General features: G+C 29.6%; 70 protein-coding genes and 1 pseudogene (1 of these 71 running past the window's edge). 66 read left to right on the top strand and 5 right to left on the bottom strand.

Annotated features, from left to right (window positions below; genetic code table 11):
* The 3 genes from recA to CLVI_RS08415 all read left to right on the top strand — a co-directional run.
* Positions 1 to 1,087 carry the 3' portion of a recombinase RecA gene (gene recA, locus CLVI_RS08425; protein WP_106059683.1) on the top strand. It extends 20 nt beyond the left edge of the window, so the window shows 1,087 of its 1,107 coding nt (coding positions 21–1,107); its start codon lies off the left edge, out of view; it ends in the stop codon at positions 1,085 to 1,087.
* A gap of 293 nt (positions 1,088 to 1,380) precedes the next feature.
* On the top strand, positions 1,381 to 2,907 hold the full coding sequence (gene rny, locus CLVI_RS08420; protein ID WP_106059699.1) for a ribonuclease Y: 1,527 nt from the start codon (positions 1,381 to 1,383) through the stop codon (positions 2,905 to 2,907).
* 236 nt (positions 2,908 to 3,143) lie between these two features.
* Positions 3,144 to 3,404 (top strand): HPr family phosphocarrier protein, encoded by a 261-nt coding sequence (locus CLVI_RS08415; RefSeq protein ID WP_106059682.1) that lies wholly within the window; start codon positions 3,144 to 3,146, stop codon positions 3,402 to 3,404.
* Positions 3,405 to 3,475: 71 nt separating this feature from the next.
* Here the strand turns inward: CLVI_RS08415 and CLVI_RS08410 are convergent, their stop codons facing one another.
* Positions 3,476 to 3,694, bottom strand: a complete 219-nt coding sequence (locus tag CLVI_RS08410; protein WP_106059681.1) for a DUF378 domain-containing protein — start codon at positions 3,692 to 3,694, stop codon at positions 3,476 to 3,478.
* Between the two features lie 171 nt (positions 3,695 to 3,865).
* On the opposite strand from CLVI_RS08410, the gene purB reads away from it, so the two are divergent.
* The 6 genes from purB to CLVI_RS17455 all read left to right on the top strand — a co-directional run bounded on the left by purB (position 3,866) and on the right by CLVI_RS17455 (position 10,274).
* Positions 3,866 to 5,296, top strand: a complete 1,431-nt coding sequence (gene purB / locus CLVI_RS08405; RefSeq protein WP_106059680.1) for an adenylosuccinate lyase — start codon at positions 3,866 to 3,868, stop codon at positions 5,294 to 5,296.
* Between the two features lie 127 nt (positions 5,297 to 5,423).
* On the top strand, positions 5,424 to 6,917 hold the full coding sequence (glpK, locus tag CLVI_RS08400) for a glycerol kinase GlpK (protein WP_106059679.1): 1,494 nt from the start codon (positions 5,424 to 5,426) through the stop codon (positions 6,915 to 6,917).
* A gap of 27 nt (positions 6,918 to 6,944) precedes the next feature.
* Positions 6,945 to 8,372, top strand: coding sequence for an NAD(P)/FAD-dependent oxidoreductase (locus tag CLVI_RS08395; RefSeq protein WP_106059678.1), 1,428 nt, complete (start codon positions 6,945 to 6,947; stop codon positions 8,370 to 8,372).
* Positions 8,373 to 8,384: 12 nt separating this feature from the next.
* The gene (locus tag CLVI_RS08390; protein ID WP_106059677.1) at positions 8,385 to 9,638 is read left to right on the top strand and encodes an NAD(P)/FAD-dependent oxidoreductase; all 1,254 of its coding nucleotides are present in this window, start codon (positions 8,385 to 8,387) and stop codon (positions 9,636 to 9,638) included.
* A gap of 1 nt (position 9,639) precedes the next feature.
* Entirely contained in the window at positions 9,640 to 9,987 is a 348-nt protein-coding gene (locus tag CLVI_RS08385; RefSeq protein ID WP_106059676.1) for a DUF1667 domain-containing protein, read from the top strand.
* Positions 9,988 to 10,130: 143 nt separating this feature from the next.
* Positions 10,131 to 10,274, top strand: coding sequence for a hypothetical protein (locus tag CLVI_RS17455; protein ID WP_170065631.1), 144 nt, complete (start codon positions 10,131 to 10,133; stop codon positions 10,272 to 10,274).
* A gap of 51 nt (positions 10,275 to 10,325) precedes the next feature.
* Here the strand turns inward: CLVI_RS17455 and CLVI_RS08380 are convergent, their stop codons facing one another.
* On the bottom strand, positions 10,326 to 10,496 hold the full coding sequence (locus CLVI_RS08380) for a hypothetical protein (protein WP_106059675.1): 171 nt from the start codon (positions 10,494 to 10,496) through the stop codon (positions 10,326 to 10,328).
* A gap of 172 nt (positions 10,497 to 10,668) precedes the next feature.
* Here CLVI_RS08380 and recQ point away from each other — a divergent pair, with 172 nt between their 5' ends.
* Positions 10,669 to 13,098, top strand: coding sequence for a DNA helicase RecQ (recQ, locus tag CLVI_RS08375; protein ID WP_106059674.1), 2,430 nt, complete (start codon positions 10,669 to 10,671; stop codon positions 13,096 to 13,098).
* A gap of 56 nt (positions 13,099 to 13,154) precedes the next feature.
* Here the strand turns inward: recQ and CLVI_RS17450 are convergent, their stop codons facing one another.
* Positions 13,155 to 13,310, bottom strand: coding sequence for a hypothetical protein (locus CLVI_RS17450; RefSeq protein WP_170065630.1), 156 nt, complete (start codon positions 13,308 to 13,310; stop codon positions 13,155 to 13,157).
* A 147-nt stretch (positions 13,311 to 13,457) separates the two neighbouring features.
* Here CLVI_RS17450 and CLVI_RS08370 point away from each other — a divergent pair, with 147 nt between their 5' ends.
* Positions 13,458 to 13,847: a hypothetical protein gene (locus CLVI_RS08370; protein WP_106059673.1), complete on the top strand. Its 390-nt coding sequence runs from the start codon at positions 13,458 to 13,460 to the stop codon at positions 13,845 to 13,847.
* Between the two features lie 42 nt (positions 13,848 to 13,889).
* Here the strand turns inward: CLVI_RS08370 and CLVI_RS08365 are convergent, their stop codons facing one another.
* Positions 13,890 to 14,867 (bottom strand): amidase domain-containing protein, encoded by a 978-nt coding sequence (locus CLVI_RS08365; RefSeq protein ID WP_106059672.1) that lies wholly within the window; start codon positions 14,865 to 14,867, stop codon positions 13,890 to 13,892.
* A gap of 126 nt (positions 14,868 to 14,993) precedes the next feature.
* On the opposite strand from CLVI_RS08365, the gene CLVI_RS08360 reads away from it, so the two are divergent.
* From CLVI_RS08360 to hisC, 6 genes are all read left to right on the top strand, one after another.
* Positions 14,994 to 15,212: a hypothetical protein gene (locus tag CLVI_RS08360; protein WP_106059671.1), complete on the top strand. Its 219-nt coding sequence runs from the start codon at positions 14,994 to 14,996 to the stop codon at positions 15,210 to 15,212.
* A gap of 121 nt (positions 15,213 to 15,333) precedes the next feature.
* Complete coding sequence (locus CLVI_RS08355) at positions 15,334 to 15,879, top strand: NADH peroxidase (protein WP_106059670.1); 546 nt, start codon at positions 15,334 to 15,336, stop codon at positions 15,877 to 15,879.
* A gap of 14 nt (positions 15,880 to 15,893) precedes the next feature.
* A complete protein-coding gene (locus CLVI_RS08350; protein WP_106059669.1) occupies positions 15,894 to 16,211 on the top strand; it encodes a DUF1540 domain-containing protein in 318 nt (105 codons plus the stop codon).
* Positions 16,212 to 16,327: 116 nt separating this feature from the next.
* On the top strand, positions 16,328 to 16,471 hold the full coding sequence (locus tag CLVI_RS17445) for a hypothetical protein (protein ID WP_170065629.1): 144 nt from the start codon (positions 16,328 to 16,330) through the stop codon (positions 16,469 to 16,471).
* A gap of 155 nt (positions 16,472 to 16,626) precedes the next feature.
* Entirely contained in the window at positions 16,627 to 16,986 is a 360-nt protein-coding gene (locus tag CLVI_RS08345; protein WP_106059668.1) for a hypothetical protein, read from the top strand.
* A gap of 127 nt (positions 16,987 to 17,113) precedes the next feature.
* Positions 17,114 to 18,169, top strand: coding sequence for a histidinol-phosphate transaminase (hisC, locus tag CLVI_RS08340; RefSeq protein WP_106059667.1), 1,056 nt, complete (start codon positions 17,114 to 17,116; stop codon positions 18,167 to 18,169).
* Between the two features lie 51 nt (positions 18,170 to 18,220).
* Here hisC and CLVI_RS17440 read toward each other — a convergent pair whose 3' ends face one another.
* Positions 18,221 to 18,391 carry a hypothetical protein gene (locus CLVI_RS17440; RefSeq protein ID WP_170065628.1) on the bottom strand — a complete coding sequence of 57 codons (171 nt, stop codon included), beginning with the start codon at positions 18,389 to 18,391 and terminating at the stop codon, positions 18,221 to 18,223.
* A gap of 125 nt (positions 18,392 to 18,516) precedes the next feature.
* Here CLVI_RS17440 and CLVI_RS08335 point away from each other — a divergent pair, with 125 nt between their 5' ends.
* The 49 genes and pseudogenes from CLVI_RS08335 to CLVI_RS08120 all read left to right on the top strand — a co-directional run bounded on the left by CLVI_RS08335 (position 18,517) and on the right by CLVI_RS08120 (position 57,341).
* Positions 18,517 to 19,185: a DNA-3-methyladenine glycosylase gene (locus CLVI_RS08335; protein ID WP_106059666.1), complete on the top strand. Its 669-nt coding sequence runs from the start codon at positions 18,517 to 18,519 to the stop codon at positions 19,183 to 19,185.
* A 73-nt stretch (positions 19,186 to 19,258) separates the two neighbouring features.
* Positions 19,259 to 20,200 carry a DUF6414 family protein gene (locus tag CLVI_RS08330; protein ID WP_106059665.1) on the top strand — a complete coding sequence of 314 codons (942 nt, stop codon included), beginning with the start codon at positions 19,259 to 19,261 and terminating at the stop codon, positions 20,198 to 20,200.
* A gap of 336 nt (positions 20,201 to 20,536) precedes the next feature.
* Positions 20,537 to 20,806, top strand: a complete 270-nt coding sequence (locus tag CLVI_RS08325) for an ACT domain-containing protein (protein ID WP_106059664.1) — start codon at positions 20,537 to 20,539, stop codon at positions 20,804 to 20,806.
* 13 nt (positions 20,807 to 20,819) lie between these two features.
* Complete coding sequence (locus CLVI_RS08320; protein ID WP_106059663.1) at positions 20,820 to 22,187, top strand: PFL family protein; 1,368 nt, start codon at positions 20,820 to 20,822, stop codon at positions 22,185 to 22,187.
* Positions 22,188 to 22,286: 99 nt separating this feature from the next.
* Positions 22,287 to 23,042, top strand: coding sequence for an exodeoxyribonuclease III (locus tag CLVI_RS08315; RefSeq protein WP_106059662.1), 756 nt, complete (start codon positions 22,287 to 22,289; stop codon positions 23,040 to 23,042).
* A gap of 69 nt (positions 23,043 to 23,111) precedes the next feature.
* Complete coding sequence (locus tag CLVI_RS08310; protein ID WP_106059661.1) at positions 23,112 to 23,396, top strand: hypothetical protein; 285 nt, start codon at positions 23,112 to 23,114, stop codon at positions 23,394 to 23,396.
* 39 nt (positions 23,397 to 23,435) lie between these two features.
* Entirely contained in the window at positions 23,436 to 24,179 is a 744-nt protein-coding gene (locus CLVI_RS08305; RefSeq protein ID WP_106059660.1) for a tetratricopeptide repeat protein, read from the top strand.
* A 136-nt stretch (positions 24,180 to 24,315) separates the two neighbouring features.
* Complete coding sequence (locus CLVI_RS08300; protein ID WP_106059659.1) at positions 24,316 to 26,082, top strand: sensor domain-containing protein; 1,767 nt, start codon at positions 24,316 to 24,318, stop codon at positions 26,080 to 26,082.
* 208 nt (positions 26,083 to 26,290) lie between these two features.
* Positions 26,291 to 27,070: an HD domain-containing protein gene (locus CLVI_RS08295; RefSeq protein WP_106059658.1), complete on the top strand. Its 780-nt coding sequence runs from the start codon at positions 26,291 to 26,293 to the stop codon at positions 27,068 to 27,070.
* Between the two features lie 175 nt (positions 27,071 to 27,245).
* Positions 27,246 to 28,280: an alpha/beta hydrolase gene (locus CLVI_RS08290; RefSeq protein ID WP_106059657.1), complete on the top strand. Its 1,035-nt coding sequence runs from the start codon at positions 27,246 to 27,248 to the stop codon at positions 28,278 to 28,280.
* Positions 28,273 to 28,422 carry a hypothetical protein gene (locus tag CLVI_RS17675; RefSeq protein WP_207655348.1) on the top strand — a complete coding sequence of 50 codons (150 nt, stop codon included), beginning with the start codon at positions 28,273 to 28,275 and terminating at the stop codon, positions 28,420 to 28,422. Before CLVI_RS08290 ends, CLVI_RS17675 begins: the two co-directional genes overlap by 8 nt.
* Positions 28,423 to 28,749: 327 nt before the next feature.
* A complete protein-coding gene (locus CLVI_RS08285; protein ID WP_106059656.1) occupies positions 28,750 to 29,517 on the top strand; it encodes an ABC transporter ATP-binding protein in 768 nt (255 codons plus the stop codon).
* Positions 29,518 to 29,519: 2 nt separating this feature from the next.
* The gene (locus CLVI_RS08280) at positions 29,520 to 30,647 is read left to right on the top strand and encodes an ABC transporter permease (RefSeq protein ID WP_106059655.1); all 1,128 of its coding nucleotides are present in this window, start codon (positions 29,520 to 29,522) and stop codon (positions 30,645 to 30,647) included.
* Complete coding sequence (locus CLVI_RS08275; RefSeq protein WP_106059654.1) at positions 30,644 to 31,834, top strand: ABC transporter permease; 1,191 nt, start codon at positions 30,644 to 30,646, stop codon at positions 31,832 to 31,834. The genes CLVI_RS08280 and CLVI_RS08275 overlap by 4 nt, the downstream gene beginning before the upstream one ends.
* Before the next feature lie 96 nt (positions 31,835 to 31,930).
* The gene (locus CLVI_RS08270) at positions 31,931 to 33,061 is read left to right on the top strand and encodes a sensor histidine kinase (RefSeq protein WP_106059653.1); all 1,131 of its coding nucleotides are present in this window, start codon (positions 31,931 to 31,933) and stop codon (positions 33,059 to 33,061) included.
* Positions 33,062 to 33,093: 32 nt separating this feature from the next.
* Complete coding sequence (locus tag CLVI_RS08265) at positions 33,094 to 33,744, top strand: response regulator (protein ID WP_242980627.1); 651 nt, start codon at positions 33,094 to 33,096, stop codon at positions 33,742 to 33,744.
* 302 nt (positions 33,745 to 34,046) lie between these two features.
* Entirely contained in the window at positions 34,047 to 35,918 is a 1,872-nt protein-coding gene (locus CLVI_RS08260; protein WP_106059651.1) for a beta-glucoside-specific PTS transporter subunit IIABC, read from the top strand.
* Positions 35,919 to 35,920: 2 nt separating this feature from the next.
* Positions 35,921 to 37,366, top strand: coding sequence for a glycoside hydrolase family 1 protein (locus CLVI_RS08255; RefSeq protein WP_106059650.1), 1,446 nt, complete (start codon positions 35,921 to 35,923; stop codon positions 37,364 to 37,366).
* A 20-nt stretch (positions 37,367 to 37,386) separates the two neighbouring features.
* A complete protein-coding gene (locus CLVI_RS08250) occupies positions 37,387 to 38,226 on the top strand; it encodes a PRD domain-containing protein (RefSeq protein ID WP_106059649.1) in 840 nt (279 codons plus the stop codon).
* Between the two features lie 122 nt (positions 38,227 to 38,348).
* Positions 38,349 to 38,501: a hypothetical protein gene (locus tag CLVI_RS17435; protein ID WP_170065627.1), complete on the top strand. Its 153-nt coding sequence runs from the start codon at positions 38,349 to 38,351 to the stop codon at positions 38,499 to 38,501.
* 128 nt (positions 38,502 to 38,629) lie between these two features.
* Positions 38,630 to 38,830 carry a hypothetical protein gene (locus CLVI_RS17670; protein WP_146127316.1) on the top strand — a complete coding sequence of 67 codons (201 nt, stop codon included), beginning with the start codon at positions 38,630 to 38,632 and terminating at the stop codon, positions 38,828 to 38,830.
* Positions 38,831 to 39,038: 208 nt separating this feature from the next.
* A complete protein-coding gene (locus CLVI_RS08240) occupies positions 39,039 to 39,698 on the top strand; it encodes a CPBP family intramembrane glutamic endopeptidase (protein WP_146127315.1) in 660 nt (219 codons plus the stop codon).
* A gap of 111 nt (positions 39,699 to 39,809) precedes the next feature.
* Positions 39,810 to 40,121, top strand: coding sequence for a GNAT family N-acetyltransferase (locus CLVI_RS08235; protein WP_106059646.1), 312 nt, complete (start codon positions 39,810 to 39,812; stop codon positions 40,119 to 40,121).
* A gap of 108 nt (positions 40,122 to 40,229) precedes the next feature.
* Entirely contained in the window at positions 40,230 to 41,198 is a 969-nt protein-coding gene (locus tag CLVI_RS08230; RefSeq protein ID WP_106059645.1) for an NAD-dependent epimerase/dehydratase family protein, read from the top strand.
* 71 nt (positions 41,199 to 41,269) lie between these two features.
* Positions 41,270 to 41,680, top strand: coding sequence for a hypothetical protein (locus CLVI_RS08225; RefSeq protein WP_106059644.1), 411 nt, complete (start codon positions 41,270 to 41,272; stop codon positions 41,678 to 41,680).
* Positions 41,681 to 41,805: 125 nt separating this feature from the next.
* On the top strand, positions 41,806 to 41,976 hold the full coding sequence (locus CLVI_RS17430) for a hypothetical protein (protein ID WP_170065625.1): 171 nt from the start codon (positions 41,806 to 41,808) through the stop codon (positions 41,974 to 41,976).
* Positions 41,977 to 42,101: 125 nt separating this feature from the next.
* Positions 42,102 to 42,893 carry a hypothetical protein gene (locus tag CLVI_RS08220; RefSeq protein WP_106059643.1) on the top strand — a complete coding sequence of 264 codons (792 nt, stop codon included), beginning with the start codon at positions 42,102 to 42,104 and terminating at the stop codon, positions 42,891 to 42,893.
* A gap of 132 nt (positions 42,894 to 43,025) precedes the next feature.
* Positions 43,026 to 43,631 carry an L-2-amino-thiazoline-4-carboxylic acid hydrolase gene (locus tag CLVI_RS08215; RefSeq protein WP_106059642.1) on the top strand — a complete coding sequence of 202 codons (606 nt, stop codon included), beginning with the start codon at positions 43,026 to 43,028 and terminating at the stop codon, positions 43,629 to 43,631.
* Between the two features lie 165 nt (positions 43,632 to 43,796).
* Positions 43,797 to 44,573, top strand: coding sequence for a CPBP family intramembrane glutamic endopeptidase (locus CLVI_RS08210; protein ID WP_106059641.1), 777 nt, complete (start codon positions 43,797 to 43,799; stop codon positions 44,571 to 44,573).
* A 1-nt stretch (position 44,574) separates the two neighbouring features.
* A pseudogene (locus CLVI_RS17845) lies at positions 44,575 to 44,700 on the top strand (winged helix-turn-helix transcriptional regulator); the annotation flags it as partial.
* A 60-nt stretch (positions 44,701 to 44,760) separates the two neighbouring features.
* Positions 44,761 to 44,886, top strand: a complete 126-nt coding sequence (locus tag CLVI_RS18060) for a hypothetical protein (RefSeq protein ID WP_341458743.1) — start codon at positions 44,761 to 44,763, stop codon at positions 44,884 to 44,886.
* Positions 44,887 to 44,888: 2 nt separating this feature from the next.
* On the top strand, positions 44,889 to 45,293 hold the full coding sequence (locus CLVI_RS08200; protein WP_341458745.1) for an isochorismatase family protein: 405 nt from the start codon (positions 44,889 to 44,891) through the stop codon (positions 45,291 to 45,293).
* Positions 45,294 to 45,736: 443 nt separating this feature from the next.
* Entirely contained in the window at positions 45,737 to 46,177 is a 441-nt protein-coding gene (locus CLVI_RS08195) for a LytTR family DNA-binding domain-containing protein (RefSeq protein ID WP_106059640.1), read from the top strand.
* Between the two features lie 4 nt (positions 46,178 to 46,181).
* A complete protein-coding gene (locus CLVI_RS08190) occupies positions 46,182 to 46,655 on the top strand; it encodes a hypothetical protein (RefSeq protein ID WP_106059639.1) in 474 nt (157 codons plus the stop codon).
* 289 nt (positions 46,656 to 46,944) lie between these two features.
* Positions 46,945 to 48,078 carry an alpha/beta fold hydrolase gene (locus tag CLVI_RS08185; protein WP_106059638.1) on the top strand — a complete coding sequence of 378 codons (1,134 nt, stop codon included), beginning with the start codon at positions 46,945 to 46,947 and terminating at the stop codon, positions 48,076 to 48,078.
* A 90-nt stretch (positions 48,079 to 48,168) separates the two neighbouring features.
* Entirely contained in the window at positions 48,169 to 48,702 is a 534-nt protein-coding gene (locus CLVI_RS08180) for a histidine phosphatase family protein (RefSeq protein WP_170065624.1), read from the top strand.
* Positions 48,703 to 48,792: 90 nt separating this feature from the next.
* Positions 48,793 to 49,551 (top strand): GNAT family N-acetyltransferase, encoded by a 759-nt coding sequence (locus tag CLVI_RS08175; RefSeq protein ID WP_106059636.1) that lies wholly within the window; start codon positions 48,793 to 48,795, stop codon positions 49,549 to 49,551.
* Positions 49,552 to 49,911: 360 nt separating this feature from the next.
* A complete protein-coding gene (locus tag CLVI_RS08170) occupies positions 49,912 to 50,112 on the top strand; it encodes a hypothetical protein (RefSeq protein WP_106059635.1) in 201 nt (66 codons plus the stop codon).
* 53 nt (positions 50,113 to 50,165) lie between these two features.
* Positions 50,166 to 50,642, top strand: coding sequence for an isochorismatase family protein (locus tag CLVI_RS08165; RefSeq protein WP_106059634.1), 477 nt, complete (start codon positions 50,166 to 50,168; stop codon positions 50,640 to 50,642).
* A 119-nt stretch (positions 50,643 to 50,761) separates the two neighbouring features.
* A complete protein-coding gene (locus CLVI_RS08160) occupies positions 50,762 to 51,169 on the top strand; it encodes a nuclear transport factor 2 family protein (protein ID WP_106059633.1) in 408 nt (135 codons plus the stop codon).
* Between the two features lie 90 nt (positions 51,170 to 51,259).
* Positions 51,260 to 51,724, top strand: coding sequence for a VOC family protein (locus CLVI_RS08155; protein ID WP_106059632.1), 465 nt, complete (start codon positions 51,260 to 51,262; stop codon positions 51,722 to 51,724).
* Between the two features lie 127 nt (positions 51,725 to 51,851).
* Positions 51,852 to 52,307: an AraC family transcriptional regulator gene (locus CLVI_RS08150; RefSeq protein WP_106059631.1), complete on the top strand. Its 456-nt coding sequence runs from the start codon at positions 51,852 to 51,854 to the stop codon at positions 52,305 to 52,307.
* A gap of 264 nt (positions 52,308 to 52,571) precedes the next feature.
* Positions 52,572 to 52,712: a hypothetical protein gene (locus CLVI_RS17425; protein ID WP_170065623.1), complete on the top strand. Its 141-nt coding sequence runs from the start codon at positions 52,572 to 52,574 to the stop codon at positions 52,710 to 52,712.
* A gap of 104 nt (positions 52,713 to 52,816) precedes the next feature.
* Positions 52,817 to 53,509 (top strand): hypothetical protein, encoded by a 693-nt coding sequence (locus CLVI_RS08145; RefSeq protein ID WP_106059630.1) that lies wholly within the window; start codon positions 52,817 to 52,819, stop codon positions 53,507 to 53,509.
* 321 nt (positions 53,510 to 53,830) lie between these two features.
* Positions 53,831 to 55,255: a sensor histidine kinase gene (locus tag CLVI_RS08140; protein ID WP_106059629.1), complete on the top strand. Its 1,425-nt coding sequence runs from the start codon at positions 53,831 to 53,833 to the stop codon at positions 55,253 to 55,255.
* 44 nt (positions 55,256 to 55,299) lie between these two features.
* The gene (locus CLVI_RS08135) at positions 55,300 to 55,635 is read left to right on the top strand and encodes a hypothetical protein (RefSeq protein ID WP_207655347.1); all 336 of its coding nucleotides are present in this window, start codon (positions 55,300 to 55,302) and stop codon (positions 55,633 to 55,635) included.
* Positions 55,636 to 56,183: 548 nt separating this feature from the next.
* Positions 56,184 to 56,387 (top strand): helix-turn-helix transcriptional regulator, encoded by a 204-nt coding sequence (locus CLVI_RS08130; protein WP_106059627.1) that lies wholly within the window; start codon positions 56,184 to 56,186, stop codon positions 56,385 to 56,387.
* Positions 56,384 to 56,806 carry a hypothetical protein gene (locus tag CLVI_RS08125; RefSeq protein WP_106059626.1) on the top strand — a complete coding sequence of 141 codons (423 nt, stop codon included), beginning with the start codon at positions 56,384 to 56,386 and terminating at the stop codon, positions 56,804 to 56,806. Before CLVI_RS08130 ends, CLVI_RS08125 begins: the two co-directional genes overlap by 4 nt.
* A gap of 106 nt (positions 56,807 to 56,912) precedes the next feature.
* Positions 56,913 to 57,341, top strand: coding sequence for a DUF4830 domain-containing protein (locus CLVI_RS08120; protein WP_170065622.1), 429 nt, complete (start codon positions 56,913 to 56,915; stop codon positions 57,339 to 57,341).
* Positions 57,342 to 57,671: the final 330 nt, after the last annotated feature.

Raw genomic sequence — 57,671 nt, 5'->3', positions numbered from 1 at the left:
TAAATTAAAGGCAATAGAAAATGCCATAGGTCAAATAGAAAAGCAATTTGGTAAAGGGTCAGTTATGAGATTAGGAGAGGATAGCCATTTAAACATTGATGCTATTTCTACAGGATGTTTAGATTTAGATATAGCTTTGGGAATTGGTGGTGTACCTAAAGGAAGAATAATAGAAATATATGGGCCTGAAAGTTCAGGAAAAACTACTATTGCATTACATATAGCAGCAGAATCACAAAAAAATGGTGGAGCTGTAGGATTTATTGATGCAGAACATGCTTTAGATCCAAGTTATGCAAGGAAAATTGGTGTTGATACAGAAAGTTTAATAGTATCTCAACCAGATACAGGAGAACAAGGTCTTGAAATTGCAGAAGCTTTAGTACGTTCAGGAGCTATAGATGTATTGATAATCGATTCAGTTGCAGCCTTAGTTCCAAGGGCTGAAATTGAAGGGGAAATGGGAGATTCTCATATGGGTCTTCAAGCTAGACTTATGTCCCAAGCTTTGAGAAAATTAGCAGGAGCAATTAGTAAAACTAATTGTGTTGCTATTTTTATCAATCAATTAAGGGAAAAAATTGGTGTTATGTTTGGTAGTCCTGAGACTACTACTGGAGGAAGAGCTTTAAAATTCTATGCCTCTGTTAGATTAGATATTAGACGTATCGATTCAATAAAATCCGCGGATGCAATTATAGGAAATAGAACTAGGATTAAGGTTACAAAAAATAAGGTTGCACCTCCATTTAAAATAGCAGAATTTGATATCATGTACAATGAGGGTATTTCTAGAAATGGTAATATAGTAGATGTAGGTGTAAAGGAAGGTATTGTTCAAAAGGGTGGATCATGGTTTTCATATGGAGAAATCAGGTTAGGACAAGGAAGAGAAAATGCTAAGCTTTATTTAAAGGATAATCCTGAAGTAGCTTTAGATATAGAAAATCAAATTAGAGCAAAATATAAACTTCCTTTAGCTGTGGTTAAGGTAGTAAAAGAAGATGCTAAGGCTATAAAAGAAGATGTTAAAGCTGCAAAAGAAGAAGCTAAAGTCGTTAAAGAAGAGGCTAAGGCAAAAAAATAGAATTTAATTAAACATATTATTGAAAAATTTAAAGAAAAATGTCAAGTTTACATTAATAATGGAGAGAAAAATGAAGTAAACAGATGAAAATAGTATATATTTACATCATATTTGTTCATAGTTGTGTAACTTGACATAATTCTATTTTTCAGATAAAATAATAACAAATACTGGTTTATCATATTCTTATTATTCAGTGAAAGGATATGACTCCTACTACGCAGTAATATTTATTGTAATAAATAAATGAAAAAAAAGTAGGAGGTGTTTACGTGCAAACAACGTATTTAATAATGGCTATAATATATATTTTTGTTTTTGGTGTTACAGGAGTAATCCTATACAAAGGCATACAAACAACATCAAAAAAGAAACTTGAATCACTAGAAAAAGATGCGAAAACTGAATTAGAAGCTGCTAAAAAAGAAGCAGAGGCTACTAATAAGGAATCTATACTAGAAGCGAAAGAAGAGGTTCATAGATTAAGAACTGATTTGGATAGGGATTCACGTGAAAGAAGAAATGAAATTCAAAGGCTTGAAAGAAGATTAATACAAAGAGAAGAGGCATTAGACAAAAAAAGTGATTCTCTTCAAAAGAAAGATGATGCATTAAATGAGAGATTAGCTGAAGTCGATAATAAGGAAACTAAGATTCAAGAACTTACAAACCAAAGACGAGAAGAATTAGAAAGAGTAGCTGGTCTTACAGGGGAAGAAGCTAAACAAATCTTATTAGAAGAAATTAAGAGAGAAGTTACTCATGAAGCAGCCTTAATGATTAAGGACATCGAAAGTAAAGCAAAAGAAGAAGCAGATAAAAAGGCGAGGGAAATTGTAACTACAGCTATTCAAAGATGTGCTGCAGATCATGTATCCGAGTCAACTGTTCATGTTGTTGCTTTACCTAATGACGAAATGAAGGGTAGGATTATAGGTAGAGAAGGTAGAAATATTAGAACCCTTGAAACTTTAACGGGAGTAGATTTAATTATAGATGATACTCCAGAAGCAGTTATTTTATCAAGCTTCGATCCAATTAGAAGAGAAGTAGCTAGAATGGCGTTGGAAAAGTTAATAGTTGATGGAAGAATACATCCAGCTAGAATTGAAGAGATGGTTGAAAAAGCCAAAAAAGATGTGGAAAATGATATTAAAGAAGAAGGAGAACAAGCAACTCTTGAAACTTCAGTACATGGATTACATCCAGAGGTAGTTAGATTACTTGGAAGATTGAAATATAGAACTAGTTATGGACAAAATGTTTTAAAGCATTCCATAGAAGTTTCATATTTAGCTGGTTTAATGGCGTCAGAATTGGGTTTAGATGTTACTCTAGCTAAAAGAGCTGGTTTGCTACATGATATCGGTAAAGCTGTTGATCAAGAACAAGAGGGGCCTCATGCTCTAATTGGAGGAGATATAGCTAAAAGGTATCATGAATCTGCGGTGATAGTAAATGCTATTGCAGCTCATCATGGAGATGTAGAGATGGAATCTTTTGAAGCTATTTTGGTTCAAGCGGCAGATGCTATATCAGCTGCTAGACCAGGAGCTAGAAGAGAAACACTAGAAGCGTACATCAAACGTTTAGAGAAGTTGGAAGAAATTGCAAATTCTTATGAAGGTGTAGAGAAGTCATATGCGATTCAAGCTGGTAGAGAAATTAGAATTATTGTTAAACCAGATCATATTGACGATCTCGGAGCAGTTGAACTAGCACGGAATATTGTTAAGAGCGTCGAGGAACAATTAGAATACCCAGGTCAAATAAAAATCAATGTTATCAGGGAAACCAGAGCTGTTGATTTTGCAAAATAATAGAAAGTTAAAGGATACATTTTGGTTTCAAAATGTGTCCTTTTTTTATTAAATATAAAAAATTATAATAATTTAAAAGACAATCTATTACAAGTATTAACAAAATCAAATCTAATTTCGATATATGGAAATTAATTGTAATGAATAAGGAAAAAAAGTATTGAAATTATTTTGAAAGTCCTATATAATTATAAAAGTTAAGTAGATACTCAAGTATATAAAAAGAGGTGAACATAATGGTTTCAAAAGAAGTTTTAGTAAAGAATGGTACTGGCTTACATGCTAGACCAGCAACGTTATTAGTTAAGAAGGCTTCATCTTTTAAGTCCGATGTAAGCATTGAATTTAACGGTAAAAAAGCAAATGTAAAAAGTCTAATTGGAGTTTTATCATTAGCAATTACTAAAGATTCATTAATTAATGTAATAGCTAACGGCGATGACGAAGCACTAGCTGCTGAAGAAATTGCAAAGCTAATTCAAAATCTTGAAGATTAATTAAAAAAAAGGTTCCATTTGGAACCTTTTTTTGCTTTCTAGAAAAAAAATTTATGATATGTAACTAAAAATCACTTTTCAGTTACTAGAAAGCCACATCTGAAAAGTAGAATAATAATATCAATGCATCCTAAAAAAACCAATGTATATATTATTCTTTGTAAAAATATAGAGCCCCCAGTAAGAAAAATGGCAACATTAAAATTAAAAAGTCCTACTAAGCCTAAAATTAAGCAACCTAGAATGCAGAACAGAAAAGAAATCTTATCTATAATAGTCACTTTATACATATAATTCACTTCCTTAATAAAAATATTTCGTTATTAATTTATATGTTTTCATTCCATAAATATTACTATGTGAACCACTTTTATTAAATAAACATGAAAGATTTTATTTCTTATGATATAATACGAATGATATAAACAAATTTAATGAATATATTCGTATGGAGGTCTATAATGAGAAATTTATACAGTTCACCATTAAACTCAAGATATGCATCAAAGGAAATGAGCTACATTTTTTCTGATGATATGAAATTTTCAACATGGAGAAAGCTTTGGATTTCTTTAGCAGAATCTGAAAAAGAATTAGGTTTAAATATTACAGATGAGCAAATATCCGAACTTAAGGCTCATATAAATGATATTAACTATGATGAAGCAACTAAGAGAGAAAAGGAAGTAAGACACGATGTAATGAGTCATGTATATGCTTATGGACTTCAATGTCCAAGTGCAAAAGGAATAATACACCTAGGTGCTACAAGCTGTTATGTAGGTGATAATACAGACGTAATAATTATGAGAGACGCAATACTATTAACTAAGAAGAAGATTGTAACTGTTTTACATAGATTAAGTAAGTTTGCAGTGAAGTATAAGGATATGCCAACCTTAGGGTTTACTCATCTTCAACCTGCACAGTTAACAACTGTTGGTAAGAGAGCTAGTCTTTGGATGCAAGATTTAGTAATGGATATAGAGAATATAGACCATGTTTTATCTACATTAAAGCTAAGAGGAGTTAAGGGAACGACAGGTACTCAAGCAAGTTTTATGACTCTTTTTGACGGAGATGAAGAAAAGGTTAAGAAACTAGACACCATGGTTGCAAAAAATATGGGCTTTGAAAAAAGCTATGGTGTAACTGGTCAAACTTATCCAAGAAAGTTAGATTCAATTGTACTTAACACATTATCTGAAGTGGCTCAAAGCGCTTATAAGTTCTCAAATGATCTAAGGTTGTTACAAAGTATGAAGGAAGTTGAAGAACCATTTGAAAAAAATCAAATAGGATCATCAGCTATGGCATATAAGAGAAACCCTATGAGAAGTGAAAGAATAAGTTCTTTAGCTAGATATGTAATAATAGATTCATTAAACCCTGCAATTACAGCTGCAACTCAATGGTTTGAAAGAACATTAGATGATTCAGCAAATAAGAGAATAGCAGTAGCTGAGGCTTTCTTAGCTTTAGATGGGGTATTAAATTTATATATTAACATAGCTGAAAATATGGTTGTATATGATAAGGTTATAGCAGCTCATGTTAATAATGAACTACCATTTATGGCAACTGAGAACATAATGATGGAATCAGTTAAAAGAGGTGGAGACAGACAAGAACTTCATGAGAAAATCCGAGAACATTCTATGGCAGCAGCACAAAGAGTTAAGGGTGAAGGTCTTGATAATGATTTAATTAAAAGAATTATAGAAGATGGTTCATTTAATCTTTCAAAGAAAGAAATAATAGATATAATAGATCCTACAAAATTTGTTGGAAGAGCTCCAAATCAAGTTATAGAATTTATTGAAGAATATGTAGCTCCAATAATAGAAGCAAATAAAGACGCAATTGAAGTTCATAGCGAAATAAATGTATAAAGAAATATAGAAAATTCTACAGAAAAAAGGTAAGATGGTCTCCATCTTACCTTTTTTTTATACATTAGAAAGAGGTAGAGTAATATGCTACTATATAATTATATAGGAAAAAATTGGAGTGATAGTTATGAAAGAGTATATTATTGCCTTGGATCAAGGAACTACAAGCTCAAGAGCTGTGATTTTTGATAGAGATCAAAATATAATAGGAATTAGTCAAAAGGAGATTAATCAAATTTATCCAAAGGAAGGCTGGGTTGAACATAACCCTATGGAAATATGGGCCAGTCAATATGGGGTCCTTCAAGAGGTTATGGCAAAGGCTAACATTTATTATAAGGACATTGCAGCAATAGGAATAACAAATCAAAGGGAAACTACTATAGTGTGGGATAAGAAAACTGGGCAACCGATTTATAATGCTATTGTTTGGCAATGCAGAAGAACAGCATATATTGTAGATAGACTTAAGGAAAAAGGATTTGAAGAATATATAAAAGAAACTACAGGGTTAATTCCTGATGCTTATTTTTCAGCAACCAAGATAAAGTGGATATTGGACAATGTAGAAGGTTCTAGAGAAAGAGCAAAAAGAGGAGAATTACTATTTGGAACCGTAGATACATGGATACTATGGAAACTAACTAAAGGAAAGGTCCATGCAACAGATTATACTAATGCATCAAGGACTATGCTTTATGATATTAAGAATCTTAAATGGGATGATAAGATATTAAATGAACTTAATATACCTAAAGAAATGTTACCAAAGGTTAAAAATTCATCTGAGATTTATGGGTACTTAAATGAAGATGGAAATACAATAGATGAGGTGCCAATTGCGGGTATGGCTGGGGATCAACAAGCTGCTCTTTTTGGGCAAGTTGCATTTAATAAAGGAGATGTAAAAAATACCTATGGAACTGGGTGCTTTTTATTAATGAATACAGGGGATGAGCTAATTAAAAGTAAGAATGGGTTACTCTCAACAATTGCTATAGGGATAGATAATAAGGTTCAATATGCCTTAGAAGGGTCAGTTTTTGTAGGTGGAGCAGTTGTTCAATGGTTAAGGGATGAATTAGAACTTATTAGTAACGCAGCTGATACTGAAGAGTGTGCAAAGAAGGTAAAGGATAATGGTGGTGTTTACTTAGTTCCAGCATTTGTAGGTCTTGGAGCTCCCTATTGGGACATGTATGCTAGAGGAGCAATATTTGGATTAACACGAGGATCAAATAAAAATCATATAATTAGAGCTGCCTTAGAATCTATAGCTTATCAATCAAAGGATTTATTAGAAACTATGCGGATTGATTCTGGTATTCCAATTGTAAACTTAAAGGTTGATGGTGGAGCAAGTAGTAATAATTTTTTAATGCAATTTCAATCGGATATTATGGATGTTAATGTATTGAAACCTATTATTTCAGAAACTACAGCCCTTGGTGCGGCATATTTAGCTGGTCTTGCTGTAGGCTTTTGGAAGGATAAAGAAGAACTTGCTAAAAGATGGTTTCTTGCAAAGGAATATGAGTCTAGAATGGAAGGCGAAGAAAGAGAAAAGTTATATAAGGGTTGGAAAAAGGCTGTTGAAAGAGCTAAGTTGTGGGAAGAGTAATAGATGGATTTATAAGGAGAGGTAAAGATGCAGGATGTAATAATAATTGGAGCAGGAGTTATAGGAACATCTATATTTAGAGAACTAACTAAATATAATGGAAAGGTTACCATGGTTGATATGGAGAATGATGTATCGGTTGGAACAACTAAAGCTAATTCTGCTATAGTTCATGCAGGCTATGATCCTAAGGTTGGGACTCTTATGGCAAAACTCAATTTAGAGGGAAATATTTTATTTGAAGATATTTGCGCAGAATTAAAGATATCCTTTAAGAGAAATGGTTCTTTAGTATTAGCATTTTCAGATGAAGACATGATAAATATAAAAAAATTATATGAGAATGGATTATTAATCGGGGTAACCGGCCTTGAAATAATTAATAAGCAAAAGGTTTTAGAAATGGAACCAAATGTATCTAAGAAGGTTTTAGGGGCTTTATATGCTAAAACAGGAGCCATTGTAAGTCCCTATGAATATACCATTGCATTAGCTGAAAATGGGGTAGAAAATGGGGGAGAAATATTACTGAATTCTAGAGTAATAAAAATTGAAAAGGATGAAAATTTCAAAATTACTCTGTCCTCAGGGGAAATTCTAAAAAGTAAATATATTGTTAATGCTGCTGGATTATATGCAGATAAGGTTCACGACTTAATATGTAAAAAAGAATTTACTATTATTCCAAGAAAGGGAGAGTATTATGTTCTAGATAAAAGCCAAGGAAGACTATTTAAGCATACTCTATTTCAATGTCCATCTAAATGCGGAAAGGGAATATTAGTTACTCCAACAATCCATGGTAATCTTATTGTAGGTCCAAATGCAGTTGATATAGAAGACAAGGAAGATCTAAGAACTACAGCAAAAGCTTTGAATAATATTAAAGAAGCTGCACTTAAAACAACTGATAATATAAATTTTAGAGAATCAATTAGAACCTTTGCTGGTCTTCGTGCAACCTCAGATAGGGGAGATTTTATAATTGAAGAAGCTAAGGATGTAAAAGGATTTATTGATGCAGCTGGAATGAAATCGCCAGGGTTATCTTCAGCTCCAGCTATTGCTTTAGAAGTAATTAAATTATTGAAAGATTCCGGGCTTAAGGTTCAAAAGAATAAGGATTTCAAAGGATCTAGAAAATCAGTGGTATTTATGGAACTTAATGATGAAGAAAAGAATGAGCTGATAAAAAAAGATAGTACCTATGGAAGGATTATTTGTAGATGTGAAAATATTACTGAAGGTGAAATTATAGATGCGATACATAGATCCTTTGGAAATATTACAGTTGATGGTGTTAAAAGACGATGTAGACCTGGTATGGGGAGATGTCAAGGTAGCTTTTGTGGACCTAAGGTCCAGGAGATAATAGCTAGAGAATTAAATAAGGATATGGTAGAGATATGCCAAGAAAAAGAAGGCTCTTATATTTTAGTAGGAAGGACAAAGTAGGGGGGAAGATGGATGAAATATGATTTAGTTGTAATTGGTGGAGGTCCGGCAGGTTTAGCAGCGGCTTATGAAGCTTATAATAATGGAATAAAAAACATACTTATTATAGAGCGAGATAAGGAGCTTGGAGGAATATTAAATCAATGTATACATAATGGTTTTGGACTTCATACTTTTAATGAGGAACTTACAGGCCCTGAATATGCAGGGAGATTTATTAGAATGGTAAAGGAAACTAAAATTGAGATACTTTTAGATAGCATGGTTCTTAATATAGGAGAAAATAAAATTATACAGGTTGTTAATTCACAAGAGGGATATTTCACTGTGGAAGCTGCGGCTGTTGTGCTAGCAATGGGATGTAGAGAAAGAACTAGGGGAGCTATAGCAATACCCGGAGATAGACCCTCTGGTATATTTAGTGCAGGTGTAGCTCAGAGATTTATAAATATAGAGGGTTATATGCCAGGACGTGAAGTTGTTATATTAGGTTCTGGTGATATTGGACTTATTATGGCTAGAAGAATGACTTTAGAGGGTGCTAAGGTTAAGGCTGTAGTAGAGCTTATGCCTTATTCTAATGGATTAAATAGAAATATAGTTCAATGCTTAGAGGATTATAATATTCCTTTATATCTTTCTCATACTATAGTAGAAATTAGGGGTAAGAAGAGATTAGAGGAAGTTGCTATTGCTCAGGTTGGTGAAGATAAAAAACCAATAAAGGGCACAGAAAAGGTGTTTAAGTGTGATACTTTACTATTATCTGTAGGGCTAATACCTGAAAATGAGCTTTCTTATAAGGCAGGTATTAAAGGAGACAGAAGAATAAATGGACTTATTGTAAATGAAAATATGGAAACTTCTATGGAAGGTGTATTTGCTTGTGGAAATGTAGTTCATGTCCATGACTTAGTGGATTTTGTTACAGAAGAATCTAAACATGCAGGCAGAGGGGCAGCAAAATATTTAAAAGGTAAAGATCTTCAGGGTAAAACAATTAATATAATTAATGGGAAAAATATTAATTATACTGTTCCTCAAAGAATTTCACCTAAAAGTGTGGAAAAAGATGTAACTATATTTATGAGAGTTAATAGTATATATAAAAATAAAGTTATAAAGGTTACAAGTGGAGAAAAAGTTATAGCAATATTTAAACGTGTACATTTAGCTCCCTCTGAAATGGAGAAAATTATTTTAAATAAGAAACTCTTGGAAAATATTAATGAAGATATTGTTATATATCTTGAGGATGGGGAGTAGAATGATAAAAAGATTAATTTGTATTAACTGTCCTAGGGGATGTTATTTAAACGTTGACATAGACAGACTCACGGTTGAAGGCAATAGCTGTATAAAAGGTAAAGAATATGGCTTAAATGAGGTCACAAACCCTGTGAGAATAATAACAACCACAGTTAAAGTTATTGAAGGAGATCATAAGCTTCTTCCAGTTAAAACTGAAAAGGCAATACCAAAAAATATGAAATTTAAATGTATGGAAATTTTAAATAGTTTGGCGATAAATGCACCAATTAAGGCTGGGGACATTATAGTTAAGAATATATTAGATACAGGAGTTAACGTAATTGCCTGTAAAAATATAGATTAAGAATATAAGTTCTATAAAATTCATAGCGAGTTTTATAGAATTTATATTTATTTATTAAGAGATTATTAAAATTACAAAATCGAGTTTAAAACTATGTAATTATGCAAAGAATAATTATTAAACCAATAAAGGGAGGATTATGAATGGAATTTAAAAATTGTATACCGTCGCTAGATAACTATGTAGCAAAATATATGGATGAGGAAGGGTGCTCATTTGAAGAGGCTTGTGAAAAATTACAGTTAGGAGAAGAAGAATTTATTAATGAAAGAAAAATAGAGGGGTAGGTAAGAAAAAGGTAATCTATAATTTATAGATTACCTTTTTTTATTAAACTTCTATTTGTTATGAGATAATTTTGACCTTTTAGTAAATTTACTACCGTTAGCATCACTACCAATTTTTTCTCCATTTTCAATTCCTATATCTGCACCAGCTTCAGAATACATTTTTCTTTTTTCTGCATTTGATTTTGGTCTATCCTTTTCACGGTTTTTATTATTGTCCAAAATATAAGCCTCCTTTATTAACTGTATACCTAAATAGTTTAACCAATAAGAAAAATAATATTTGTTGTGTAAAGTAACCTTTTAAATATTAAAATTAATTCTTGAATAAGAACAGAACTTCTTGTTAATTATGTTAATATGGAACTATAACGGGATAGGAGTGAATATTTAAATGAAAGAAATTAGAAAAATTTTAGAAAAGTACTATGGATATAAAGATTTTAGACCAGGTCAAGAAAAAATTATATCTAATATTTTAAATAAAAAAGATTTGCTTGCAGTAATGCCTACAGGGGCAGGTAAATCTATATGCTTTCAGATACCAGCTTTATTACTTGACGGTGTGACATTAGTTGTATCACCATTAGTATCCTTAATGAAGGATCAGGTTGATGCATTGAGTTCTGTAGGTATAAAGGCAGCTTTTCTTAATAGTACATTAGATACTAATGAATTTAATGAAGTTTTATATGGCTTAAAAAATAATGAATACAAAATGATTTATATTGCACCTGAAAGATTAGACTCAAGAGTATTTTTGGATACTATTAATTCTATTTCCATATCTCAAATTGCAATTGATGAAGCTCACTGTGTTTCACAATGGGGGCATGATTTTAGGGTTAGCTATAGAAAAATCGGAGATTTTATTGAAAGTTTTACAGCTAGGCCAGTAATAACTGCATTTACAGCCACAGCATCTCAAGAAGTTCAAAAAGACATAGTTAAATTACTAAGGCTTAGAGATCCAGAGGTCTTTGTTAGTGGTTTTGACAGAGAAAACTTGGAGATAAATGTTATTAAAGAAGGACGAAAAGATAGATTTTTAAAGGAGTATTTAAAGAAGAATTCTCAGGCGTCTGGAATTATATATTGCGCAACTAGAAAAGAAGTGAATTCTATATACGAGGATGTAAAGGCGCTTGGATATTCTGCTTGTAAATACCATGCTGGGCTTTCAGATAAAGAGAGGAAAGAATATCAAGATCTTTTTATTAAAGATAAAAAGAATATAATGGTAGCAACTAATGCCTTTGGTATGGGGATAGATAAACCTAATGTTAGATTTGTAATACATAATAATATGCCTCAAAGTATAGAGGGATATTATCAGGAGATAGGTAGAGCTGGTCGTGATGGAGAAAAGAGTGAGTGTATATTGCTTTTTACACCGGGAGATATACATATGCAAAAATATTTAATTGATGTAGGTTTAAAAAGTGAAGATAGAAAGGCTATTGCATACAAAAAACTTCAAGAGATGGTGGCTTTGGTACATTCATCTGGATGTTATAGAAAGTTCATACTTAATTATTTTGGAGAAGAATTAAAGGAAGACTGTAATAACTGTAGTAATTGCTTAAGTGATGGAGAAGAACAAGATAGAACAATAGATGCTCAAAAAGTATTATCCTGTATTGGAAGAATGAAAAGAGGATATGGAGCTACTATATTAGTGGATGTATTAAGAGGATCTAAAAATCAAAAGATAATAAGTTTGGATTTCAATAATATTTCTACCTATGGAATTATGAAAGATTACAAAAAAGATGATTTAGTAGGATTTATTAACACCTTGATTTCTCATGGGTTTATGGAACAAGTTGAGGGTACTTACCCCATACTAAGATTAAATCCACTCTCTGTAAAAGTGCTTAAAGGAGAGGAAAAGGTAATATTTAAAAATATAAAGGTAAAGGATACTTCCTTTGATTATAGTGATTTATTTAACAAGCTAAAGGCGTTAAGATTTAACATTGCAACTGAGCAGAAAGTTCCACCTTATGTTGTGTTTGGTGATAGGACATTAAAAGAAATGAGTAATGACTATCCATTAACTAAAGAACAAATGTTAGAAATATCAGGGGTGGGAGAAATGAAGTATGAAAAATATGGAGAGGCCTTTATAAAGGTAATAGCTGAATATGTTAGTACAAATAATATAGTAAAGGGCCCTAAGATTGAAGTTGAGAAGAAATTACCTAGTAACTTTAATGTAAGTACAGATGAGAATCTTTACTTAAAGCTTAGGGAACTTAGAGAAAAATTTGCAGCCAAGGAAAGTAAAATCCCATATTCTATTATTTCTCAAAATACATTAAAAGAAATAAGTGGACGATATCCAATAAATTTAGCAGACCTTAAGGATATTACAGGTCTAGGACCTAAGAAAGTTGAAACTTATGGTAAGAAAATAATAAATCTTGTTAAAGCGTATGTAGAAGAGAAAAACATAGAAGTTAACTGGAGTGAGAGAAACAAGCTAAAGTTAGTAATTGATGGGGAAGACAGAAAAAATGAAGAAATTGCTATTTCTATGCTTGAAGAGGGTCATCATATAAAAAAAATATCTTTAGATATTGAAGTATCAGTATCAAGTATTTTAGGTTATGTTACAGATTATATTAAAGAGACAGGGGATGTAAGTTTCAATCTTAACCTTAAAGAATTTTATGAAGAAGAAGAGGAAGAGGTAATACTTAAAGCCTGCAATAAGATAGGTATTGATAAAGTGTCAGATATTAAGAAAACACTTAACCCAAGTATAAATTATCAAGCTATTAGGGCAGTAATATTAAAAAATTTCTATAATATAGCATAAGATACAATCAAACTCAATGTAATTTAAAAATATTTAAATTACATTGAGTTTTTTTATTAGTATCTAGTATGTGTGGTAATTTCAATTTTATCTTGATCTGTAAATTCATAATCTGAAGTAGGGGAATTATATGATTTCATCGGTGCAGGAAATTTTATTCCTTTTGAGTTAATTACTCCATCTATAATTTCTTTTTTCTTATTTTTACTCATAACACACCTCCCTTTAACATTAGTATGGTCGATATATTTTTTAATAAACCTAAAAAAGATTTTTTTTAATGGAAAATCTTTAAAAATAATGATAGAATATCACCATGTAAAAAGTATTTTGTAATAACTATTTAGGGGGAGACTTTTGTGGCTAAAATAATTGCTTGTAGCTTAATAATTAAAGATGATTTTAATAATGTATTGATTTTGAATAAGAGGGTCAAGCGTGGAGAAATAGAAACTTGGTCTATATTAAATCAAAAGATTAAGGGAAAAGAAATTCATGATAAATGTATAACTAGATGTGCTAAAGAAAACTTGAAAGCATTAGTATTTGATGTTAAAGAATTTAAAGAATACATATTTAATAAAGAAACTGATGAGTCGATTATGGTTTGCACAGGGGAAATTAGAGAAAGATTTATTCTAGATAGTAAAAAATATAAAGATAGTAAGTGGGTGAGTATTAGAAATTTCCAGGATTACAATTTTATTGAGTGTGAAAAAGAAATGTTAAAGGATTTCTTTGCAAGTTGAAAGTTGGAGCTAGATAAGATTATCTTTCTAGCTCTTAATTTTTTAGTAAGTAATATTAAGAATTCTAATTTTTGTATAAATTGATGGGTAGATTTCACTTAAGGGGTAATCAAGTTTATCGTAACTGTGGCAGCAATATAGACAATCTTCATCCGATAGAATTTCTGTAATAACACCAGAGTGGGAATAAAATCCCTTTGACTCAGAAAAAAATTGAAGTATTGATCCTAGTTCACTATTTTCAACTGAGGATAAATTTTTTCCTAGACCCTTTCTTAATATATAATAATATAATTCATTTACCCTAATCCATGTTGTAGAGTAAGGTCTCCAAGTTAAGGATAGAGGAAGTCCACCAGCATGAACACATTGAGAGACAAAGTTTGTGCAATCTCCTCCAGAATTCGAAAAACTTTTATATTTGTTATTGTAGGATAAAGCATATTTCCTAGCATAGGTAACAGCATCAGCGGTTGAATATTTGTTTTTAGAAAGAACTTTATTATTTCTAAAAATTACATCTTTAAATTCTGAAAAATCCTTTGAAATAATATCTATTTTCTTTATCTTTTCTTCTAAATATTTTATTCTATTTTCTTTATCTATGTAGCTATCACAGTTACATAAAGTTCTTTCATACTGAGATGGAGAATATTCTTTATCACATAAATTTATAATACAATATTTTCTAGCTTCCTTTTTTATAATAATTATGAAAGACATAACTTCTTTAGAGTTTCGTATATTTTTGGAATTTATTAAAGTGAAGGAATGAACGACTGTTACTAAAGCTCGATAGTTAGTATTAATTTTCGCTATTTTCAATTTCTTAATTTTATATTTTTCGTCAGTTATGGTATTAGCAATTTTTTTTCTCCAAAGGGTATGGAATGTTTTATCTAGTAATATTGTTTTTAGTAAATCATCATTTGATATAAATTTTGATAACACAGATTTAGTTAAAGTTTTCATAGGTTTCCCAAAAGCTTTAAAAAATCTATAGAGAAAAAATCTTATCATAAAATGCCTCCAGTAGTTTTTTAATTTTGTATATTAATATATGTTTATGGAAAATAGACTATTAAGGTGATATAATAATTTTAAATCTAGTTAGGATGTATTTTATAGATTAGAAAGGAAGTTAAAATGAAAATAGTATTTATAGCTATTATATTTATAATGATGATATTTAATTTCACTTGTTTTTTAAAAAGCAGAAAATATTTAAATAATGCAAAAGGTGAAGATGATAAGTCAACAAAGAACTATGACAAAGGTATGAAATATATTATGATTTCGGTTGTATTATCCCTTCTTATATGTCTAGTAGGAATAACAGCAATAGTAATATATAAATTTTTATAGAAATTAAAGGATGTAACTTAAAGTTACATCCTTTTTATTTTGTAAAATTTTATAGATAGTGAATTAAATGTGCAAATATAGCAATAATAAAACTATACTACTTATTTTAGGAGGTTATTAAGTGAAAAAGTATATATGTCTAGTATGTGGTTATATTCATGAAGGTGATAAGCCACCAGAATTTTGTCCTATTTGTAAAGCCCCAAGTAGCAAGTTTAAGGAAAAGAGTGAGGAACTTCACTGGGCAGATGAACATCATATTGGTATTTCAAAGGATTTAGCTCCTGATATTATTGATGATTTAAGAGCTAATTTTATGGGTGAATGTACAGAAGTTGGAATGTACATTGCAATGGCTAGGCAAGCTGATAGAGAAGGTTATCCAGAAGTTGGCGAGGCTTATAAGAGAATTGCTTATGAAGAGGCAGACCATTCTTCTCGCTTTGCAGAAATATTAGGAGATGTGGTAGTAGCAGATACAAAAGCAAATCTTCAGGCTAGAGTTGAGGCTGAATATGGAGCATGTGAAGGGAAGAAAATCTTAGCTACTAAAGCAAAAAAAGAAAATTTAGATGCAATTCATGATACAGTACATGAAATGTGTAAAGACGAAGCACGTCATGGTAGAGCTTTTAAGGGTTTACTTGAGAGATATTTTAAAGGTTAAAGGAGGAATATATAATGAGTAAAATAGAATGTTCTGTTTCAAATTGTTCGCACAATAAAAAAAGTAGTTGTTATGCTAATAGAGTAAACGTAAGTGGAAAAGCAGCTGAGAATAATGAACAAACCTGTTGTGGTTCCTTTTTAAATAAATTGTTATATAGTGATCTTACAAATAATGTTTTTAGCGGTGGATCTTGTGATTCATTAATTTGTTACGTTGAAACATGCAAACATAATTCTAATTCTATGTGTGATCTAGAACAAATAGAAATATCTGGAGTTGAGGCTAATATGTATGATAGAACTGCTTGTCAAAGCTTTGAATTAAAATAGGTAAAATTAAAAGGTCACTAAATTTTTAGTGACCTTTTAATTATATTATTATCATAGTGTATTTTTTCATATTTTGTACAAACTATTTAAGAAGTAATTTTTAGGAGGTATAAGCTATGAAAAAATACAATATGGAAAACATGAAGCGTACAATGAGAAAGGTTATTACAAGGGGAAGTTTGCTAATGGAAATGGCGGAGGATAGTATGAATTTAATGACAAAGGCTAAAATATTTAAGAACATATCTAAGAAAAAATAAAATTATAAGAAAAAACTATGAAATAGTTTAGAAAATTTTTTATATTGAAATTTCAAATAAATATATTTACAAATATATGGAAAAGATATACAATTGATTTGCAGTTTGTATAGGGTAATACAAATTAGTACGTGAGGGAACTATGGGAGATAACAATGAAAGTACGTATGGAACGACAGAGTGTGTCTACAAGAGATGATAAAAGGGCACCAAATGAAATGAGAATTGAAATTTTAGAGAACTGCAGATTAAAAGATTTTATTCAAATACTCAGTAAAAGTTACTGTCCAGAGGTCAAGGAAAAGAAGGCAATGTGGGTTTTATGGGATAGGTATAAAGCTGTAGCAGTATTTGATAGTATGTCCAAACAATATAAAGGTTTCTATGATGAAAATATGCTTTTAAAGGACATAATAAATAGAGATGATGATGTAGACATGTATCTTTATTATAAAGGAGCAGCAGATATTAAATATGTTTTAGAAGAATTAATTGAAGAACTTCTTATAGGTTAGAAAAAAATGACTTCCATAGGGTATGGAAGTCATTTTTTATGGCTATAAATAATGGACATATCTATACTAAAGTTGGTATAATACAAATAATTACTAAGAGATATAAAAAAATTTGGGGTGACACTATATGAAAATTAAAGATTATATTGAAAAACTTGATTCCTATATACCTGGATTTCAACCAGATTCGAATGATGAAGAGGTTATTAAATTAAATGCAAATGAAAATGCATTTTTACCATCACCAAAGGTTTTTGAAGCACTTAAAAATCTAGAACCAAATAAATTAAGGCTTTATCCTGAGGCTAGAAGCGAAGAGTTACGTAAGGCTATAGCGAAAGTATATAATGTGAAGAGTAGTGAAGTTTTATGTGGAAATGGTTCTGATGAAATTATTGGCCTTATTATAAAGGTGTTTTTAGCAGAAGGAGAGAAGCTAGCAACTCCTTATCCTACATATACAGTATATAAATCCTCCGCTTCTATGGAAGGGGTTAAATGCGTATTTGTAAAAACTGATAATGAATTCAAAATCGATATTCCTGGATTATTAAAGGAAAATGCTGAAGCTATTTTTATTGTTAATCCAAATGCACCTACAGGAGTCTTTTTATCAATAGGAGAAATTAAAACACTTTTAAATACCTATGATGGATTGCTTGTAATTGATGAAGCATATATGGACTTCTGCACTGAAGATGCAACTATGATTAAATATATAAATGAATATGATAATTTAATAGTTTTAAGAACAATGTCAAAATCCTATTCACTATGTGGGGCCAGGGTTGGATATTGTTTTGCCTGTGAAAAACTAATTGCATATATGGATAAATGTCGGGATTCATATAATTTAAATTATATTAGTCAGACAATTGCCTGTGCTGCAATGCAAGATGAGGTTTATCATAAGGAGACAGTTAAAAAGGTAATAGAAAATAGGAGATATTTAAGTGAAAAGCTTATAGAGTTAGGCTTTGAAGTTATACCTTCACAAACAAACTTTTTATTATGTAAGCCTCCAAAAAATAAAATAGCATCAGAAATAATGAATGAATTAATAAAAGTTAAAATTTATATAAGATATTTTAGTAGTGAAATGCTAGATGATAAATTAAGAATTAGTATTGGCACAAAAGAAGAAATAGACAAATTAATAAAATCAATAAGAGATATATTATAAAAATTAACTGCCACAAAGAATTTAAATTCTTTGTGGCAGTTTTTTTTGGAATTAATGTACGCTATAATCGGTGGCTTTTTTACGATTACCCACACCTGCGAATCCCGGTACCTCATAATGTTCAGTTAATGGTCCTGTTCCTTTAGGATCTAACTCTTTTGTTTGATCTAAAGTATTACTAATGATAGGTTCGTGAGAATCAGATTCATTTTTTATAATCATAATAAGCACTTCCTTTCACACTATTAATATGTATAATATAAAGGACTTTTATACTATGTTATAGAAAATTTATAAAATAATTTAAAGTTTATTGTAGAATAATAAACTTAGCGGAGGTGGATTTTATGAATATATTAGAGCAAGAGTTTTATGGAAGAAATACTTTAAAAGTTGCAAAGGATCTTTTAGGTAAGTACTTAATCCATGAAGTTAATGGTCATATAATTGGAGGAAAGATAGTTGAAACAGAGGCATATTGTGGCATTACTGATAAAGGAGCTCATGTTTATGGTGGAAAGAAAACCTTGCGAACTATGCCTCTATATGGACAAGAAGGAACTATATACCTTTATAGTATTTATGGGATGTATCTATGCTTAAATGCTATAACAGAGAAGGAAGGAGAACCTCAAGGGGTTTTGATTCGTGCCATTGAGCCATTAATAGGATTAGATTTTATGGCCATTAAAAGAAATGGGAAAGATTATAAGCAGCTTTTAAATAAAGAAGTATTAAATCTAACTTCAGGACCTTCTAAGCTTTGTATGGCCCTTGATATTACAAAGAGTCTTAATAACACCTTGTTTTGGGGTGGAGAAATGTATATAGCTGAAAAGGATGAGAATCTTGAAGCACTTTTTGAAATAAACGAAATCGTTTGTGGCAAAATTACTAAAAGTAAACGTGTAGGTATCGATTATGCGCAGGAAGCTAGAGATTATTTATATAGATTTTATTATGAGGATAATCCTTATGTATCTAAAAAGGATAAAGTTAAATTATTAGATAAATAAATTTAATGTTGTCATAAAACTAGAAAATATCGAGTAGAAATACTATGAAACCATTAACGTAGGAAGTGGATTTATGGATGAAGATGCTCTTGCTCTTTTAATGTACCTAGATGAAGGATTAATCAAAAATTTATCTTCTTTAATGTTAAAGGGATATATAGATATAAGGACCTCAAGAATAATACAGGATAAGACCTTTACGGCCAGAGCTGGGTTTGATAATAGAGAAAGGATTTTCGGTGAAGATAGATTTGCCGAGGATGCTAGAGAAGGATTTAAAACATGTAATACATCAAAAGTTGATCAAAGTGATGTAGGCAATTCTAATACAACAGGCCTTGAGGATAGAGAGTTTATACGACGAGAAGAGGAGATAAAGACTATATTCACTAGCTTTTCCCTACATAGTCAGATTTTAAGTAATTTAAATACAGCAAATGCAGTTAAGAGTTTTGATAATGTAACCATTAATGAAGGTCAGATAAAAGAAGGTGAATATGTTAAACTTCGTGGTAATTTAACAACGGAATCTATTAATTCCTATTTAGATTCGCTCCTTACAGTTTTTAATTGTTTTGGTTGTGATAATTTAAATAAAATGCTTACTACTAAAAACAGTAGCATAATGAATTTTACATCTATGAATGGTATTCTAGGGCATTTGAATGAGCTATTAAATAAAAATGCTACAGAGGATATGATATTAATGTGTGGCAATACCCCTATAGTAGTTAATGTTAATGATAATTTTTTTATGAATAATAATGCTTATAAGTTTGATAAGGTAGATTGTCCTTGTACAGTTTTTGGAAAGGTAATTAAAGTAGCACCTAATGGTCAGTGTATTAGCCTTCTTAGAAAAACAGCACAGCATAATTACTATGAAAAAATATTAGATAATTGCAATAATTATTGCAATATACTGGATTCTAATGGGATTATAATTCCTGAAAAGCCCAGATTAAAATGTGAAGGAATATCATTAGTAGTTATTCCAATTAGCATTCGTATGTAAAGATTTTGCAATACCTGCATAAGAAATTCTTATGCAGGTATTACTATTATTAATATAATATAACAAAATAAAATTATAATTGACAAATAAGTCTAAAATATATAATATATATATTAAATGAATAATGCTAAGAAGAGGAATAGTAATAATATACAACTTTAAAGAGAGACTATGTATTGGTGTGAGTAGTTAAGGGGATATTATGAAGGGAGCCTTGGAGCAGGATGGGAAAAGTAGGGCTAATGTCAAGAAGGGTGGAACCGCGGAATTTAATTTCGTCCCTTTATTTGGTAGAGCTTTTTTATTTTGTAAAAATTTATTTTAGGAGATGACGTTATGAAATCAATATTAACAGTTATAGGTAAGGATCAGGTAGGAATTATAGCAGGAGTTAGTGCTGAATTACAAAAATTAAATATAAACATTTTAAATGTTACACAGACAATTATGGATGAATATTTTACAATGATTATGTTATTAGATCAAAGCAATGCCAATGCCAACATTGAAGATATTAAAAATGCATTATCAGCAAAAGGAAAAGAACTAAAAGTTGACGTAAAGATCCAAAGAGAAGAAATTTTTAATACAATGCATTCATTATAAGAGGAGGTACAAGATGTCTTTAAATTTAACAGCTCAAAAAGTATTAGAAACAATAAAGATGATAGAAGAAGAAAATCTTGACATAAGAACTATTACCATGGGTATATCTTTACTTGATTGTATAGATTCAGATGGAGATAAGGCAAGAGAAAAAATTTATAAAAAAATAACTGAATCAGCTAAGGATTTAGTTAAGGTTGCTAAGGATATAGAAATGGAATTTGGTATTCCTATAGTTAATAAAAGAGTATCTGTTACTCCAATTGCAATGATTGGTGGAGCAACTGATGAAACAAGTTATGTAGAGTTTGCAAAGACTTTAGATAGAGCTGCAGAAACTTTAGGAATCGATTTTATTGGAGGTTTCTCAGCATTAGTACATAAAGGTTGCACTAAGGGAGATAAAATATTAATAAGCTCAATCCCTGAAGCACTAGCAAGTACTAAAAAGGTTTGTGCTTCAGTTAATGTAGGAACATCTAAATGTGGTATTAACATGAATGCTATTCGCGATATGGGAGAAGTTGTTAAAAGAACTGCAGAGCTTACAGCTGATACACATGGTTCTGGTTGTGGTAAATTAGTTGTATTTGCAAATGCAGTTGAAGACAATCCATTTATGGCAGGAGCTTTCCACGGTGTTGGTGAAGCAGATAAGGTTATAAATGTTGGTATTAGTGGACCTGGAGTAGTTCAAAGAGCTATTGAAAAGGTTAGAGGAGAATCATTTGATGTTTTAGCAGACACTATTAAAAATACTGCTTTTAAGATAACTAGAATGGGTGAACTTGTAGGTAATGAAGCTTCTAAAAGATTAGGTGTACCATTTGGTATAGTTGATTTATCTCTAGCTCCAACACCAGCTGTTGGAGACTCAGTTGCACATATTTTAGAAGAAATGGGATTAGAATCAGTAGGTACTCATGGTACAATAGCAGCCCTAGCAATGTTAAATGATGCAGTTAAAAAGGGTGGAGTTATGGCTTGTAGTCACGTTGGTGGATTAAGTGGTGCTTTTATTCCGGTTTCTGAGGACGCAGGAATGATAGAGGCAGTACAAAATGGTTCATTAAACCTTGAAAAGCTAGAAGGCATGACTTGTGTATGCTCAGTTGGACTTGACATGATAGCAATTCCAGGAGATACTCCAGCATCAACTATTTCAGCGATGATAGCAGATGAAGCTGCAATAGGGGTTATAAACAACAAGACAACAGCAGTAAGAGTTATTCCAGCCATTGGATTAGAGGTTGGAGGAATGGTTGAATTTGGTGGACTACTTGGTAGAGCGCCAGTTATGAAGGTTAATAAAAAATCTTCAGAATTATTTATTGCTAGAGGTGGTAGAATTCCAGCTCCTATACATTCATTTAAAAATTAAGAATTAAATTTAAAAGTAGTGAAGAGATAAAAACTCTTCACTACTTTTTTTTATGTTATTATATGTTATAATAACATAAAAAATAGGGAGGTATTACCTATGAAAAAAATGATTTCATGGAATGTAAATGGATTAAGAGCAATAGTAACTAAAGGGTTTGTTGATATTTTTAATGATATAGATGCAGATATATTCTGCCTTCAAGAAATAAAACTTCAAGAGGGTCAAATAGACCTTCAGCTTCCAGGTTATTTTAAGTATTGGAATTATGCACAGAAGAAAGGTTATTCAGGTACAGCAATTTTTACTAAGGAGGAACCTTTATCTGTAGCATTAGGAATGGGTATTGAGGAACATGATCAGGAAGGTAGAGTTATAACTTTAGAATTCGAAGAATATTATGTAATAACTGTCTATACACCAAATTCTAAAGCAGAACTCGCTAGATTAGATTATAGAATGACTTGGGAAGATGATTTTAAAAATTATTTAAAGAACCTTGAGAAGAATAAGCCTGTTATAGTTTGTGGAGATTTAAACGTAGCCCACAAGGAAATAGATTTGAAAAATCCTAAAGCTAATAGAAAAAATGCTGGTTTTAGTGATGAAGAAAGAAATAAGTGCTCAGAGTTATTAGAAAATGGATTTATTGATACATTTAGATATTTTTATCCAGAACAAGAAGGAGCATATTCTTGGTGGTCGTATAGATTTAATGCAAGAAAGAATAATGCAGGATGGAGAATTGATTATTTCTTAGCCTCAGAAGTACTTGAGAATAGATTAGAAAGTGCTATAATTCACAGTGAAATTTTAGGATCAGATCATTGTCCTGTAGAGTTAATTATAAAATAACTTTATTGGGACTTGTAATGATGATATAATTAATTTAGGTTTAATTAAAGTTAGGAGTGAAGCTAAAATATGAGTGATATTTCGTATATAGGGCTTTTTATAGCTGTATTATTAATGGTGTTTTTTATGCTACAAGTAGGTTTATTTATAAGGGGAATAAATAAAAAGGAAAATAAAAAAGTTGTTCTTCATTTAATTGGAGTAATTACTACTGTACTATTGACTATATTTATATTTTGTCAGTCTGTAGGTATAGATTTAAGTTCTAACTTTTTAATTATAGGAACATTAATAATGACAACTTTATTTTATATTGGATATGGATTTGATTCTTTATTTGTAGTAAAAAAATAAAGGTTGTACACAATAAAATGACAGGAGGAATTATTTACTTTGGAGAAAAGCACATATAAAGTTAAATATCAGACACTTAAAGGCGGATGGGTAATTTATCTGTTAATGGCATCAATGGTACTAAGCTTCTTAAATATGTACGCAGGAATTGTTTCTGCAGCAATTGGTGTAATATTATTTTTAAAATTTAAAAGAGATCCTGAAAATAATTCAGCTATGTTTTACAATTATGCAATCAAGACTTTACAAGCTGGAGATTCTAATAAGGCTAAGGCTGCTTTAACTAAAGCAATCTCACTTAATAGATGTAATAAGGAAGCATATTTTTTCCTAGGATGCTTATATTTTGATGAACAGGATTATACAAATGCATTAGAGTATTTAAAATTAGGTGGTGTAGATGAAGCGAAGGATCCAAGTCTTACATTTGCCCTTGGAAGATGCTATTATCATACTGAAAATTATGATATAGCTGTTAGATATCTTGAAATGGTAGAGTATCAAGAGGGATCTAAACTTGAAAAAGACAGATTATTTACATTAGGAAGAGCTTACTCAGAGCTTGAAGAATATGAAAAATCCTTAGAGGCATTAAAAAAAGCGGATATAAAAATGGATGAATTAAAGGGTGAGTCTTTAGAATATTGTTATTTTGTTGGGATAGCATGCTATCATTTGGATAAAGATACAGAAGCAAAAGAATATATTAAAAGAGTATTTGATGTAGATAAAGTATATAAATATGTAGATTTATATGCAAAAAATCTGGGGTTAACTCTATAATGAAAAAATGAAGGGCTTGTTTGAAACAAGTCCTTTTTTTTATACCCACCTTCAATAAATCTCAACTTGTAATGGGTCTTATGTTGTTCTGAATAATAAACAATACCGCTACATAGAATTATGAGAGGTGAAGCACATGGATCATTCAAAATACACTTGTGAGCAGCTAATTGAGAGAATAACTGAGCTTGAAATGCTTAACAAGGAGCTCTTGTCAGAGAAAGAGCAGGAAAACAGGCTTGATTTTGCTTGGTCTGGAAAATTAGGTCACTGGTACTGGAATATTAAAACTAATTCTGTTGTTTTTAATAAGTTAAAGGTAACTGCACTGGGATATACAATGGATGAATTACCGAAAAAAGTACATTATGGATTTTTCACGGAAAAATTACATCCAGATGACTACCAGAATACAATGAATGCAATGCTTAATCATATGCAGGGTAAAGAGGAGGTTTACGAGGTTGAATACCGTATTCAGGCTAAGGATAAGAGCTGGAAATGGTTTTATGATCGTGGCAAGATAACACAAAGAGATATTAATGGAAAGCCTTTATTTGCAGCTGGAATAGTTTTTGACATAACTGACAAGAAAGAACAAGAACTTGATTTAAAGAGGGAAAACGATCGTAAACATATTGATGATTTAACTGGTGCCCCAAATAAAAACTTCTTTAGAATAAAAGCTGAAAAACTTATTAAATCCAATAGAAAGCAATATGTTTTTATCCTGCTTGATATTGATAGATTTAAGTTAATTAATGACCTTTTTGGTTATGCTCAGGGTGATTTGCTTTTAAAGCATATGGCTAATGTATTATCCCATCAGATAAATCAGGATGAAGCATTTGCACGTATTACAGGCGATAAATTTTATATACTCCTTGAATATGTGGTTAAAGAGGAAGTTGAAAGTCGGTTGGAGAAAATTACAGAAGATATTTTAAGCTTTAAGTTAAACCACGATTCACGGTTTAATATGGTTGTATGTGCTGGTATTTTTGTAATAAAGAATATTGATATTACAATTGATATTATCAGCGATAGAGCAAGCCTTGCAGCTAAGATGATAAAGGGAAGTTATACTAGTGCACACTTTTTTTATAATGATGATATACGTAATCAGATAATTCAGGAGAATGAAATAGAAACCGAAATGCAAGAAGCCCTCGATAATAGAGACTTTAAGGTATATTTGCAGCCTAAATATGAGTTTAAAACAGAAAAAATAGTAGGATCAGAAGCTCTAATTCGCTGGTATCACCAAAAAAAAGGAATTATAATGCCGGATAGGTTTATCCCTATATTTGAAAAAAATGGTTTTGTCACTAAAATTGATATGTATGTTTTAGAAGAAATATGTAAAAAGCAGAGGGAGTGGGAAGAACAAGGACAAAAGCCAATTGTTGTATCTGTAAATCAGTCAAGATTACATCTGCATAACCCAGAATATGTAGATACATTAAAAGCAATTGTTGAGAAATATGATATAAAGCCTGGAATCTTGGAACTTGAGCTAACTGAAAGTGCATTTTCTTGCAATATGAATATTATTCTTGATATTACAAGAAGGCTTCATAACATTGGATTTAGACTATCAATAGATGATTTTGGATCAGGATATTCTGCTTTGAATATGTTAAAGGATATTTTTATAGATGTAGTAAAGCTTGATCGTGAATTCTTCAAAGAAACTTCAAATTTAGTTCGTGGTAAAAAGATAATTGAAAATATTGTTATGTTGGCAAAAGATTTAGGAATAGAAACAGTAGCTGAGGGAGTTGAAACAAAGGAACAGGCTGAGTTTTTGCGCGAGATTGGTTGTGATTTAGCACAAGGGTATTACTATGCAAAGCCTATGACAATTACAGAGTTTGAGGCCTTATTAGAAAAAGAAAAATAAGAAATAATTAGCACTTGCGGATGCAAGTGCTTTTTCATTTGATTTTAAATAAGACCTCAAGTGATTAAGTTAAAAATTCTTATATTGGATTTCTACATGCATATTTATGTGGAAATATAGCTGATTAACCAGTATACTATGATTAAGTGAAAGTCCAAATTTTATATGTCAAAGATGATATTAGAGAGGCTTGAAAGAGGGAGTTTAAATGGAAAGTATATTAGTTAAAGAATATTATAACTGGTTCAAGTCTTATGTGAAAAAATTCTATGGAGAAGACTATGTAGTAAATCAAAATATTGAACTTAAAGAAAAACATACTTTAAAGGTTACGAAGCATGCTGTAAATATTGCAAAATCTTTAAATTTGTCAGAAGAAGAAGTTAATACTGCAGAAATAATAGGTTTATTTCATGATATAGGAAGATTTGAACAATTTAGAACATATAAAACATTTAGTGATGCCCTTTCAGAAAATCATGCTACTCTAGGCATTAAAGTATTGAAAGAAAATAAAATATTAGAAGATTTAGATGACGGTGCTCAAAAGCTTATAGTTAAAGCTATAAGTCTTCATAACACAAAAGAGCTTCCAAGTAATTTAAATGAAGAAGAAGCATTGTATTGTAAATTAATAAGAGATGCTGACAAACTTGATATTTTTAGAGTGGTTATTGAATATGAAAAAGAACGGCAAAACAATCCAAATCCGGCTATAGATAATTTACCTTTTACATCAGGATATAATAAAGAATTGCTTAAAGATATCCTTTTGAATAGAAAAATTAGTAATAATTCATTGAAGAATTATAATGATAGAAAATTATATGAATTAGGATGGATAACAGATTTAAATTTTTCTTTTTCTTTGAGTTATATAAAGAATAAAAATATTTTAAAATCCTTAGTTAATTGTTTGCCTAAAGATGAACAGATTAATAGAATTTCAGAGTATCTGGAGTTATACATAGAGAAAAATATTCAATGATAGTTGTTTAGTCACTTTTTCAGATGCAAAATAATGTTAAGAAATAGAAGCGATTATGTTTTCACATAGTTGCTTCTATTTCTTTATGTCAATTAATATATATGGAATTATAAAACCTGTTACAATGGTAATTAAAGGAGATTTATATATTGCTTTACTTATAGGGGGATTTTGAATGTTAGAAAAGATTAAAGATATATGGAAAAAATATTTTATGTTATCGTGTTTTATGTGCATATTGACAATGCTTACTTTATTTTTATTAGTAAAGTTTGATGATTTAGTGCTCGGACTTGTAGTAATGGCAATTTTGTTGTTAATATTAAATATTCTATTTTGTAAGTTACTAAATAGATTTGTTAAGAGTAAGCGAATAAAAACATGCTTTTTAACTGTTTTAATTTTAATTAATATAATAGTATCAGCTTCAACTACTATTTCTTTGTTATCAGACCAAATGTTTTTTTATCCTAATCAAGACAAAGAAGCGTATAATAAAAACCTTAAAAATGAGAACTATGAAGAAATCAAAATTACGAAAGACGATGATATATTAAATGGTTGGTTATTGAAAAATATTGAGGGAAAAGCACCGTTAATTATTTATTTTGGTGGAAATGGTGAGTGTTCTGCTAGAAGATTTGATAATAATTTTGTTTCGAAAAAATGGGGTTATTTTGAAGAATATAACTTTATGATGGTTGATTATCCGGGGTATGGGAATACAAGTGGTACTCCAAGTGATAAAACAATGTTTGAAAATGCTTTGAAAACATATGATTATGCAGTATCACGTGAAGATGTTGACCAAAAAAATATTGTTATAATGGGGTATAGTATTGGGACTGGGGTAGCTACATATCTCGCATCACAAAGAGATATAAAATCATTAATTTTGTTAGCACCATATGATGAAGGTATTACTTTATATAATAGTCAAGTGAATATTTTTTATGGTCCGTTAAAATATTTGGTTAAATATAAATTCGAATCAATAGAATATGCAAAATCAGTAAAAGTTAAACCATTAATTTTAGCGTCAAAGGATGATGAATTAATACCATATAGTTCTTCATTTAAACTTTCAAATCAATTTCCCTGCGGTTCTAATTTGATAACATATGAAGGTTTTAAACATAATGATTTTTGGGGGCAAATAGAGGTTTTAGAAAAAGTAGAAGAGCATTTACAGGAGGTAAAGGATGAATAAAAGTATAAAACAACCATGTATTATCTCACTTATTTCACTTGCAATTCCTGTGTGGATTGTTTTGATATTTCAGACTAACCATATATGGCTAATGGTATCACCAATATGGATAAGTTTAATGTATATTTTTGTTAATTTTTAATTAGATAAACTTAATAACAAATATGCTAAGCATATAAAAATCTTTGTGAGAATTCTATTAGTAATAGGGGTTGCATTTATCTTATATGGGGTTTAATTATATAGAGAATAAGGCTTTGTTAGACAAAGAAAAATGAGGACTAATTGGCACTTGTGGTATACAAGTGCTTTTTTATTTGATTTTAAATAAACCATAGCAGAATAATCCCAGTATATTAACTCATTACTTTAGTAATAGGTTAATGTACCTTTCTACACTTAAAAATAGAAAATGGATATGATATTATTTAATCATAGGTACTGGATAATTATAGAAGGGGGATTAAATATGTCAGCAATATTATGTTTAGATAAAGTAAGCAAAAAATATGACAATAAAACAGTAGTTGACCATATATCATTTGAGATTGAAAAAGGTGAAATTTTTGGATTTTTAGGACCTAATGGAGCAGGGAAAAGTACAACTATGGATATGATTTGTTCCTTAGTAAAACTAACTTCAGGTAAAATAAATGTATTTGGATATGACAATAAGAAGGACATGAATAAAATAAAATCGAAACTTGGGTATATTCCACAAGAGCTGGCTATTCATGGAAATCTTAAAGCATGGGAGAATGTTGAGCTTTTTGCAGCCCTTTATGGACTTAAGGGAAAGGAATTAAAAGCTGCAGTAGAAGAATCTTTAAATTTAGTAGGACTTTCTGAACACAGGAATGGATTTGCTAAGAATTTCTCTGGTGGAATGAAAAGAAGATTAAATATAGCCTGTGCATTAAGTCATAAGCCAGAACTTTTAATATTTGACGAACCAACAGTTGGAATAGATCCTCAATCTAGAAATTATATATTAGAAAAAATTAAATATATAAATAAACAAGGAGCAACAATTATATATACTAGTCACTATATGGAAGAGGTTGAAGCAATTTGTAGCAGGATAGCAATTATGGATAATGGTAGAATAATTGCTCTAGGAACAAAGGAAGAACTTGTTTCATTAGTATCAGATAGTGATAAAAATATGTCCTTAGAAGAGGTGTTTTTAACTCTAACTGGTAAAAGTCTTAGAGACTATGGGGAGGGGGACTGTTAAAAATGCTTCTAACTTTAGTGAAAAACAATCTAAAGCTTATGCTTAGAGATAAAGTAGGAATGCTCCTTGTAATAGGATTGCCTATTATACTCATAGCATTATTATCCAGTGCATTTTCTGATTTGCTTAATAAAAATTATACTATAGAACCTTTTACGGTAGGGTATAGTGTAGAATCTGGAAGTGAAATTGAAAAGAACTTACCTGGGTTTATTAAAAACTTTGAGGAAAATAATATTACATTTTCCAAAATGACAAAGGATGAGTCTATAGAACAGATTAATAATGAGAGTATAAATGCTTATGTAGATATAACTAATAGTGACTATACAATTTATAAAAAAGAGGGTTTTTCCATAAATACAACTATATTTGAAAATAGTATTGGGTCAATGATGTATGTCTTTGACGGGAATAAAGCATTAATGAGTTATTTTCAAGAGAAAGGGATAGCTATTGAAGAAAACTCTAAAAGTGCAATAAATAATGAGAGCTTTGTTAAGCTAGAAACTATAACTGTTGATCCAACCCCAACTGCAATTCAATATTATGGGATAGTTGAAATAGCTTATATTGTTTGGTGTAGTATGATGACAGTATCAATTGTGGTATGTAATGAAAGGAAATATGGAGTAACACGTAGAATTGGACTTTCAAATGCCAGTCCACTAACATTGCTTTTCGGGAAGGTAATACCAGCAGTCATTACGGTATCCATTCAAATAGGAATAGCAACCTTAGCTTCAATAATTTTGATGGATGTAAATTGGGGAAACACTCCCTTTCTTTCAGCAGGGATAATATTATTAGAAATTATAGCTTCTTCATCTATAGCAATAGTGCTTTCAATAATATTTAAAAGTCAGTCATTAACAAATGTAATAATATTCTTTTCTGCATTCTTCTTTGGATTTATAGGAGGGTCAACTCAAATGTATATGTACAGTTATGTTAGTGATAACATTGCGAAGTTGTCACCTTTATATTATATAAATAGATCTTTAGTAGAAATTTCAACAAAGGGGAGTAGTGATTATACAGTAAAGTGCATAGTATTACTCATTGCAATTTCAATAGTAACAATAATTATAGGAACAGTAATTACAGCTAAAAGGAGGGAAGCACTTTGATAGGATTTTTTATAATGCTTAAATGCAACATAAAGCTTATGCTAAGAAATAAAGCTTCAATCTTCCTAATTTTTCTAATACCACTATTTTCAACATTAATTTTGAGAATTCAAATTAGCAGTATGAACACTATGGATACCCTTAGAATGAGCGTAATAGTATTTGATAACTCTTCAAGTTCAGAATCTGATGAATTAATAAAGGTATTAAAAAATAACAGTGCCTATAATATAAAAGTCGAAGAGGGTATGATGAATAACTTAGAGAATGCAAAAGAGAAATCAATAAATTTAGCAAATAAGAGTATTAATAATGGCTTCATTTATATTCCTTCAGATTTTTCTAAAACAATATTTAATGGAATCGATGATAATACAATTACTATATTTACTACAGGAACTGATGATAGGATTAATATATTAAAAAGTAATATAGACATGGTATTATTAAGATTTAATTCCTATTCAAAGATAGCTAATGGAGATAAAGAAGTTTTTAAAGAGTTAATGGAAAGAGCAGAATTAGGTAAAACTGTAGGTGAATCAGTATCTATTTCCGAAGGTGAAAAGATTTTAGATAATACAGGTAAAAATAAAATTTATGATTTTGGATATTTTGTAGCGATTATGTCAATTGCCTTGATATTCAGTGGGAATTTTATATCAGATATACTCATTGAGGAGAAAAACAATAGGGTACTAAAAAGAATCACAATTACAAAGAGCAGTATGTTAAATTATGGAGTTGTAAAAGCCATAGCTTCTTTAGGTATATTAATAATTCAAACTACTATGGTGGTTATTGGTATAAAATTATTTGTTAGTGTAGATTTAGGTATGGACTTAGGAGAGATTGCTATATTAACATTTGGGTTAGGGTTGATATTTAACACCTTAAGATTAGCCTTAGGAACTATTTTTGAAAGCGTAAGTACAGCAAATTATCTAGCTTTCTTTATAGTTACAATTAGTTCATTGATGTCAGGTTTGTATTTTCCAATAGATACTGTCCCTAAGTGGATGCAGAATATTTCCTTGCTTATGCCCCAGACATGGATAGTTAAAACCGCAGAGCAAATTTTACTAGGAACTAGTGGATGGATAATCTTATTTGGAGTAATTGTTATGGCCTTTGTATCAATTTTCATGTCAATAGGATATTTAGGATTAAAATTTAATAGTAAATAAAAATAAGAAGGGATATGGTAGTATATCCCTTCTTATTCTTATGTTTATATTTTATAATGTAATTAAGATACAATATATTATAATCGAGGTAATAATATGAAGGAAAAGATAGCAGAGTATTACTTTCCAGTTAGTAAGCTAATTTATATATTTTCATTAATAACATATTTCATTAATATAAGTGGAAGTGTTAATTATAATAGAAATATTTTAGAAGTAGGATTACTATTTATATTTGCAGCAATTACCATTTTATATGAGCTATTAGAGAAGAAGAGCATAATTTTACTTAGCTTATCTTTAATTATTTGTGGAATATTAATTTTCAGCTTAGGAGAGGTTCATTTTTTACTTATTCCCATGGTGATTTTGGATTTAATGGAGTATTTTCACCTCTCTAGATACTTATATTTTTTAACTTTTTTAGGGATAGTACATATAGCTGGATATGAATTAGTATATATTATTTCCTGTGTGAGTTGTAATATTATCTATTTTCAGCATTATTATATAATAAAAGGTTACAAAATAAATTTAAGTAGTTTTATTGATAATGAGAGCAGTTTAAAGACAAATATTGAAAATCAGAAAGTTAAGTCTAAAGCTGATATGAAAAAATCAACCTTAGCCTTTGAAAATCTATTTCTTGAAGAGAAAGGTAGGTTATCCCAAGCTCTCCATGATAAAATTGGACATAGTATTAATGGATCTGTTTATCAGCTTGAAGCTAGTAAACTTTTAATTGAAAGTAAGCCCGCGGATTCTAAGAAAATTGTTCAAGCTGTAATAGATACCTTAAGAAAAAGTTTAGATGAAATTAGAGCAATTCTTAGAAATGAAAAGCCAAATAAAGGACAGTTAGCACTTTTGCAGCTGAAAAATCTTTGCGAGAATTTTAATGACAACTATAATATAAATGCAAAACTAGTCTGTAATGGAGAAATTAAAATGGTTCCAGAGAGCAGTTGGCAAGTTATATTAGACAATACTATAGAATCTTTTTCAAATGCCTTGAAATACTCAGGATGCAAAACTATAAAAATTGATATAGTAATTCTTAATAAATTAGTTCGATGTAGCATAAGTGATGATGGAAGAGTCTGTAATAACATTATAGAGGGTATGGGACTAGCTGGAATGAAGGAAAGGACAAAAGCTGCTCATGGTAATTTTAGTGTTAGATCAGAGATTGGCTTTGAGATAAACATGCTTCTGCCAATAAAGTAACACTGAAAAATCAATCAAAGGGGACAAGCGTATTGGATGATATAAAGGATAAAATAAGAATTGTAATTGCAGATGACAGTGACTTTGTTCGAGATGGTCTAAGAATAATATTAGGTATGGATGAGGATTTTCACGTGGTTGGATGTGCAAAGAATGGAATAGAAGCAGTAGAGTTATGTTCAAAAAATAAGGTTGATATAATATTAATGGACATTCAGATGCCTGATAAAGATGGAATAGAAGCTACAAAGGAAATTGCAAAAAAACATCTTGGTAAAGTGTTGATTTTAACTACTTTTGATGATTATGAGTTAGTAGAAAAGGCAATACAAAATGGGGCAAAGGGATATTTAATCAAAAATCACACCCCTGAAAAGTTAAAGCAAATGATAAAGTCCTTATATAACGGGGTTAATGTTTTAGAGGAGAGTATTTTTGAGAAAATAACTCAAAAGGCTAATAATGTGAGCGGAAACTTCGATGATAGTATTTATACTAAAAGAGAATTAGAAATTGTAAAGGCTATGGCAGAAGGGCTATCTAATAAAGATATATCCTTAAAGTTATTTATAAGCGAGGGCACGGTAAAAAATCATATAAGTACCATATTGGGAAAGAGTAACTTGGCTCATAGAACTCAATTAGTAATATACTATTTGACTGGGAAGAAAGTCATAACATAAGATCACTTACAAAAGAAAAGATTAATATTGTTCCCTATGATAGAGGAACTGATTTCTTTTTAATATAATGTCCAACATGTAGATATAGGCTTAAAGAAAAAGTTTACAAAAATAATTTTTACCTCTTGTAAATTACATCTAAATGTAATATAATTAAGTTAACAATTAAAGAACGGGACATGTTACTGGTAATGCAGGCAGGATCCATAAGAGCGATATGATATCGTTTTTAGGGATCTTTTTTTGTTAGTTATTATTTTGGCCAAAATGTAAACCTATTAAATAGTAGAGGAGAATTTAAAATGGATTACAAAAAAATATCAACTGACATTCTGAATTATATTGGGGGCGACAATAATGTAGCTCACCTAGAACATTGTTCAACAAGATTACGTTTTACACTTGTAGATGATAGTAAAGTAAATATAGAAGCCCTTAAAAAAGTTCATGGAGTTTTAGGAGTAGTTATGACGGGGCAATGCCAAGTAATTATAGGAAATAGCGTTATTGAGGTTTATGATGAATTGTTGAAGAATAGCAAGTTCGGAAATAACAATAATAAATCAGCAAAGAAGAAAAAAATTGGAGCTGTAGTTTTAGATTTTATAGTTAGTGTATTTCAACCTTTAGTTCCAGCAATCGCAGGTGCTGGTATTTTAAAATCAATATTACTAGTATTAACAATGTTTAATCTTATAGATAAGACTGGACAGACATATCTTATCATAAGTTATATTGGTGATTCTATATTTTACTTCTTGCCATTAATGGTTGCTATTACTACAGCAACAAAATTGAATGTTAATAAGATAGTTGCTGTTGGAGCTATGGGGATGCTTTTATTTCCTAAGATGACAACACTTTTAGGCGAAGGAGCAAGTTTTTTATCTATTCCAATAACAAATGTTGCATATGCATCTCAAGTATTTCCAGCAATATTAGGAGTGCTTTTCTATGCATGTATGGAAAGATTATTTACTAAGATTTCACCAAAACCTATTCGTATTTTCTTTGTACCAATGATGTCACTGCTATTAACAGTACCAATGACACTTTTGCTTTTAGGACCAATCGGATTTTACTTAGGGACAGTTTTAACATCTGTTATCTTATTTGTATTCAACACATTTGGATGGGTTGCAGTAGGTCTTGTTGCAGCTATTCTTCCATTTATGATTGCCACTGGTATGCATAAAGCATTAGTTCCATATGCAATTTCATCAATAACTGGATTTGGGAAAGAATTGTTATACTTACCTGCATCTCTAGCTCACAACATCTCTGAAGGTGGTGCATGTTTTGCAGTAGCTCTTCGTACTAAGGATACAGATCTTAAATCTACATCAATATCTGCTGGTATTTCAGCATTATTTGGTATTACAGAACCAGCACTTTATGGTGTAACATTGCAGAGAAAACGTGTGCTTATTAGTGTTGTGATATCAAGTTTAATAGGTGGTTTATGGATTGGTCTATTTGGTGTAGCAGCATTTACTGCTGTAGGGCCTGGTATTGCAAGTATCTCAATGTTTATAGACGAGAATAACAGCAAGAATATAATTTTTGCTATTGCAGGTTTTGTTATCTCTTTTATAGCATCATTTGTGATAACCTTCATTTCATGGAAAGAAGATGAGGAAGAAGCTGAAACATCAGTAAATATAGAAGCTAAGAGCACAGTAGGGACAACTAATGCAAGTGTAAATGTTTGTGATATAATTAGCATAAATCAACCAATCAAAGGAGAAGTTGTTTCTCTTGCTGAAGTTAACGATGATGTTTTTTCTAAGAGAATATTAGGAGAAGGGATCGCTATTAATCCTTCAGAGGGAAGTTTATATGCCCCTTGTGATGGTGAGATAGTAATGTTATTTGATACAAAACATACTTTAGCTTTAATAGCAGACAATGGAGCAGAAGTTCTTTTCCACATAGGAATTGATACAGTGCAGCTTAATGGTAAGCACTTTGATCCTAAAGTAAAAGTTGGAGACAGAGTTAAAACTGGTGATTTACTTATGAAATTTGATATTAAGGAAATTAAAGCAGCTGGTTATGATACTATAATTCCAATTATTATTACTAATAGTGATAAATATTTAGTTGAAAAGGCTTCGTATTCAAAAGATAAAAATGAAGATACTATTATGATAGTATCAAAAATAGAGGTGTAGAAATGAAAGATTTATTTCCTAAAGATTTTTTTTGGGGTGGTGCAGTTGCAGCAAATCAGTTCGAAGGTGCATACTTAGAAGATGGTAAAGGTGAAAGTACTCAAGATCATGTAAGTGCAGCAGCCTTTAATAAGACAAGACAAGTATATGAAAATATTGAAAAAGATGTTTATTTCCCAGCACATGATGGAATAGATTTTTATCACAATTATAAAGAAGATATTAAGTTATTTGCTGAAATGGGATTTAAAATGTTTCGTTTTTCTATAGCATGGTCAAGAATTTTCCCTACAGGAGTAGAAGATACTCCAAATGAAGCAGGATTAAAGTTTTATGATAATGTGTTTGCAGAATTAAAGAAATATAATATGGAACCTCTTGTAACAATTTCTCATTATGAGTCTCCATTTTATTTAACTAAGAAGTATAATGGCTGGTATGGAAGAGAAGTAATAAATCATTTTTCAAGATATTGTGAGGTTCTATTTGAGAGATATAAAAATGATGTTAAGTATTGGATTACTTTCAATGAAATTAACTGTTTGACCTTAGATATAAAAGCTTTCCAAGGAGGATCGATATTATATAATGAAAAAGGTGATGCTGTACAGCCAAAGGAAATTCCAGAATATATGCGTTACCAGGCTTTACATCATCAATTTGTAACTAGTGCTAAAGTTGTAAAGTTAGCACATGAAATTAATTCGAATTTTAAGGTAGGATGTATGCTTGCATATATATGTCAATATCCATTAACATGTAAGCCAGAAGATATGATGTTATCTAATGAGGCTATGCAGCTAAGGAACTATCTATGTGGGGACGTACATGTTAGAGGATACTATCCATCCTTTGCTAAAGCTTACTATAAAGAGAATGATATTAATATAAAGGTGGAAGATGGCGATGAGCAGATTCTAAAAGACGGAACAGTAGATTTTTGTGCATTTAGCTATTACCAAAGTATCTGTGTAAGTACTGATCCAAATGAGGAAAGAATACAAGGAAATATATTAGACGGTATAAAAAATCCATATGTTGAGTCTAGCGATTGGGGTTGGCAGATAGATCCAGTTGGGTTAAGATGGTCAGCACATCAGCTATATGACAGATATCAAGTGCCATTAATCATAGCAGAAAATGGACTTGGAGCAAATGATATATTAGAAGAAGATAGAACTATAAAAGATCCATATCGTATAGATTATTTACGTTCACATATTAAAGAAATCGGAAAAGCTATCTCGGAAGGTGTAGATATCTTAGGATATACTTGGTGGGGACCAATTGATATTGTTTCCTTAGGTACTGGTGAGATGAAGAAGCGTTATGGATTTATTTATGTAGATCGCGATAATGAAGGAAAAGGAACACTAAAGCGTTATAAGAAACAATCATTTGAGTGGTATAAAAAGGTTATTGCAAGTAACGGAAATGATTTAGATTAAATAGTATTGGAGGAGTTGCTTTGTATACAATCGAGAAAGTATTAAATTCAAGTATAGTTCTTGCACAGGACGAGAAAAGTAAAAATTTTATTTTGCTTGGAAAAGGAATAGGTTATGGTAAGAAAACTGGAATGATAATTGAAAAGCAGAGTATTGAGCAGACTTTTATACCTGTGGATAACAATGAATTGGAGAAGGTCAGCTACTTGATGAATGCAATTCATCCAGAACTTATAGACGTGACACATGATATAATAACATATGCTAAGAATGTATTAAATGTTAAGTTTAAAGACAGTATATACTTTATATTAGCAGACCATTTGAATTTTGCAATTAAGCGTTTTATTGAGAATATTAACATCACAAATAGAGTGTTTTGGGAAATTAAGAACTTCTATCCTAAGGAATTTGCAGTAGGTTTGTATGCTATTAAGTTAATGAATACTAAATTTAATATTTCTCTCTCAGAAGAAGAAGGTGCCAATATAGCTTTTCATCTAGTAAATGCTCAAGATGAAAAGGATGAATCTCTAGATACAATGAAAGCTGCAAAATTAGTGGGAGTTATAGTTAATGTAGTTAGGTATTCAATAAAAGATGGATTTGACACAGAAAGCATACACTATTCAAGATTCATTACTCATATTAAGTATTTTGTAGAGCGATATTTTGCAGATAGAATGTTAAATGAGACCGACGATATTCTTTACGATCAAGTAAGCAGTAAATATAAAGAAGCATTTTCTTGTGCACTTAAGATTGATAATTATTTTTATGAAAAATACCAAACACATTTACCACATGAAGAGTTAACATATTTAATAGTTCACATTCAAAGACTTATATCAAAGAATTGATTAAAGAAATAAGTTATATTTAGCACTTGGCAGTAATGCTAAGTGCTTTTTTTGAGAGAATAGTAAGAATTTACATAATATGCTACAATATGAATATACTTGTTTAAATGGAGGAGATAAAGGTGAACAATGATACAATTTTAAATTCAATTGGATCCATGGTTAAAAATTTAATTGAGATAAAAGACATAGGAAATTTTAATCAAGTAATTCAAGATAATTACTTGTTATCAAATGTAGATGTATTACAGAATATTATAAATAACAACAAATAGGATTTGGATTATTGCAATAGTTTTAAGCAAGAATAAAAAAAGGAAGCGGATAGTATTGAAGAATATCTAGTAAATGAGTGTGTTTATCGGAGGTGAAAATTTTGAAAAAAATTAAAGGAAATATACTAATGACAACTTGCGGGTTACTGTTTATCATAATATCCCTGATTCTAGGATTCTTGAACAATTTTGAAGGAGACCAAGGTGCTTTAACATTTGTAGTAGGTGTAGGTTTACTCACCGTTGGGATTTGTTTTACACCTAAACTGTGGAAGTGGATTTACAGGATAGTAGATATGGTAGTTATGTTTTTCAGTAGATCGAAATAGTGGTTTTCAAAACAAGATAGTAGTGAATTGTGACTTAATACAGGGACTTTTTTTAAGGAGATATGTAAAAAATGTTAAAAAATCATCATTAGTTTTATATTTTTTAATAACATTTCTTTTATCATGGATATGTTGGTCAACTAAGATTTTCAAATCACTTTATTTTATTAAATACATATATGGATATGGCGTGGTTTTTCCAATATTAGTGGCTTTAGTCCTAACAATATTGTTAGGTGGAAAAGGAGAATTAAAAGGATTACTAAAAAGATTCAATCCAAAGGGTTTAAATAAGAAGTGGTACGTACTATCAATTTTTTCAATAATGATAATAAGTATATTATCGGTTATGATTTCATTTACGGTAGAGGGTAGACATTTTTCTATAATAGAGGTGTTTTCGTTTGAAAACTATATTAAATCGTTTCCTATCTTTATTATATTTGCAACTATGGAAGAGGTAGGGTGGAGAGGTTATGCATTACCCAAACTTGAGAAATCATATAGCCAAATAGCATCTTCTGTGATACTTGGAGTTATATGGGGAATGTGGCATTTGCCTAAACTAATAGCAGAAGGAACAAAGGACTTAAAATCAATAACAATATTCATGCTGACTGTAGTTCTTTTTTCAATTTATATTTCATGGATATATAGCAACACTAATGGAAATATATTAATGGCAATATTATCGCATGCAGCAATTAATTCTGCAATTAATTCTTCTTACAATGGTGAGTTAGGAAAAATCGGGTATAATACTTCGTCAATTATTTTTTTGGGACTGATTCTTATCTTTTTAATTATATTACTTAATAAGGGCGAACTCACAAATAGACATGAAAATAGGCTATTGGAGAGAAAATGAAATTTAAAAACATAAACATATTTTTAAATTGGAGGTTTAATATGGAAAGTTTACAAATTAGCAGAGGTTTATAATTCAGATAAGGTAATATAAATTAGTAGTTATGCACATATGTATGTTGCATATATAAATGAGAGAATTGTAGGGTGCGGAGCAATTTCAAGTTTTTGGGGAAAAGAAGATGAAAGTATACTTTTAACAATATTTGTTCTGCCAGAATTACATGGTAAAGGGATAGGACAAGAAATAATTAAAACACTTGAGAAAGATGAATACTTTATAAGAGCAAAAAGAATCGAAATTCCAGCATCAATTACTGCATGTGAATTTTATAAAAAGATGGGATATGATTATAAAGATGGACTAATAAAGGTAGATGATGAAGGTTGTTTTAGATTGGAAAAATTTAAGGAAATTATATGAATTTATCTATAGTATATTCTTATAATGTGACGTGATCTTCGTAAACTACGTTGCAAATGTAGAATTAAACGAAATAAAAATTATTGATTAATGAGAGGAGAATATAAAATGATAAAGCAGGTGTTAGTAATGGGTGGAAGCTATTTTATTGGTAAGAAAATAGTTGATGCTTTGTTGGATAATAACTATTCAGTATACACCCTTAATCGAGGTACAAGAGAAAATAATGATAAAAGAGTAATCAACTTAAAATGTGATAGAAATGACACGGAGCAAATAAATACTATTTTAAGCAAATACTCATTTGATATTGTTATAGACGTGTCTGCCTTAAATGAATCACAAGTTGAAATTTTATATAATTCTTTGAATAAAGAAAACCTAAAACAGTTTGTATTTATCAGTTCAAGCGCTGTTTATGATGTCGAAAATTTTAGTATTCCATATAGTGAAGAAACTCCGTTGAAAGAAAATAAATATTGGACATCCTACGGAACAAACAAAATAGAAGCAGAATATTTTTTGATAGAAAAGTTCCAAAACACACAAAGAGACTTGATAATTCTAAGACCTCCTTATGTTTATGGAGAAAATAACTATGCTCAAAGAGAAAGTCTTATATTTGAACATATTTGTAACGACAAGCCTATTATTATACCCTATAACGGAAGTACAAGCTTACAGTTTATTTATACAACTGATTTAGCAAATATTATTTTAAATTTGCTAAATACTAATCTTGATAGAATTTCCATTTTTAATGTAGGTAATAAGAAAGCTATTACAATAAAAGAGTGGATTGAATGTTGTGCGAAGGTAGTTGGTAAGAAAGCAAAAGTAATTGAGTATGATTATAATAATTACAACAGAAAAGAACGAGACTTCTTCCCATTTTTTAATTATAATAATGTACTTGATATATCGAAAATTAGTAAACTTTATAATATTGAAACTGATTTTTCAATAGGTTTAAAAAACGCGTTTGAATGGTATTGTAATAATGTAGATAGTATATTTTTCAAAGAGAATGTAACACAGAATGAACAAAACATATTAGGAGAACTAAATTATTTGTAATACAGATTATTCTTAAAAAGCAACTTTGTTTATTTCTATATTATTTGGAGAAATAGTGAGGAGATTAAGTAGTGAAGAGAAACAAGATTTTATTATATGTTCTAATATTCACCATGCTCATTGGCGGAATTATGGGCATAGTAAAAGGTTTAATACCAAATATGACATGGTTCAGTTTTCGTCATTTATTAAGAGTGGGTGGCACGTTTAAAAGTGATGTTATTCCTACCTACGCTGTTGCATATGGAATTTTCATGGCTGTGCTTGAAATAATATCATCTGTATTATTATTGACTAAAAAAGGAATAGGTATAAAGTTTGCGATAATAACACTTTCTATTAATGCCTTGGGTTGTATTGTTGCAATTTTACTTGGAGATATATTGGCGATAGGAAGTTTGCTAATTAGATTTTTTGCTATTTATATTTTAATAAAATACAAAAGTTTTATATTTTTAAATAAGCATAATATGCAGGTATAGTTAATTGCATTCTATTAGATATGGAGAAATTTGAATTATGGAAAGAATAGAATCAAATATAAAAGGACACTATTTGTTTAGGAATCTTACACTTTTTCAATTATTTTAATGGCAATATTGATATTATGATGATATTTTTAGGACTTACTACATTTTGGGGTGGATTAAGTCAAATTAATATGGCACAGCAGAGAGATTCAAAAGGAATTACTAAGGGCAATAAAATAGTTGGAATATTTTCAGTCATTGTAGGTATAGTCATTATTATTCTTGTTATTATTAAAATGATAGCATAACATTTAATACAAAATATTCACAAACTACGTCGCAAAGGTGAAATAATAACTTTGTGAGTTTATAGGTGGTGCGTGTTAGGGATATGTATAGGAAACGATGCGTTAGTATAAAGAGAGGGGTATAAATGAAAAAAATGAAACGGATAGTACTTAGCATTTTTTATTTTATTGGAATTGTTATACTTGCTTTAGTTACTACAGGGGTAGTCTTTTTAGCTTACTATTTTTTGAAGTTATTTTTATTTGCAAAAGGAGACTACTTGTTGCTCGTATCCGGCAAGTTAGACATGATACCTATAACTATGATTCTGATTTTAATTACATATGCTTTTATTCGAATAAAGGAAAAGTTTTCTGAAAGAAAAAATAAGCAAATAGAAATAATAGAAGAAGATACTGAAACTGTAGATATTGAAACACTTAGTAAACCTGAAAAGTTTCTCTATAAGATATTAAATAGACTTATATCATTTGATGATAAGATTACAAAGATATTTAAGGCAATAAAAATTTGCTATATATGTGTTCTAATAATACCTATATATTGTGGAATGACAGGTTATTCAATTTTATATCATAACAGCATTAAGGTAAGCACACCTATAACTCCTAAAGGTGTTATTTATAATTATAGTGATATAAATAGTGTTAATGTTGGAGTTGCAAAAGGGCATAAAAACTCTTATTCACCATATTATAAGGTTATATTTAATGATGATAAGTCTGTTAATTTTTTTAGTGACGGCATGCAAGCTAGTAAAAATATGAATTTTGAAGATGTATTAATTAACTTAGATAATGAGTTAAAAGCCCAAGGTGTTATTAAGAGTGTAAATAAAGAAAATTTTGAAGGGTATGCTAAAGATCTGGACAAGGGTTTTTTAAGCCGGGTAGAGAAATTATTCAATGATAAATAGAAGCTGAGAGTATTGAAAAATATTTAGTAAATTAATGAACAATCGTAGATTATTGCGACACAATTTAAGAATAATATGTTTATAAATTATATTTTAGTCTAAAAATACTTTTTAAGAGAGGGATATTAAATAATGAATTACAGCGATACTAATTTCAAAGATTTGAAATCTATATGTACTCAAAAGTACGGAAATGAAAAAGGTCTATGTATATACAATAAAGCAGAAGAAAATTTTCGGAAAATGAAAATTGAAGCAGATTATAGAAACAGTGACGTGATAAAATGGCATATGACTAAGTATATTTTTCCTGCCCTTGCATATTATATGTCTTTACTTGAGTATGGTTTTTCAACTGAAAATGCTTATAAAAATATACTTGAAGAAACACAAAAGTACGCTATGATTATGAAAAAGAAAAATCAGATACTGGGAAAAATACCGTTTTTTTATTATCTATTTAAGATAGGATGTAAAAAGGTTATGAACAAAAATTATCCTAATGAAGGTTGGGAAACAGAATGGATCAGATATGATAATAAAGAGGTTCATTTAAATATTAAAAGATGTGTTTATTTTGAAGTTACAAGTCAGTACGGGCACCCTGAACTATGTACAGTTTTTTGTGCTAATGATACAACAACATTTAGCGGTTATTTGCCCAAGGTTAAGTTTGAACGAAGTGGTACAATTGCTGAAGGAAAGAGATTTTGTGATTTTCATTTTAAAAACAATTAATATGTTTGAATAGGGCTTGTGATACAATCTGAAGTTAACTATTTGATTCACTTTATTCGTAAATTAGGACATAAAGAAAAGTTTAATTCCTATTTAAGGGACAGGCTTATCATAGGGTTAATAGGAAACAATCAAAATAAACATTTTATAATAAAGGAGATAGACATGAAAAAGGTGATTGAAAAGTATCCAGCAGTTTTATATTACATTTTTGTTCTTGTAATTAGTGGTGTATTGATTATTCCGCAGAATGTTTTAAGTAATGCTAGTTACTATTCGGTGTCGTTTCCACAGTTGGCACCAACGTTGGCTGTGATTAGTATATGCATTATTACGAAGAATAGAGATATATGGATAAAAATTAAAAAGTCTTTTTCTATTGCTGCAAGAAATTCAAAATGGGTTCCGGTGATCTTAGGAATATCAATAACATCAGTTGCTTTGACTGCGGGAATTTTGTCTTTATTGGGTTTTTCATATCATCCATGGGAAGGGTCAATTGCATTTTATATAGTAAATATAGTTGCCATAATATTTGGATGTATGTTTGAAGAAATAGGCTGGCGTGGATTTTTACTACCAACTCTTGGAACAAAATATACTCCGTTTATTAGTACACTAATCGTTGGTTTCTTGTGGGGATTTTGGCATATGTCTTTTAATCTTGGCATATTTGGATTTCTAATATTTATAGTGTCAGCAATGGAACTATCTATTTTAATGACATGGGTATATTACAAAACAGATGGGAATTTATTATGTACGACAATTTGGCATGTATCAATAAATACAACTAATCAGTTTCTCCTAAGAGGAAGGTTAACTGCGGAAGGATTTACAGTACTTGTAGCTGTTTTAACAGTAATTTGTTTATTTGTAGTGATATTTAATAAAGAATTATTTTTAGAAAAAAAGACGAATTTTGAGTGTGATGTGATATAAATTGAAGATAAGAGATGAGTATACATGTCCTCTAGAAGTAGTGCACGATACAATTAAAGGAAAATGGAAATCAATAATTCTGTGGCAATTGAAATATGGCCCGATATCCCTTTCTAAGTTAAAACAATTGTAGAATTAGATATTTTATATTTAAACTAAGATAAATTTATATAAAGGAGACAGAGAGATGGGAAATATAGCACTTTTAGTTGTAGATGTTCAAAATGCATTAGTATTAGCAAAACCTTTCGCAATAGAAGAAGTTATAAGTAATATAAAAAGATTAATTGAAAAATGTAGAGAAAAAATGTAGAGATAATTTATATTCAACATACTGATAAAATCGGTGGCGAATTAGAACTAAATTCATATGGATGGAATATTTATGAAGAAATAAGTCCAACCGCAACTGAAAAGATAATATGTAAAAATTATAATTCTGCTTTTAAGGAGACAAGTTTAAGAGAGTATCTAGATAATAAAGGTATAAATCAGTTAATAATCACAGGTATGCAAACAGAATATTGTTTTGATACTACTTGTAAAATTGCTTTTGAGTATGGGTATAAGGTAATTATTCCAGAGAAAACAAATACAACATTTAATAATGGAAATATATTAGCAAAGGATTTATATGAGTATTATAACTTTAAGATATTTAACGGTAGATTTGGTGTTGTAGAAGGAATAGATAATACAATAGAAAGATTAATAAATTAATGAACAATATTTGTAAATTGAGTCACACTGGGAGGCTAGGGCGCATTAAGTAATTGAAGAATTAGAATTATGAATGCTGAACCATATCACAAGTAAATGAGGTTTTTACTAAATTTGGATGGTAAAACAGTGGTTAGGTGTGTTTCGCCTCCACTAGTCAAAACCACGCCGATCTAGAGATAGATTGGACATGGATTTTTATATGTTTATTTTATGATGCCTAAATAAAAGATTGGATGAAATTTATAATAATAATTCGTATAAGGTTTGATCCGGAGGTGTCATAATAATGGGAATATATCATTGGAGGGTAAGATTGCAGAAGAATACGTCTTTAGGGAATGTGTTTTTTGGCCTGATAGAATAGCTATTTGACCACATGGAACTAAGGTATTGATTTTTGATTCTAATTAAACTATTGTTAGGGACGAGGAGGGGATGAATTGAAAGTAACTGTTAAGAACCAGGAAGAATTTGAAGAGGATGAAGTGGTTATTTATTGTTCAGTAGAGAATGGAAAAATAAAGAAGATAAAAGGGTTTGTTGAAAATATGGATTATAAGCTTTGGGTTACTTCAAATGAAGAAAATATTATGGTAGATCCAGATGAAGTTTATTATTTTGAAAGTGTAGATAAAAGAACATTTGTATATCTAAAAGAAATGATTTTAGAATGTCCGCTAAGATTATATGAGATAGAGTTGAAATATAAAGGCTTTTCTTTCTTTCGTGCCACTAAGAGTACCATTGTTAATACGAAATATATTAGAAAAGTAGTGCCAATGATAAATAGAAATCTTATGGTAACTCTTAAAAACAAAGAAAAACTTATTATATCTAGACGTAATATAAAAGAATTTAAAATATTAATTGGATGGGAGTGATTCTATGAGCAAAAAAGAGAAAATTTTAAAAAAGGTGAAAGAAATAATAAGCACACTAATATTTTCATTTGCCTTAATAGGTGTGATTATGGTGATGGCATATTTTTATAAGAGTTATTACGGTTTCAAGATATTCCCAATAGGGTTTATTGAGCAAATACTATGGTATGTTGGTATTCTTACATTGGGGATCATCATATGTTTTACGGACATTATTTCCATAAAGGTGCCACAAGTTTATAGAATAATTATAGTTGGATTAGGGTTATATATTTTAACATTACTCTATTTTAGTAAAACTTCAATCAGTCCATTTAAAAGTTTAGAACTGTTTGCAATCTGCACTATTTGGTTTTTATTTGTTACAATTTCGAACAGTGTGGCTTGGTATATCTATCAAATAATTACATCTAATCAATATATGAAATATCTTAAGATTTATCAAAAAACTTTAGATGATGACATTGAAAGTCGTTAATAAAGGTAGTGAAAAATCATTATGGTGATTGTTATATATTAATTTAAACGTTTAACATATAAAATAAAAACCTCATTTGCAACCGATACGGAGAACCATATCACAAGTAAATGAGGTTTAAAAAACAAGAATCCAAGGGTTAAAATAATGATTATAAGTAATAAATAAAACAAGATTAAAAATGTAAAAATATGTTATAACAATATATGTTAGAAAATAGATATATATAGGTTTTATAAGGTGTTAATTTTTGTGGAATCGAATTTATTTATTAGTTGGGGATTAAAAAATGAAAAAAACCAAATGGGGATTATTTATAGAAAAGGGGAGAATGGTTATAGGTAGTGTAGTAGTTTGTTTATTTATTTGTACATTAGTATTGTATTTTGAAAGTCCTGGTACTATACAACCTTTTTTAGATGAAAATAATGAGGTTATTGAAGAGAGTATTTCTGAAAAAATATTTATTAATATTAATGGTGTCAAACAGGGAATGTTTATTAAAGGAAAGAGTGTTAAAAATCCTGTGTTATTATTTATTCATGGTGGGCCAGGAATGCCTGAGTATTTTCTTGCAGAGAAATATTCTAAAGATCTTGAGGAACACTTTATTGTGTGCTATTGGGAGCAGAGGGGGGTAGGATTATCTTATAATACTAGCGTTTGTAATGCTTCTATAACATTAAAGCAATTATTGAATGATACTATACAAGTGACTAATTATATACGCCAGCGTTTTAATCAAGATAAAATTTATCTTATGGGGCATTCATGGGGAAGCTTTCTTGGAATTCAAGTATCTGCAAGTAACCCCGAATTATATCATGCTTATATTGGCATTGGGCAAGTCGTAAATATGATTGAATCTGAAAAGTTAGCTTACCAATATATGATAGACTTTTATAAAGAAAATAACAATTTATCAATGGTATCAAAGTTAGAAAAATTTCCTGTAATGGAATCAGAAAAGGTAGTATATTCATTTTTTGCTTCTTCTTTGAGAGATGAAGCAATGCATAAAGCTGGTATTGGTACTATGAGAAATATGAAATCTGTCATTACAGGAATTTTCTTTCCAGTAATGCAGTGTCAGGGATATACTTTAAGTGAAAAAATAAATATATGGAGAGGTAAGGCTAATTTAAATAAGAATAGTAACTTATCTAGTGAAATGCTAGCAATAGATTTAACGTCTAAGATTCCTAAGATAAATATTCCAGTTTATTTTATTAGCGGTGGATATGATTATACAGTAAACTATTCTTTATCAAAGAAGTATTATGAAAGCTTAGATGCTCCAATTAAAGGTTTTTATACCTTTAAAAATTCTGCCCATAGTCCACTTTTTGAAGAACCTGAAAAATTTATTAGTATTATGACAGAGGACATTTTAAATCAAACAAGTAATTATTCTGATGATTAATAAAGAGCTATTACCAGAATAATATTTTGTAAACAATTACCAAATAACTATAATTATATATATACTTAATGAAGTTTAATGGAGGAGAAAATGAAGATAGGAATAGTTAGGCATTTTAAAGTTGATTTTAAACCTAAGAAATTAATGAATCATAATGATTTTAATGAATTTGTTACTAGTTATGATAATGCCACTGTAATATATAATGATACCAACATAAACAGTGATGAATGGGATAGATGTTATTGCAGTGATTTAACAAGAGCTATTAAGACCGCAGAGAGTATTTATAATAAGAATTTACAAAGGACTGAATTGTTAAGAGAAGTTGAAATGTATCCAATGTGGAAATTAAAGTTTAAAATACCAAGTGTTATATGGAGTATTTTATCAAGGGTTGCATGGGAAATAAATCATAAATCGCAATTAGAAACAATAAATGATACAAAGGAAAGGGCAAAAGCATTTTTGCAGCAGATAGATATTAATAAATTAGAAAGTATACTTATAGTATCTCATGGATTTTTTTTACTAACTTTAGTTAAAGAGCTAAAGTTACTAGGCTTTAATGGTGATATACCTAAGAGAATAAAAAATGGTTATTTATATATACTTGAAAACTAATAATAGGATTAGTGGTAAATAAATGTTTTGTGTCGCAACAGTAATTTATGGTGGTGCGAAGACTATTTTATATAACAGGAGGATGAAACGGTGGAAAATGATTTTATAAATTTAACCGCAGACAATATTTCAAGTGAACATTTGTGCTGTGCTATTGCCGATAAAAAACATCAATATGGTGTTGATGTAAAAAAAGCATGGATTGCAGATAGAATAGCGGAAGGCCATGTTTTTAGGAAACTCAATGAAAAGGGCAAGGTATTTATTGAATATACACTGCTTGAAAAAGCTTGGGTGCCTATTGTTGGTGATAATTATATATATATCTATTGTCTTTGGGTTTCGGGAAGTTTCAAAAGAAAGGGCTATGGCAAAGAATTACTTAATTATTGTATAGCAGACGCAAAAAAGCAAAGCAAGGCAGGTGTTTGCATTATTAGCGCTAAGAAGAAAAAACCTTTTCTCGCAGAGAAAAAGTTTATGCAAAAATTTGGATTTGAAACGGTAGATACCATTGATGGCGAGTATGAGCTTTTAGCGTTATCTTTTGATGGCTCAAAACCACAGTTTGCACCAACTGCAAAAACACAGAGAATAGATAGTGAAACTCTAACTATCTACTATGGTTTACAGTGCCCGTATATACCGAATTGCATAAAACAAATTGAAGCATATTGCAAGACAAATGACATTCCTATTGAGTTAATAGCAGTTGACAGTTTAGAGAAATCAAAGAGACTTCCTTGTGTGTTTAATAACTGGGCTGTGTTTTATAAAGGTGAATTTGAAACAGTGCATTTGCTGAATGAAGGATATTTGAAAAAAATGCTTGAAAAATCAACAAATTGAGCCTAATCTTTTGGTTCTTTAAGGCATATTATTCATTAAGTGCGTATTAACCTGAAAGCAACGAGATCTCTAATAAATAAAATTCTAAATAAGTATAAAAACATCTCACATCATAGGAATTGATGTGAGATGTTTTTATACTTAAATTTTGGTTTTAATTTAGTTGACAATACTTATGCTATTTACTTTGCACCTCTAAAGTGAACCCGTTGTAATAATGCAGGCTTGTACAACAAGTATATTATTAATATGGAATATGTGTAAAGGACGACAATGTTCTTCGGAAATTGAACGATACGGTATTTGCAAAATATGCTATAATTAACCAAAAGATACATAGTAATTTGGAGGTAGGTTTAAATGAATAATAAGAGAAATAGAACAATGTGGGGAATCAGTTTATTCATTATTGGAATTGCAACTATTATAAATGCTTTTTCTTCACTTCTTGGGATTGAATTACCAGATATATTAGTAAGGGTAGTGGGTGTTATAACGATTGTTGCTCTTCCTGTACTTGTATATAGTTCTGTAAAAATATTAAAGAATAGTAAAAGCTAAATTCCAATTTAAGGTTGAGTAATAAAAATAGTAATTTTTAACGAGGTGATTTAATGAAATGTTTATTAGTTATAGATATGCAGGAAGACTATGTAGGGGATTCTAGGAATGTAAAAATATATCCTTATAAGACTAAGGAACTGATAGAGTCTATCAATGAAAAATTTTTAGAATATCCTAATGAATCAGTGATTTATATTGTAAATAGATTCTTTTGGGAATTTGGAAGAAAGCCAAAAAGGTTAGTTGATGGACTTTCGGTCATATCTAATAACGTGTTTGAAAAAAGAAAGGCAAGTTGTTTTTCTAATAAACAGTTAATGGAGTATTTACAAAAGATAAATGCAAGCGAACTTGAGTTAGTTGGTGTAGATGGTAATTACTGTGTAGGTGCTTCAGCTCTTGATGGAATAACGAAGCAATATAAGATTTTATTTAATGAATCGCTTATTGGTATTGGAAATTATGGCAAGTTCAAAAAGATGAAAGATAAATTAGAGAAAATGGGTGCGGTAATCTTCACCTTTTGAGTTGTAAAAATACAAATTCTAATTTAAAGTTGAGTATTATAAATAGTAATTTGTAGAGGAGATTATTTAAATTATTCACATACTAATAATTCAAAAGAAATAGATAGGGAGGAATTAGGATGGAAAGTAGGAATACTGATGATATTTTTATTGATTTCTTAAATGCTTACAATGAGTGTTTTTACAATAAAGACTTAATAGGTTTAAAAGAATTTTATGACTCAAAAGGTAATGTTTTAATATATTTTGATAATCATAAGAATAATGATACATATAGTTTAGAAGAACATCTGGAATTAATTTCTGATTTTTTCAAAAAAGGAAAATCGACTGAATCAGGAGAGGTTGAGCCACTTATTATAGAGAATATAAATATTTTTCATAAAGGAGAGGCTGCATGCTTATGTTTTATTTCAAAATATAAAAGTTTTCCTGTTCCAGCAGTAAGAAGTACATTATATTTGGAATGTATGGATAATAGATGGGAAATTATTCATGCTCATTTTTCATTCCAGCCTGAAAAATAGAATTATAGAAATCAAAAGTCAATTTTCTTATTTTATGAATAGTACTTGAGTTAGAAGTGTAATATTATGAAATTTGAAAGGAGAATTTGAATGAAATATACTTGTACGGTCATATCAGTAGCAGACATTAATTTATCAAGAAAATTCTATGAGGATTTGTTTGAGGTGGAATTATATCAGAACTATGGTATTAACATATCATTTACTTGTGGATTATCATTGCAACAAGAATTTGACTGGCTTATAAATCTTCCAAAAGAAGAAATTCTTGAAAAGAGTAACAATATTGAACTTTGTTTTGAAGAAGAAAACTTTGATAATTTTATTGAAAAATTAAAAGAATATCCCAATATTAAATATTTAGGTGATGTTATAGAACATAGTTGGGGACAGCGTGTTGTTAGATTTTATGATTTGGATGGGCATCTAATTGAAGTAGGAGAGTATATGAAAATGGTAATAAACCGTTTCTTTGCTATTGGTTTAACTATAGACGAAATTTCAATAAAAATGAGCGCTTCTGTTGAAGATTTAGAAAAACTTTTGAATAGCTAAATTTCAATTTAAGGCTGAGTAATAAAAATAGTAATTTAGTAATTTAAAAAACAAGTTGAAATACATTTTAAAGCATTATATGATGATTTCAGGCATCGATGTACTCTATTAAAAAAGAAGGTAAGTTATGGATATTAATATTGAAATGATATCATCATATAAAATTGCTTATATACGAAAAACAGGTACTTATGGTTCTGAGAATGTGCAAATAATGGAACAATTAAAAAGTTGGGCTAGAGAAAAAGACTTATTTAATGAAAGTTCAATCATATTAGGAATAGCTCAAGATAACCCTCAAATTACAGAACCTAAAAATTGTCGTTATGATACATGTTTAGTTGTTTCGGATGAATTTAAGGTTGATAATAAGTATATTAATTTTGGAAAAACTATCGGTGGAAAATATTGCGTATTTGAAATAAGTCATACAGTAGATGCTATGCAAAAAGCATGGATGGAGATATTTTCGGAGTTGTCAAAAAGAAATTATGAATTTGATGATAGAAGACCTATTCTTGAACGCTATGCAATGCAGATGATAAATAAGCATTATTGTGAAATTTGTGTACCAATATTATAAAAAAATATTAAAACAAATTCCAATTTATCAGCTAGATATAAGAATTTAACTAAGTCACATTAATACTTAAAGATTTATAACAAAACTAAAATATGCCATATTCAAAAATGAATATGAGGTATATTTTTGTCGCAATACTAAGATAGGACGACATTTAATGGGGTATGTTTTGCTTAATTGAAGTTGCTTTCCTATTGTTAGAGAAACTACGTCGCAAAGGCATTTTTAATATAACAAAATTATAAATAAGAAAGGATGATTTTTATGGGAATTGACTATTCTACAATTATTATGTCAGTTATTAACCTTGTACTATTAGTTGCAGTTTTGGTAGTGATATATAAATTCATAATCTTCACAAACTACGCTGCAAAGGTATATAAATTCATATTAGAAGGGATTTGATTAAAATTTATAACTATATATATGTAACAGCAAAGACAACAGGATTTATTAGCATAGCAGACCATAGAGAAGTAAAGATTATCTATATTAGTTGAGGAGGAGAAATGAAAAAAATATTTAAAAATCTAAGAGTTCCAATTGCTATAAATATGATGTTTCTTATCATATTTATTTTTTTGAAAAATGATAATTTTACTTATATATTTTTAGTTAAGTTTTTTTTGATGTCTAGTATAAATTTTATTATCTTGGTAAGAATTAAAGATTCTTATTCTATTTTAAATAGAATAAAAAAACTAGAAAAACTTGATTTTCCTAAATATAAAGATATTACTGTAATATTAATTGCGGGAGTAATGCTTTTTGGAACATACTTATCTTTATTTTTAGATTATTTTGGAGTTGTGAGTATATTTCAACATCTGAGAGAAGTGGATATAGATATTTTTTATAAAACACTTTTGGTTATTAGTTTAATAGTACTTGTAATGTTTGCTTTTTCATCAAATATATCAGGAATAATTATACGACCATATTTTAGTAATGGAGTAGAAATATTTGAAATTAAAGAGCACAACGTAATGTATGGTAATGAGATTTTAAATAGAGCAACAGGTAGCTTTAAAAATGGAATAATAATTGGATATTATATTTTTAATTTTAAAGATATAAAAGAAAAATATAAAGATAACTTTGGAAATATTATAATATATGGATACCAAAATCATCCATTCAAGATTGTTATTAGCGCATCTAGAAGTAATGCTTACTTTTATGATGTTCTAAATATATATTAACTATTCGGTTAGAAAGAAGTCTTATAAAATAAATCCTCCAATGTAGTAACGTTTTTATATTTACGTTGTCTACTTTAGAGGGATCATATCAAGAGGGAGTAGGGGTAATTTATAAGCAAAGTAATAAGTGTACTTTGAGGATGAATAATCGCAATATTAAGAAGAATAGATTAAATAGAAAAATCAAAACTCTGCTATTTGAGAGAATAGTAGGAATTTACATAATATGTTATAATATGAATATAATTGTTTGAATTAAGCTGAAATGGTAACTTATAATAAATAAAAATTAAATTAAAAACATTGGAGGAAATCTAAACTATGATTGGAAACACTAATTGCGATATTGATATAGATTCACTTGAAATAAAAGATGTTATAGATATTAACATACTACAAACATTCCAGGATAACTTTGCTGAAAGTATGGATATTGCAAGTGTAACTGTAGATAAAAGTGGAAATCCAGTGACTAACCCAAGCTCCTATACAAGCTTTTGTACTGATCTTATACATACTACCACTATAGGTGATAATAGATGTGCAGAGTCTCATAGAAAAGCTGGAGCGGAAGCAGCACGAACAAGTAGGCCTTATATTTATACCTGCCATGCTGGACTAATTGATTTTGCAGCTCCTATTTTAGTAGAGGGCAAACAAATTGGAACTATCTTAGGTGGACAAGTTTTAACAAAGAAACCTGAAAAATCAAGGTATATACAAACAGCAAAAGAAATAGGTGGCGATGAGGCTAAATTTATTGAGGCTATAAGGGAAATTAAAATTATTACAGAAAAAAATGTAATTGCTGCCGCAGAAGTGTTGTTTATAGTTGCAAATGCGCTTTCAAAAATAGGCTACGAAGAACTAAAGCTTAAGAGGATTTCGAAAAGCTTAGAGGTTGAGGCGTTAAAGAAAGATTTGTTGCTACAAGAATCTAATGAATATAATAAATTAAAGACTCAACTTTTTTCAACTATATCACATGAATTAAAGACACCTATTAATATTATCTACAGTGCCTTGCAGTTATTAGAAAAAGTTCATAAAGATAGTTCATTTATATATACTGCTGAGGAATTTTTTAAATATTCAAAAATAATGAAAAAAAATTGTCATAGATTGATTAGGTTGATTAATAATGTAATAGATATGAATAAAATAGAAGTAGATTTGTTTAGTCTGCACTTAAAAAATGGCAATATTATTAAAATTATTGAAGATGTTACATTATCAATAGTTGAATATGCAAGTCTAAAGGGAATTAATGTTGTTTTTGATACGGAAATAGAAGAAAAAATAACTGCATTTGATGCAGAAAAATTTGAAAGAATTATGTTGAATTTATTATCAAATTCAATTAAGTTTACTAAGCCAAGAGGAAATATAGCTGTAACAATATATGATAGACAAGATCATATATTGATTTCTGTGAAAGATACTGGAGTTGGTATTCCGCAAGATATGCTTGAAAAAATTTTTGATACCTTTACCAAAGTAGATGCTTCACTCAGAAGACGCACTGAAGGTAGTGGCCTTGGATTATCACTTGTACAATCCTGTGTGAAGATGCATGAAGGGGAAATTACAGCAAGAAGTCTATTAGGTATTGGTAGTGAGTTCATAATTAAGTTACCTATTAAGCTTATGGAAAGTGAAGCTAACACACATAAACATAGAGTTAATGATTTAAATTATAATGTAGAAAATACTGAAATTGAGTTTTCTGATATATATTTTGACTAATATTATTATATTTATTGTGCATAATATAACTGAAAGGTGGGTAAATGATGAAGAGATTTACTGTTTTATCATTAATTTTTTTATGTTTAATATTCAATGTAATCGGAGTAAAACCTGTATTTGCAATTAGTAACACTTTTAAGGAAGGTATTTATAACGTATCTGATTTTAATCCTTCAAAAAATGAGATCTATTTATTTTCAAACGTTTCTTCAACAGATAAAATCTACATGATTATTATGGATGAAAATCTAAATATGCAGCATTCTATACTACTACTACCAAAGTCAGAAAAACACATTACAGTACCTATCCTTCCTACTTACAGAGTTATATTAATTGGTAAAGGAGAAATGTATTTTTATCCGCAGGAACCTTAATAGTGATTTTATTTCTATAATAATTCATAACTTTAATAAAAAATAGATTTTAATACCGTATTATTCAATAAAAAGAATATGCGGTATTTTTGCGTTACAATACTAGATAAGGAAGACAGAAAGAGAAGTTTAGTTCCTATTTAAGGGACAGGCTTCTTTTAAACTTTATAAAAAACGATTAATACTGTATTTTATTACATTTTATACAACATCCATTTACAAGTATTAATCTCATATTTCAATTCATAACGGGTTTCGGTGTCCCATCTTGTGTAAACCATGCAATCATTTTTATAGGTTTTGCAATAACTTTCATAAAGTATCAACTCCTCATAATAAACTTGTTATAACAGGATAGATTTGAAATTACATGAATAATCTGTAGGCAAGACGATGTAAGTATCATATTTATATTCTTAGCAAACTTGAAAAATAGTCTGCTTTCTATCAAGAATATATGGAAAGTACACTTTACATTTAAAGCAGCAAATGCTATACTGTTGATGGAAAGTAAGCTTTCCATAATTTAATAGGAGGTATATTTTGTTGTGCGAAACAAATTAGAGGAACTACGAAAAGAGCGTGGCATAAATCAAGAAGAACTTGCAGATGATTTAGAGGTTTCACGTCAAACTATTGGTTCTCTTGAAAATGGTCGATATAACCCATCTCTTATTTTAGCATTTAAAATTGCTTGTTATTTTCGTATGTCAATTGAAGAAATTTTTATTTATGAGGAGGAAGAAAAATGAAAAATATTAAATGGTCTAAAGAAATAGTAAAACTTATATTGCTCATAGTCATTGCTGTTGCATTTTTTATATTAGGATATGTTATAATTCCAAATAAATATTATTCATTGTCATTATTGGGTGTGTCAGGAGCATCTATTGGACTTTCGTTATTTCAGTTAAAAAGGGTGATTGATTTTGCAAGAAATCCAAAAAAATATAATAAGGAACAAATTGAGGTTAAAGACGAAAGAAATAATAGAATACTTATAAATGCAAAATCATCTTCATTCGATATAGAAACATTTGTTATATTGGGTATTACTGTGTATTCTATATATCTAAATAATGTAGGATTTGTAATTGCGATATTGGCTTTATGGATTAGTCGTATTTTTTCATTTTTTTATTATTTGTCTAAAAATAATAAAAAAATTTAGTGGAGACTTGAAAATCTATGTTGATACTCAATAGGAGATAAATATATAAACAATATGTAAATTTAGTTTAAAATAGAATTATAATAATGTAGAGAGGATGAGAAATATGACTTTAAAAATCAAGAAATTTAGAGTGAAAAGTTTATTAATTACATTAATTATTATTTTAGCGTTTGTAGCTGTGGGATTAACTACTATCAAGAAGTATTCCTTTGCAGCTTTTCTTAAGAGTAAAGGATATACATTGATGTCAGACAGTGGGGCGGAAGCTACAATAAGACTGCCTAAAGGTTTTGACGAGGTTAGAGACGATGTTAATGTAGGAGAAATATTGAAGGAAGCCAATGAACTTTCTAAAGTGGAAGGCTTAGACTTCTCTTCATACTTAGGGAAAGAGGTAACATTAAAGGCATATGGATTAGAAAATAAGGAAGTTCAAGTTGTTGGCATTTTCTATTTAGGAAAGATTGTTGGTTATTGGGAACCTTCAAACCCTATTTGGTCTATATTAGCTAGTTCGTTAGAGGAAAAGTAATTTATTCTTTTAATAGATGTATGGTTGTATTATTGAAAAAATAGATTAATTGGAATACCGTAGTATTCAAATAAATTTGCGGTATTTTTTTGCGTCGTACTACTAGCAAAACACGTCGCAAAGGTAATTGATAATAATGTAGATAAAGGATTATTTACTAGGCCAGAAAGTAGCCTTATACAATAGTGAGGATTTAGTTATTACGTAAGCGGTTAATAACTCGTCACGTTGACAGTCATTAACCGCTTATTTTCAATCCTTTTTATTTAAATAGCATTCAGCAGGAAGATTACTCCATGGAAATAGTGATTTAAATAAATCTGGATCATT

Source organism: Clostridium vincentii (assembly GCF_002995745.1).
In the GTDB taxonomy this organism is placed as follows: Bacteria; Bacillota; Clostridia; order Clostridiales; family Clostridiaceae; genus Clostridium; species Clostridium vincentii.
This window is presented reverse-complemented; position numbering and strand designations above follow the sequence as displayed.

Excerpts from the sequence above, each read along its gene's own strand:
- CLVI_RS18060 (WP_341458743.1), top strand. The coding sequence starts at position 44,761 with ATGGGAAATATAGCACTTTTAGTTGTAGATGTTCAAAATGCATTAGTA.
- CLVI_RS08290 (WP_106059657.1), top strand. The coding sequence starts at position 27,246 with ATGTTAGAAAAGATTAAAGATATATGGAAAAAATATTTTATGTTATCG.
- CLVI_RS08260 (WP_106059651.1), top strand. The coding sequence starts at position 34,047 with ATGGATTACAAAAAAATATCAACTGACATTCTGAATTATATTGGGGGC.
- CLVI_RS08350 (WP_106059669.1), top strand. The coding sequence starts at position 15,894 with ATGAGTAAAATAGAATGTTCTGTTTCAAATTGTTCGCACAATAAAAAA.
- hisC (WP_106059667.1), top strand. The coding sequence starts at position 17,114 with ATGAAAATTAAAGATTATATTGAAAAACTTGATTCCTATATACCTGGA.
- CLVI_RS08325 (WP_106059664.1), top strand. The coding sequence starts at position 20,537 with ATGAAATCAATATTAACAGTTATAGGTAAGGATCAGGTAGGAATTATA.
- CLVI_RS08270 (WP_106059653.1), top strand. The coding sequence starts at position 31,931 with ATGAAGGAAAAGATAGCAGAGTATTACTTTCCAGTTAGTAAGCTAATT.
- CLVI_RS08310 (WP_106059661.1), top strand. The coding sequence starts at position 23,112 with ATGAGTGATATTTCGTATATAGGGCTTTTTATAGCTGTATTATTAATG.
- CLVI_RS08220 (WP_106059643.1), top strand. The coding sequence starts at position 42,102 with ATGAAAAAAATGAAACGGATAGTACTTAGCATTTTTTATTTTATTGGA.
- rny (WP_106059699.1), top strand. The coding sequence starts at position 1,381 with ATGGCTATAATATATATTTTTGTTTTTGGTGTTACAGGAGTAATCCTA.
- CLVI_RS08280 (WP_106059655.1), top strand. The coding sequence starts at position 29,520 with ATGCTTCTAACTTTAGTGAAAAACAATCTAAAGCTTATGCTTAGAGAT.
- CLVI_RS08160 (WP_106059633.1), top strand. The coding sequence starts at position 50,762 with ATGGAAAGTAGGAATACTGATGATATTTTTATTGATTTCTTAAATGCT.
- CLVI_RS17440 (WP_170065628.1), bottom strand. The coding sequence starts at position 18,391 with ATGATTATAAAAAATGAATCTGATTCTCACGAACCTATCATTAGTAAT.
- CLVI_RS08215 (WP_106059642.1), top strand. The coding sequence starts at position 43,026 with ATGAATTACAGCGATACTAATTTCAAAGATTTGAAATCTATATGTACT.
- CLVI_RS08320 (WP_106059663.1), top strand. The coding sequence starts at position 20,820 with ATGTCTTTAAATTTAACAGCTCAAAAAGTATTAGAAACAATAAAGATG.
- CLVI_RS08230 (WP_106059645.1), top strand. The coding sequence starts at position 40,230 with ATGATAAAGCAGGTGTTAGTAATGGGTGGAAGCTATTTTATTGGTAAG.
- CLVI_RS08365 (WP_106059672.1), bottom strand. The coding sequence starts at position 14,867 with ATGATAAGATTTTTTCTCTATAGATTTTTTAAAGCTTTTGGGAAACCT.
- CLVI_RS08385 (WP_106059676.1), top strand. The coding sequence starts at position 9,640 with ATGATAAAAAGATTAATTTGTATTAACTGTCCTAGGGGATGTTATTTA.
- glpK (WP_106059679.1), top strand. The coding sequence starts at position 5,424 with ATGAAAGAGTATATTATTGCCTTGGATCAAGGAACTACAAGCTCAAGA.
- CLVI_RS08125 (WP_106059626.1), top strand. The coding sequence starts at position 56,384 with ATGAAAAATATTAAATGGTCTAAAGAAATAGTAAAACTTATATTGCTC.
- CLVI_RS08300 (WP_106059659.1), top strand. The coding sequence starts at position 24,316 with ATGGATCATTCAAAATACACTTGTGAGCAGCTAATTGAGAGAATAACT.
- CLVI_RS17670 (WP_146127316.1), top strand. The coding sequence starts at position 38,630 with ATGACAACTTGCGGGTTACTGTTTATCATAATATCCCTGATTCTAGGA.
- CLVI_RS08255 (WP_106059650.1), top strand. The coding sequence starts at position 35,921 with ATGAAAGATTTATTTCCTAAAGATTTTTTTTGGGGTGGTGCAGTTGCA.
- purB (WP_106059680.1), top strand. The coding sequence starts at position 3,866 with ATGAGAAATTTATACAGTTCACCATTAAACTCAAGATATGCATCAAAG.
- CLVI_RS08285 (WP_106059656.1), top strand. The coding sequence starts at position 28,750 with ATGTCAGCAATATTATGTTTAGATAAAGTAAGCAAAAAATATGACAAT.
- CLVI_RS08185 (WP_106059638.1), top strand. The coding sequence starts at position 46,945 with ATGAAAAAAACCAAATGGGGATTATTTATAGAAAAGGGGAGAATGGTT.
- CLVI_RS08330 (WP_106059665.1), top strand. The coding sequence starts at position 19,259 with ATGGATGAAGATGCTCTTGCTCTTTTAATGTACCTAGATGAAGGATTA.
- CLVI_RS08120 (WP_170065622.1), top strand. The coding sequence starts at position 56,913 with ATGACTTTAAAAATCAAGAAATTTAGAGTGAAAAGTTTATTAATTACA.
- CLVI_RS08145 (WP_106059630.1), top strand. The coding sequence starts at position 52,817 with ATGAAAAAAATATTTAAAAATCTAAGAGTTCCAATTGCTATAAATATG.
- CLVI_RS17450 (WP_170065630.1), bottom strand. The coding sequence starts at position 13,310 with ATGAGTAAAAATAAGAAAAAAGAAATTATAGATGGAGTAATTAACTCA.
- CLVI_RS08155 (WP_106059632.1), top strand. The coding sequence starts at position 51,260 with ATGAAATATACTTGTACGGTCATATCAGTAGCAGACATTAATTTATCA.
- CLVI_RS08295 (WP_106059658.1), top strand. The coding sequence starts at position 26,291 with ATGGAAAGTATATTAGTTAAAGAATATTATAACTGGTTCAAGTCTTAT.
- CLVI_RS08360 (WP_106059671.1), top strand. The coding sequence starts at position 14,994 with ATGAAAATAGTATTTATAGCTATTATATTTATAATGATGATATTTAAT.
- CLVI_RS08335 (WP_106059666.1), top strand. The coding sequence starts at position 18,517 with ATGAATATATTAGAGCAAGAGTTTTATGGAAGAAATACTTTAAAAGTT.
- CLVI_RS17445 (WP_170065629.1), top strand. The coding sequence starts at position 16,328 with ATGAAAAAATACAATATGGAAAACATGAAGCGTACAATGAGAAAGGTT.
- CLVI_RS08415 (WP_106059682.1), top strand. The coding sequence starts at position 3,144 with ATGGTTTCAAAAGAAGTTTTAGTAAAGAATGGTACTGGCTTACATGCT.
- CLVI_RS17425 (WP_170065623.1), top strand. The coding sequence starts at position 52,572 with ATGGGAATTGACTATTCTACAATTATTATGTCAGTTATTAACCTTGTA.
- CLVI_RS08140 (WP_106059629.1), top strand. The coding sequence starts at position 53,831 with ATGATTGGAAACACTAATTGCGATATTGATATAGATTCACTTGAAATA.
- CLVI_RS08180 (WP_170065624.1), top strand. The coding sequence starts at position 48,169 with ATGAAGATAGGAATAGTTAGGCATTTTAAAGTTGATTTTAAACCTAAG.
- CLVI_RS08190 (WP_106059639.1), top strand. The coding sequence starts at position 46,182 with ATGAGCAAAAAAGAGAAAATTTTAAAAAAGGTGAAAGAAATAATAAGC.
- CLVI_RS08410 (WP_106059681.1), bottom strand. The coding sequence starts at position 3,694 with ATGTATAAAGTGACTATTATAGATAAGATTTCTTTTCTGTTCTGCATT.
- CLVI_RS08170 (WP_106059635.1), top strand. The coding sequence starts at position 49,912 with ATGAATAATAAGAGAAATAGAACAATGTGGGGAATCAGTTTATTCATT.
- CLVI_RS08345 (WP_106059668.1), top strand. The coding sequence starts at position 16,627 with ATGAAAGTACGTATGGAACGACAGAGTGTGTCTACAAGAGATGATAAA.
- CLVI_RS08150 (WP_106059631.1), top strand. The coding sequence starts at position 51,852 with ATGGATATTAATATTGAAATGATATCATCATATAAAATTGCTTATATA.
- CLVI_RS17455 (WP_170065631.1), top strand. The coding sequence starts at position 10,131 with ATGGAATTTAAAAATTGTATACCGTCGCTAGATAACTATGTAGCAAAA.
- CLVI_RS08235 (WP_106059646.1), top strand. The coding sequence starts at position 39,810 with ATGTATGTTGCATATATAAATGAGAGAATTGTAGGGTGCGGAGCAATT.
- CLVI_RS08395 (WP_106059678.1), top strand. The coding sequence starts at position 6,945 with ATGCAGGATGTAATAATAATTGGAGCAGGAGTTATAGGAACATCTATA.
- CLVI_RS08135 (WP_207655347.1), top strand. The coding sequence starts at position 55,300 with ATGATGAAGAGATTTACTGTTTTATCATTAATTTTTTTATGTTTAATA.
- recQ (WP_106059674.1), top strand. The coding sequence starts at position 10,669 with ATGAAAGAAATTAGAAAAATTTTAGAAAAGTACTATGGATATAAAGAT.
- CLVI_RS17675 (WP_207655348.1), top strand. The coding sequence starts at position 28,273 with ATGAATAAAAGTATAAAACAACCATGTATTATCTCACTTATTTCACTT.
- CLVI_RS17430 (WP_170065625.1), top strand. The coding sequence starts at position 41,806 with ATGATGATATTTTTAGGACTTACTACATTTTGGGGTGGATTAAGTCAA.
- CLVI_RS08165 (WP_106059634.1), top strand. The coding sequence starts at position 50,166 with ATGAAATGTTTATTAGTTATAGATATGCAGGAAGACTATGTAGGGGAT.
- CLVI_RS08210 (WP_106059641.1), top strand. The coding sequence starts at position 43,797 with ATGAAAAAGGTGATTGAAAAGTATCCAGCAGTTTTATATTACATTTTT.
- CLVI_RS08315 (WP_106059662.1), top strand. The coding sequence starts at position 22,287 with ATGAAAAAAATGATTTCATGGAATGTAAATGGATTAAGAGCAATAGTA.
- CLVI_RS08390 (WP_106059677.1), top strand. The coding sequence starts at position 8,385 with ATGAAATATGATTTAGTTGTAATTGGTGGAGGTCCGGCAGGTTTAGCA.